At 69.4% G+C, this 55,173-nt stretch carries 59 protein-coding genes and 3 tRNA genes (2 of these 62 only partly in view); 22 read left to right on the top strand and 40 right to left on the bottom strand.

Translation table 11 applies throughout. The annotated features are described in order from the left end of the window. From glmM to DEU34_RS03405, 4 genes are all read right to left on the bottom strand, one after another. On the bottom strand, nucleotides 1–1,159 hold the 5' portion of the coding sequence (gene glmM, locus DEU34_RS03420) for a phosphoglucosamine mutase (protein WP_121148823.1). The gene continues 200 nt to the left of window position 1, outside the view; the window shows 1,159 of its 1,359 coding nt (coding positions 1–1,159); the start codon lies at nucleotides 1,157–1,159; its stop codon lies beyond the left edge, outside the window. Nucleotides 1,160–1,173: 14 nt separating this feature from the next. Next, nucleotides 1,174–1,653 carry a 30S ribosomal protein S9 gene (gene rpsI / locus DEU34_RS03415; protein WP_116648634.1) on the bottom strand — a complete coding sequence of 160 codons (480 nt, stop codon included), beginning with the start codon at nucleotides 1,651–1,653 and terminating at the stop codon, nucleotides 1,174–1,176. 18 nt (nucleotides 1,654–1,671) lie between these two features. After that, nucleotides 1,672–2,118 carry a 50S ribosomal protein L13 gene (rplM, locus tag DEU34_RS03410; protein WP_121148822.1) on the bottom strand — a complete coding sequence of 149 codons (447 nt, stop codon included), beginning with the start codon at nucleotides 2,116–2,118 and terminating at the stop codon, nucleotides 1,672–1,674. A gap of 350 nt (nucleotides 2,119–2,468) precedes the next feature. Continuing rightward, a complete protein-coding gene (locus DEU34_RS03405) occupies nucleotides 2,469–3,641 on the bottom strand; it encodes an alcohol dehydrogenase catalytic domain-containing protein (protein ID WP_121148821.1) in 1,173 nt (390 codons plus the stop codon). A gap of 121 nt (nucleotides 3,642–3,762) precedes the next feature. Here DEU34_RS03405 and DEU34_RS16180 point away from each other — a divergent pair, with 121 nt between their 5' ends. Continuing rightward, nucleotides 3,763–3,924: a hypothetical protein gene (locus tag DEU34_RS16180; protein ID WP_183042347.1), complete on the top strand. Its 162-nt coding sequence runs from the start codon at nucleotides 3,763–3,765 to the stop codon at nucleotides 3,922–3,924. A 22-nt stretch (nucleotides 3,925–3,946) separates the two neighbouring features. On the opposite strand, the gene DEU34_RS03400 is transcribed toward DEU34_RS16180, so the two are convergent. Next, nucleotides 3,947–4,837, bottom strand: a complete 891-nt coding sequence (locus tag DEU34_RS03400; protein ID WP_121148820.1) for an aldo/keto reductase — start codon at nucleotides 4,835–4,837, stop codon at nucleotides 3,947–3,949. 124 nt (nucleotides 4,838–4,961) lie between these two features. Between DEU34_RS03400 and DEU34_RS03395 the strand changes: the two genes are divergently transcribed. Continuing rightward, complete coding sequence (locus DEU34_RS03395; RefSeq protein ID WP_121148819.1) at nucleotides 4,962–5,915, top strand: manganese catalase family protein; 954 nt, start codon at nucleotides 4,962–4,964, stop codon at nucleotides 5,913–5,915. Nucleotides 5,916–5,986: 71 nt separating this feature from the next. On the opposite strand, the gene DEU34_RS03390 is transcribed toward DEU34_RS03395, so the two are convergent. Both DEU34_RS03390 and DEU34_RS03385 read right to left on the bottom strand, forming a co-directional pair. Next, nucleotides 5,987–6,322, bottom strand: coding sequence for a hypothetical protein (locus tag DEU34_RS03390; protein WP_121148818.1), 336 nt, complete (start codon nucleotides 6,320–6,322; stop codon nucleotides 5,987–5,989). After that, nucleotides 6,322–6,675 (bottom strand): hypothetical protein, encoded by a 354-nt coding sequence (locus tag DEU34_RS03385; RefSeq protein ID WP_121148817.1) that lies wholly within the window; start codon nucleotides 6,673–6,675, stop codon nucleotides 6,322–6,324. The genes DEU34_RS03390 and DEU34_RS03385 overlap by 1 nt, the downstream gene beginning before the upstream one ends. 103 nt (nucleotides 6,676–6,778) lie before the next feature. On the opposite strand from DEU34_RS03385, the gene DEU34_RS03380 reads away from it, so the two are divergent. The 11 genes from DEU34_RS03380 (at nucleotide 6,779) to DEU34_RS03330 (ending at nucleotide 18,709) form a co-directional block, all read left to right on the top strand. Beyond that, nucleotides 6,779–7,279 carry a MarR family winged helix-turn-helix transcriptional regulator gene (locus DEU34_RS03380; RefSeq protein ID WP_121148816.1) on the top strand — a complete coding sequence of 167 codons (501 nt, stop codon included), beginning with the start codon at nucleotides 6,779–6,781 and terminating at the stop codon, nucleotides 7,277–7,279. A 99-nt stretch (nucleotides 7,280–7,378) separates the two neighbouring features. After that, nucleotides 7,379–8,713 (top strand): D-alanyl-D-alanine carboxypeptidase family protein, encoded by a 1,335-nt coding sequence (locus DEU34_RS03375; RefSeq protein WP_121148815.1) that lies wholly within the window; start codon nucleotides 7,379–7,381, stop codon nucleotides 8,711–8,713. Nucleotides 8,714–8,871: 158 nt separating this feature from the next. After that, complete coding sequence (locus tag DEU34_RS03370; RefSeq protein WP_147424000.1) at nucleotides 8,872–9,642, top strand: IclR family transcriptional regulator; 771 nt, start codon at nucleotides 8,872–8,874, stop codon at nucleotides 9,640–9,642. A 129-nt stretch (nucleotides 9,643–9,771) separates the two neighbouring features. Further along, nucleotides 9,772–10,839 (top strand): amidohydrolase family protein, encoded by a 1,068-nt coding sequence (locus tag DEU34_RS03365; protein ID WP_121148813.1) that lies wholly within the window; start codon nucleotides 9,772–9,774, stop codon nucleotides 10,837–10,839. Continuing rightward, nucleotides 10,836–11,852, top strand: coding sequence for an ABC transporter substrate-binding protein (locus DEU34_RS03360; RefSeq protein WP_121148812.1), 1,017 nt, complete (start codon nucleotides 10,836–10,838; stop codon nucleotides 11,850–11,852). The genes DEU34_RS03365 and DEU34_RS03360 overlap by 4 nt, the downstream gene beginning before the upstream one ends. Nucleotides 11,853–11,898: 46 nt before the next feature. Then, complete coding sequence (locus tag DEU34_RS03355) at nucleotides 11,899–12,711, top strand: ABC transporter permease (protein ID WP_121148811.1); 813 nt, start codon at nucleotides 11,899–11,901, stop codon at nucleotides 12,709–12,711. Then, nucleotides 12,708–13,538 (top strand): ABC transporter permease, encoded by an 831-nt coding sequence (locus DEU34_RS03350; protein WP_121148810.1) that lies wholly within the window; start codon nucleotides 12,708–12,710, stop codon nucleotides 13,536–13,538. Before DEU34_RS03355 ends, DEU34_RS03350 begins: the two co-directional genes overlap by 4 nt. A gap of 8 nt (nucleotides 13,539–13,546) precedes the next feature. Continuing rightward, nucleotides 13,547–14,353 carry an ABC transporter ATP-binding protein gene (locus tag DEU34_RS03345; protein ID WP_121148809.1) on the top strand — a complete coding sequence of 269 codons (807 nt, stop codon included), beginning with the start codon at nucleotides 13,547–13,549 and terminating at the stop codon, nucleotides 14,351–14,353. A 35-nt stretch (nucleotides 14,354–14,388) separates the two neighbouring features. Further along, entirely contained in the window at nucleotides 14,389–15,873 is a 1,485-nt protein-coding gene (locus tag DEU34_RS03340) for an aldehyde dehydrogenase (protein ID WP_183042346.1), read from the top strand. Next, complete coding sequence (locus DEU34_RS03335; protein WP_183042345.1) at nucleotides 15,870–17,663, top strand: thiamine pyrophosphate-requiring protein; 1,794 nt, start codon at nucleotides 15,870–15,872, stop codon at nucleotides 17,661–17,663. The genes DEU34_RS03340 and DEU34_RS03335 overlap by 4 nt, the downstream gene beginning before the upstream one ends. Further along, on the top strand, nucleotides 17,660–18,709 hold the full coding sequence (locus tag DEU34_RS03330) for an amidohydrolase family protein (protein WP_220659920.1): 1,050 nt from the start codon (nucleotides 17,660–17,662) through the stop codon (nucleotides 18,707–18,709). Before DEU34_RS03335 ends, DEU34_RS03330 begins: the two co-directional genes overlap by 4 nt. 50 nt (nucleotides 18,710–18,759) lie before the next feature. Here the strand turns inward: DEU34_RS03330 and DEU34_RS03325 are convergent. The 4 genes from DEU34_RS03325 to DEU34_RS03310 form a co-directional block, all read right to left on the bottom strand. Next, nucleotides 18,760–18,836, bottom strand: a tRNA-Met gene (locus DEU34_RS03325). A gap of 34 nt (nucleotides 18,837–18,870) precedes the next feature. Continuing rightward, a tRNA-Thr gene (locus tag DEU34_RS03320) sits at nucleotides 18,871–18,942 on the bottom strand. A 64-nt stretch (nucleotides 18,943–19,006) separates the two neighbouring features. After that, a complete protein-coding gene (locus DEU34_RS03315) occupies nucleotides 19,007–20,296 on the bottom strand; it encodes a M23 family metallopeptidase (RefSeq protein WP_121148806.1) in 1,290 nt (429 codons plus the stop codon). A gap of 206 nt (nucleotides 20,297–20,502) precedes the next feature. Beyond that, entirely contained in the window at nucleotides 20,503–21,312 is an 810-nt protein-coding gene (locus DEU34_RS03310) for an inositol monophosphatase family protein (RefSeq protein ID WP_121148805.1), read from the bottom strand. 716 nt (nucleotides 21,313–22,028) lie between these two features. Between DEU34_RS03310 and DEU34_RS03305 the strand changes: the two genes are divergently transcribed. After that, nucleotides 22,029–23,639: an NAD(P)/FAD-dependent oxidoreductase gene (locus DEU34_RS03305; RefSeq protein ID WP_121148804.1), complete on the top strand. Its 1,611-nt coding sequence runs from the start codon at nucleotides 22,029–22,031 to the stop codon at nucleotides 23,637–23,639. A gap of 78 nt (nucleotides 23,640–23,717) precedes the next feature. Here DEU34_RS03305 and DEU34_RS03300 read toward each other — a convergent pair whose 3' ends face one another. The 5 genes from DEU34_RS03300 to aztB all read right to left on the bottom strand — a co-directional run bounded on the left by DEU34_RS03300 (nucleotide 23,718) and on the right by aztB (nucleotide 29,321). Continuing rightward, entirely contained in the window at nucleotides 23,718–24,698 is a 981-nt protein-coding gene (locus DEU34_RS03300) for a hypothetical protein (protein ID WP_121148803.1), read from the bottom strand. A 345-nt stretch (nucleotides 24,699–25,043) separates the two neighbouring features. Continuing rightward, on the bottom strand, nucleotides 25,044–26,246 hold the full coding sequence (gene aztD, locus DEU34_RS03295) for a zinc metallochaperone AztD (protein WP_121148802.1): 1,203 nt from the start codon (nucleotides 26,244–26,246) through the stop codon (nucleotides 25,044–25,046). A gap of 32 nt (nucleotides 26,247–26,278) precedes the next feature. Continuing rightward, nucleotides 26,279–27,190, bottom strand: coding sequence for a zinc ABC transporter substrate-binding protein AztC (aztC, locus tag DEU34_RS03290; RefSeq protein ID WP_121148801.1), 912 nt, complete (start codon nucleotides 27,188–27,190; stop codon nucleotides 26,279–26,281). Continuing rightward, entirely contained in the window at nucleotides 27,190–28,389 is a 1,200-nt protein-coding gene (locus DEU34_RS03285; protein WP_121148800.1) for an ABC transporter, read from the bottom strand. The genes aztC and DEU34_RS03285 overlap by 1 nt, the downstream gene beginning before the upstream one ends. 38 nt (nucleotides 28,390–28,427) lie before the next feature. Then, entirely contained in the window at nucleotides 28,428–29,321 is an 894-nt protein-coding gene (gene aztB / locus DEU34_RS03280; protein ID WP_121148799.1) for a zinc ABC transporter permease AztB, read from the bottom strand. Between the two features lie 54 nt (nucleotides 29,322–29,375). On the opposite strand from aztB, the gene aztA reads away from it, so the two are divergent. The 3 genes from aztA to DEU34_RS03265 all read left to right on the top strand — a co-directional run bounded on the left by aztA (nucleotide 29,376) and on the right by DEU34_RS03265 (nucleotide 32,099). Then, nucleotides 29,376–30,020: a zinc ABC transporter ATP-binding protein AztA gene (aztA, locus tag DEU34_RS03275; RefSeq protein ID WP_121148798.1), complete on the top strand. Its 645-nt coding sequence runs from the start codon at nucleotides 29,376–29,378 to the stop codon at nucleotides 30,018–30,020. Nucleotides 30,021–30,274: 254 nt separating this feature from the next. After that, entirely contained in the window at nucleotides 30,275–31,312 is a 1,038-nt protein-coding gene (locus tag DEU34_RS03270) for an FUSC family protein (protein WP_183042343.1), read from the top strand. A 34-nt stretch (nucleotides 31,313–31,346) separates the two neighbouring features. After that, nucleotides 31,347–32,099, top strand: coding sequence for a hypothetical protein (locus tag DEU34_RS03265; protein ID WP_121148796.1), 753 nt, complete (start codon nucleotides 31,347–31,349; stop codon nucleotides 32,097–32,099). A gap of 4 nt (nucleotides 32,100–32,103) precedes the next feature. On the opposite strand, the gene DEU34_RS03260 is transcribed toward DEU34_RS03265, so the two are convergent. The 9 genes from DEU34_RS03260 to DEU34_RS03220 all read right to left on the bottom strand — a co-directional run bounded on the left by DEU34_RS03260 (nucleotide 32,104) and on the right by DEU34_RS03220 (nucleotide 42,547). Next, the gene (locus DEU34_RS03260; RefSeq protein ID WP_121148795.1) at nucleotides 32,104–32,997 is read right to left on the bottom strand and encodes a DUF808 domain-containing protein; all 894 of its coding nucleotides are present in this window, start codon (nucleotides 32,995–32,997) and stop codon (nucleotides 32,104–32,106) included. Nucleotides 32,998–33,174: 177 nt separating this feature from the next. Next, nucleotides 33,175–34,302 (bottom strand): RNA-guided endonuclease TnpB family protein, encoded by a 1,128-nt coding sequence (locus DEU34_RS03255; RefSeq protein ID WP_121148794.1) that lies wholly within the window; start codon nucleotides 34,300–34,302, stop codon nucleotides 33,175–33,177. Further along, nucleotides 34,299–34,625, bottom strand: coding sequence for a helix-turn-helix domain-containing protein (locus DEU34_RS16175; RefSeq protein ID WP_183042342.1), 327 nt, complete (start codon nucleotides 34,623–34,625; stop codon nucleotides 34,299–34,301). The genes DEU34_RS03255 and DEU34_RS16175 overlap by 4 nt, the downstream gene beginning before the upstream one ends. Nucleotides 34,626–35,161: 536 nt before the next feature. Beyond that, nucleotides 35,162–35,875: a hypothetical protein gene (locus tag DEU34_RS03245; protein WP_121148792.1), complete on the bottom strand. Its 714-nt coding sequence runs from the start codon at nucleotides 35,873–35,875 to the stop codon at nucleotides 35,162–35,164. Nucleotides 35,876–35,963: 88 nt separating this feature from the next. Further along, nucleotides 35,964–37,034 (bottom strand): Abi family protein, encoded by a 1,071-nt coding sequence (locus DEU34_RS03240; protein WP_121148791.1) that lies wholly within the window; start codon nucleotides 37,032–37,034, stop codon nucleotides 35,964–35,966. 176 nt (nucleotides 37,035–37,210) lie between these two features. After that, a complete protein-coding gene (locus DEU34_RS03235; RefSeq protein WP_121148790.1) occupies nucleotides 37,211–37,792 on the bottom strand; it encodes a hypothetical protein in 582 nt (193 codons plus the stop codon). Beyond that, nucleotides 37,789–40,329: a DEAD/DEAH box helicase gene (locus tag DEU34_RS03230; RefSeq protein WP_121148789.1), complete on the bottom strand. Its 2,541-nt coding sequence runs from the start codon at nucleotides 40,327–40,329 to the stop codon at nucleotides 37,789–37,791. Before DEU34_RS03230 ends, DEU34_RS03235 begins: the two co-directional genes overlap by 4 nt. After that, nucleotides 40,326–41,858 carry an Eco57I restriction-modification methylase domain-containing protein gene (locus DEU34_RS03225; RefSeq protein WP_121148788.1) on the bottom strand — a complete coding sequence of 511 codons (1,533 nt, stop codon included), beginning with the start codon at nucleotides 41,856–41,858 and terminating at the stop codon, nucleotides 40,326–40,328. The genes DEU34_RS03230 and DEU34_RS03225 overlap by 4 nt, the downstream gene beginning before the upstream one ends. Next, nucleotides 41,855–42,547, bottom strand: coding sequence for a hypothetical protein (locus DEU34_RS03220; RefSeq protein ID WP_220659919.1), 693 nt, complete (start codon nucleotides 42,545–42,547; stop codon nucleotides 41,855–41,857). Before DEU34_RS03220 ends, DEU34_RS03225 begins: the two co-directional genes overlap by 4 nt. Before the next feature lie 331 nt (nucleotides 42,548–42,878). On the opposite strand from DEU34_RS03220, the gene DEU34_RS03215 reads away from it, so the two are divergent. Further along, a complete protein-coding gene (locus DEU34_RS03215; protein ID WP_121148786.1) occupies nucleotides 42,879–43,292 on the top strand; it encodes a hypothetical protein in 414 nt (137 codons plus the stop codon). Between the two features lie 215 nt (nucleotides 43,293–43,507). On the opposite strand, the gene DEU34_RS03210 is transcribed toward DEU34_RS03215, so the two are convergent. Next, nucleotides 43,508–43,589, bottom strand: a tRNA-Tyr gene (locus DEU34_RS03210). A 93-nt stretch (nucleotides 43,590–43,682) separates the two neighbouring features. Beyond that, nucleotides 43,683–44,186 carry an FBP domain-containing protein gene (locus DEU34_RS03205; protein WP_121148785.1) on the bottom strand — a complete coding sequence of 168 codons (504 nt, stop codon included), beginning with the start codon at nucleotides 44,184–44,186 and terminating at the stop codon, nucleotides 43,683–43,685. Nucleotides 44,187–45,140: 954 nt separating this feature from the next. Here DEU34_RS03205 and DEU34_RS03200 point away from each other — a divergent pair. Then, nucleotides 45,141–45,884, top strand: a complete 744-nt coding sequence (locus DEU34_RS03200; protein ID WP_121148784.1) for a class I SAM-dependent methyltransferase — start codon at nucleotides 45,141–45,143, stop codon at nucleotides 45,882–45,884. Nucleotides 45,885–45,945: 61 nt separating this feature from the next. Beyond that, a complete protein-coding gene (locus DEU34_RS03195) occupies nucleotides 45,946–46,434 on the top strand; it encodes a YajQ family cyclic di-GMP-binding protein (protein ID WP_116648598.1) in 489 nt (162 codons plus the stop codon). Nucleotides 46,435–46,449: 15 nt separating this feature from the next. On the opposite strand, the gene DEU34_RS03190 is transcribed toward DEU34_RS03195, so the two are convergent. The 5 genes from DEU34_RS03190 to DEU34_RS03170 all read right to left on the bottom strand — a co-directional run bounded on the left by DEU34_RS03190 (nucleotide 46,450) and on the right by DEU34_RS03170 (nucleotide 49,658). Beyond that, on the bottom strand, nucleotides 46,450–47,448 hold the full coding sequence (locus DEU34_RS03190) for a hypothetical protein (protein ID WP_183042341.1): 999 nt from the start codon (nucleotides 47,446–47,448) through the stop codon (nucleotides 46,450–46,452). Between the two features lie 62 nt (nucleotides 47,449–47,510). Beyond that, on the bottom strand, nucleotides 47,511–47,792 hold the full coding sequence (locus DEU34_RS03185) for a helix-turn-helix domain-containing protein (protein WP_121148782.1): 282 nt from the start codon (nucleotides 47,790–47,792) through the stop codon (nucleotides 47,511–47,513). Then, nucleotides 47,789–48,193, bottom strand: a complete 405-nt coding sequence (locus DEU34_RS03180) for a VOC family protein (RefSeq protein ID WP_121148781.1) — start codon at nucleotides 48,191–48,193, stop codon at nucleotides 47,789–47,791. The genes DEU34_RS03185 and DEU34_RS03180 overlap by 4 nt, the downstream gene beginning before the upstream one ends. 40 nt (nucleotides 48,194–48,233) lie before the next feature. After that, nucleotides 48,234–48,650, bottom strand: coding sequence for a hypothetical protein (locus DEU34_RS16085; RefSeq protein WP_147423999.1), 417 nt, complete (start codon nucleotides 48,648–48,650; stop codon nucleotides 48,234–48,236). A gap of 42 nt (nucleotides 48,651–48,692) precedes the next feature. Continuing rightward, nucleotides 48,693–49,658 (bottom strand): AraC family transcriptional regulator, encoded by a 966-nt coding sequence (locus tag DEU34_RS03170; protein WP_121148779.1) that lies wholly within the window; start codon nucleotides 49,656–49,658, stop codon nucleotides 48,693–48,695. Between the two features lie 96 nt (nucleotides 49,659–49,754). Between DEU34_RS03170 and DEU34_RS03165 the strand changes: the two genes are divergently transcribed. After that, the gene (locus tag DEU34_RS03165; protein ID WP_121148778.1) at nucleotides 49,755–50,453 is read left to right on the top strand and encodes an alpha/beta fold hydrolase; all 699 of its coding nucleotides are present in this window, start codon (nucleotides 49,755–49,757) and stop codon (nucleotides 50,451–50,453) included. Nucleotides 50,454–50,591: 138 nt separating this feature from the next. Here DEU34_RS03165 and DEU34_RS03160 read toward each other — a convergent pair whose 3' ends face one another. Together DEU34_RS03160 and DEU34_RS03155 are read right to left on the bottom strand one after the other, a co-directional pair. Beyond that, on the bottom strand, nucleotides 50,592–50,870 hold the full coding sequence (locus tag DEU34_RS03160; RefSeq protein ID WP_116648583.1) for a helix-turn-helix domain-containing protein: 279 nt from the start codon (nucleotides 50,868–50,870) through the stop codon (nucleotides 50,592–50,594). An 86-nt stretch (nucleotides 50,871–50,956) separates the two neighbouring features. Then, a complete protein-coding gene (locus DEU34_RS03155) occupies nucleotides 50,957–51,814 on the bottom strand; it encodes a CPBP family intramembrane glutamic endopeptidase (RefSeq protein WP_121148777.1) in 858 nt (285 codons plus the stop codon). Nucleotides 51,815–51,892: 78 nt separating this feature from the next. Between DEU34_RS03155 and DEU34_RS03150 the strand changes: the two genes are divergently transcribed. After that, nucleotides 51,893–52,546: a low molecular weight phosphatase family protein gene (locus DEU34_RS03150; RefSeq protein ID WP_121148776.1), complete on the top strand. Its 654-nt coding sequence runs from the start codon at nucleotides 51,893–51,895 to the stop codon at nucleotides 52,544–52,546. Nucleotides 52,547–52,720: 174 nt separating this feature from the next. Here DEU34_RS03150 and DEU34_RS03145 read toward each other — a convergent pair whose 3' ends face one another. From DEU34_RS03145 to DEU34_RS03120, 6 genes are all read right to left on the bottom strand, one after another. Then, a complete protein-coding gene (locus tag DEU34_RS03145) occupies nucleotides 52,721–52,891 on the bottom strand; it encodes a CsbD family protein (RefSeq protein ID WP_121148775.1) in 171 nt (56 codons plus the stop codon). A gap of 253 nt (nucleotides 52,892–53,144) precedes the next feature. Next, nucleotides 53,145–53,315, bottom strand: coding sequence for a CsbD family protein (locus DEU34_RS03140; protein WP_121148774.1), 171 nt, complete (start codon nucleotides 53,313–53,315; stop codon nucleotides 53,145–53,147). 88 nt (nucleotides 53,316–53,403) lie between these two features. After that, nucleotides 53,404–54,018, bottom strand: coding sequence for a hypothetical protein (locus DEU34_RS03135; RefSeq protein ID WP_121148773.1), 615 nt, complete (start codon nucleotides 54,016–54,018; stop codon nucleotides 53,404–53,406). Next, a complete protein-coding gene (locus DEU34_RS03130) occupies nucleotides 54,015–54,599 on the bottom strand; it encodes a DNA/RNA endonuclease G (RefSeq protein WP_121148772.1) in 585 nt (194 codons plus the stop codon). Before DEU34_RS03130 ends, DEU34_RS03135 begins: the two co-directional genes overlap by 4 nt. Beyond that, nucleotides 54,596–55,015 (bottom strand): NTP pyrophosphohydrolase, encoded by a 420-nt coding sequence (locus DEU34_RS03125; protein WP_121148771.1) that lies wholly within the window; start codon nucleotides 55,013–55,015, stop codon nucleotides 54,596–54,598. The genes DEU34_RS03130 and DEU34_RS03125 overlap by 4 nt, the downstream gene beginning before the upstream one ends. Continuing rightward, a protein-coding gene (locus DEU34_RS03120) for a DUF2273 domain-containing protein (protein WP_116648574.1) crosses the window boundary here: on the bottom strand, nucleotides 55,012–55,173 show its 3' portion. Its footprint extends 27 nt past the window's final position; only the last 162 of its 189 coding nucleotides appear in the window; the start codon falls outside the window, past its right edge; it ends in the stop codon at nucleotides 55,012–55,014. Before DEU34_RS03120 ends, DEU34_RS03125 begins: the two co-directional genes overlap by 4 nt.

The following is a 55,173-nucleotide window of genomic DNA, read 5'->3' as shown; positions in this document are numbered from 1 at the left end:
TGCGATCGACACCGCGGACGTTGACGAGCACCTGGGGATAGACGGTCATGATCGATGCGAGCTCGGCCATCGTCTTGTTCTGACGCGCCATCTCGGCCACGATGTGCAGGCCTGTCAGCAGACCGTCACCCGTCGTCGCGTGCTCGCTCATGATGACGTGCCCCGACTGCTCGCCTCCGAGCGAGTACGACCCCTCGGTCATCGCCTCGAGGACGTACCGGTCGCCCACCGCGGTCTGCAGGACGCGGATGCCGTGATCCTCCATCGCGCGGTGCAGACCGAGGTTGCTCATGACCGTCGCGACGAGAGTGTCGGATGCGAGGACGCCGCGCTCCTTCATCGAGACGGCGAGGATCGCCATGAGCTGATCGCCGTCGATGTGTCTGCCCTGCGCGTCGACGGCGAGGCAGCGGTCGGCGTCGCCGTCGTGCGCGATGCCCACGTCGGCGCCGAGGCGCACGACGGTCTCGGCGAGGTGGTCGAGGTAGGTCGAGCCCACGCCGTCGTTGATGTTCAAACCGTCGGGGTCGGCACCGATCACCGTCACGGTCGCGCCCGCATCCTTGAAGGTCTCGGGCGAGACCCCCGAGGCTGCCCCGTGCGCGCAGTCGAGCACGACGTGGATGCCGTCGAGCCTGTGCGGAAGCGAGCCGAGCAGGTGCACGACGTAGCGGTCTTCGGCGTCGGCGAAGACGCGGATACGACCCACGCCCGCACCGGTGGGCTGCAGCTTCTCGGCGTCGAGCGCGGCCTCGATGCGCTGCTCGACGAGGTCGGGGAGCTTTACGCCCCCGCGCGCGAAGATCTTGATGCCGTTGTCGGGCGCCGGGTTGTGCGACGCCGAGACCATCACGCCGAAGTCGGCGTCGATGTCGGCGATGAGGTAGGCGGCAGCCGGTGTCGGGAGTACGCCCGCGTCGAGGACGTCGACACCCGACGACGCGAGGCCCGCCGCGACAGCGGCGGAGAGGAACTCCCCCGAGACCCGCGGATCGCGGGCGACCACGGCGGTGAGCCGGCGGCCTTCGGCGCGGCGCGCCTCGGCAGAACGGCCCTGGCCCAGGACGACGGCGGTCGCCTGGGCCAGGTGAAGTGCGAGATCGGCGGTGAGGGGGCCGTTGGCCAGCCCCCGCACCCCGTCCGTGCCGAACAGCGGCATACGGGCAGCCGGACTCAGCGCTTCGAGTACTGAGGCGCCTTACGGGCCTTCTTGAGACCAGCCTTCTTGCGCTCCTTGACGCGAGCGTCGCGCGACAGGAAGCCGGCCTTCTTCAGAGCCGGGCGGTTGTTCTCGAGGTCGATCTCGTTCAGCGAGCGAGCGATACCCAGGCGCACGGCACCGGCCTGGCCCGAGGGGCCGCCACCGGAGACGCGGACGATGACGTCATAGGCGTCGGTGAGGTTGAGCACCGTGAACGGGTCGTTGATCAGCTGCTGGTGGAGCTTGTTCGGGAAGTAGTCCTCGAACGAGCGGCCGTTGACCGTGATCGTTCCCGATCCGGGCACGATGCGCACGCGGGCGATGGCCTGCTTGCGACGACCGACGGCCGCGCCGGGGACGGAGAGCACGGGGCGCGGGGCCTCGGCTGCCGCCTGGTCGAGCGGCGTCTCGGTGGAGTAGTTGGTGGGGTCGATGTCCGACACGATAGTTATCCTCTAAATCTCTCGCGCCTACTGGGCGACCTGGTCGAAGGTGTAGGTCTTGGGCTGCTGCGCACCGTGGGGGTGCTCGGCGCCGCGGTAGACCTTGAGCTTGCGGAGCTGCTGCGCACCCAGGCTGTTCTTGGGGAGCATGCCGCGGATGGCCTTCTCGACCGCGCGCTCGGGGTTCTTCTCGATCAGCTCGCCGTAGGTGACGGACTTGAGGCCGCCCGGGTAGCCGGAGTGGCGGTACGCCTTCTTCTTCTCGAGCTTCTGGCCGGTGAGGGCGACCTTGTCGGCGTTGATGACGATGACGAAGTCGCCGGCGTCCATGTGGTTGGCGAAGGTCGCCTTGTGCTTGCCGCGGAGGAGGACCGCCGCGTGCGAGGCGAGGCGACCGAGCACGACGTCGGTCGCGTCGATGACAAGCCACTCGCGCTGGATTTCGCCAGCCTTGGGGGTAAATGTGCGCGTCACAGTGATACTGCTTTCTGGATCGAACGGAGGAGTTCGTGAATCCCGCTCCGGTGGTCGTTGCCTCGCGCGGAAACGCGGGGAACAGGCCGGTGGAGGGCTCACGTTCGCAGTGACCTCCGACAGGCGGAGGCACCAAAGGGACAGACTACGGCATTCGACCGCAGCATCCAAACCTCGTCGACGCGCGTCCCGTCACGGCATCCCGTCGCGTCGCCGACGGCCCGGGTCGCCCTCGGCGACGGGGGCAGCTCCCCCGCCTTCCGCGCCCGCGCGCGGCTGGCGCGGCGCGAGCGGCGGGAGGTGCGGGATCTCGATGGGCCGCGCAGCGCTGCTGCGCGTCCATCGGCCGGTCAGGGCTTCACCACCACCTTGATACATCCGTCCTCCTTCTTCTGGAAGACCTCGTACATGTGGGGCGCGTCGTCGAGCCCCACCGTGTGCGTCACGAGATCGGCCGTACCGAGCGGGTCGGCCGGGTCTTCGACGAGCGGGAGGAGGGTATCCACCCACCGCTTGACGTTGCACTGACCCATCTTGAGAGTGAGCTGCTTGTCGAACATCGTCTTCATCGGCATCATGTCGGCGTCGCCGGCATAGACCCCGCTGATGGAGACCGTCCCGCCGCGCCGAACGAGGTCGATCGCGGAGTGCAGCGCGGCCAACCGGTCGAGGCCGGCGTTGTCCATGAGCGGCTGCGCGATGGCGTCGGGAAGCAGCGCCGTCGCCTTCTGGAACGCCGAGACCATGGCGTTGCCGTGCGCTTCCATTCCGACGGCGTCCACGACGCCGTCGGCGCCGCGGCCTTCGGTGGCCTCGCTCACCAGAGCCGCGATGTCGTCGGGCTCGGCGACCTGGGCGCCGTACTTCTCCGCCAGCGCGCGGCGCTCGGCGACGGGGTCGGACGCGATGACGCGATAACCGAGGTGGGCTCCGATGCGCGCGACGAACTGGCCGACCGGTCCGAGGCCGACGACCGCGAGCGTGCCGCCGTCGGGAACCTGCGCGTACTGCACGCCCTGCCATGCCGTCGGCAGGATGTCGCTCAGGAACAGGTACCGCTCGTCGGGGAGGTCGCCGCCGACGACGACCGAGTTGTAGTCGGCGAGGGGAACGCGCAACAGCTCCGCCTGCCCGCCGGGCACCTGGCCGTACAGCTTGGTGAACCCGAACAGCGAGGCACCGCTGCCGTACTCGGTGACCTGGGTGGTCTCGCACTGCGATTGCAGCCCGTGGCGGCACATGAAGCATTCGCCGCACGAGATGTTGAACGGCACGACGACGCGGTCGCCGACCTTCAGCTTCGTCACGGAGCTTCCCACTTCGACGACGACGCCCATCGGCTCATGGCCGAGGATGTCACCGCGATCGAGGAACGGGCCGAAGAGCTCGTACAGATGGAGATCCGAACCGCAGATCGCCGACGACGTGATCCTCACGATCGCATCGGTGGGCTGTTCGATCCGGGGATCGGGGACGTCGACGACGGCGAGGTCGCGTCGCCCCTGCCACGTGAGAGCCTTCATGTCAGGGACATCCAATCGTTCGAGGGGTGTGCCCTCACCCTTGGACGCGGACGCCTGCCCACCCAGGGGGTTGACAGGCGGCCGGCACGAGTCGCGCACCCCTCCGAGCGAAAGGACCACCATGAGCGACAGCTCCCCCGAACCCCGCGATCACGCGCCGGGCACCACGCCGGCCCGGGACGAGCCCGCCACTCCCCCGACGACGCCCATCCCCCTCGACGAGCAGGAGATCCGCGAGCGCGCCGCCCACGACGACGACGACGACACCGACAGCGTGCTCTGAGGTCTGCCCGGCCGCTCGGCGGTCAGGCGTCGATGCCCACCGAGTACGAGCACAGCGCGATCTCCTCGTCGCTCAGCACGAGCTCGGCCGCCGCCGCGGAGTCGACGATCGACGCGGCACGCCGAGCCCCCGGGATCGGGATGACCGTGTCGCCGAGCGAGAGCTCCCAGGCGAGCACCACCCGCTGCGGACTGACACCGTGCGCCCGAGCGACGTCGGCGAAGACGGAGAACCGGTCGCCCACGTCGCGGGCGCCGCCGCCCGTTCCGCCCAGCGGGCTCCACGGCAGGAAGGCGATGCCGTTCTCGGAGCAGTGGCGCAGCTCGTCGATGCTCCCGGGATGCCGCGGCGAGAACTCGTTCTGCACGCTCGCGAGTCCCCCCTCGCCGAGCACCTCCTGTGCGATCTCGATCTCCTCGACACTGGCGTTCGAGATGCCGATCGCTCCGATGAGCCCCTCGTCGCGCAGCGTGGCGAGGTTCTCGATGATGCGGGCGTAGACGAGCGACCGGTCGGGCCGGTGGTACTGGTACAGCTCGATCTTCTCCGCGCCGAGGTTCTGCAGCGATGCCTCGACGGCGGAGCGAAGGTAGTCGAGCGAGCCGTCGCGCCCCCACCGCTCGCCCTCCGAGCGGGTGATTCCGCCCTTCGTGGTGAGGAGGACCCCGGAGGCGTCGCCCGCCCACGTACGGACGGCCCCGGCCACGATGCGCTCGTTGTGCCCCATCTCGTTCCACGCCGGCGCATAGATGTCCGCGGTGTCGATCAGCGTGACGCCGGCATCCAGGGCGGCATGCACGGTGGCCACGGCCTCATCGGGGGTGGGGTACACGCTGTCGTTGTTCATCGAGAGGGGCATCGCGCCGAGGCCGATGGCCGAGACCTCGCGTCGCGCCAGCATCCGTGTCTTCATCGCACTCTCCTTCGTCGCCCGATCGGCCCGTCGACAGTAGTCGACCGCAGGGGGGCTCGGCTAGGCGGTCGAAAGCCTCGGGGAGAGGGCGGATCGTTGGCCTCCCCTCGCGAAAGGAAACACCGTGTACTTCCACCTCCAGCGCCTGATCAATCCCATCGAGCAGGACGAGCCCGACCCCGCCGCAGCAAACGCCCTCCAGGAGGGCCTGGGCGGTCAGTTCGGCGAGATGCGCACGATGATGCAGTACCTCTTCCAGAGCATCAACTTCCGCGGACCGTCGGGTAAGCCCTACAAGGACCTCATCCAGGGCATCGGCACGGAGGAGATCTCGCACGTCGAGCTCATCGGCACCACGATCTCCCGACTGCTCGACGGCTCCCCCGAGTACAACGGCAAGAGGTCCGACCCCGTGGACAAGCCCGGCGCGGGCGGGGCCATACCCCTGAACATCGCCCTGGACCACAGCAACATCCACCACTATCTCGTGGGTGCTCAGGGCGCCCTCCCCGTCGACGCCGCCGGAAACCCGTGGAGCGGAAGCTACGTCTACAACTCCGGCAACCTCGTGCTCGATCTGCTCTACAACCTCATGCTCGAGTCGACCGGGCGTCTGCAGAAGTGCCGGATGTACGAGATGACCGACAACAAGACCGCGCGCTCGACGATCTCGTATCTGATCGTGCGCGACCAGGCTCACGAGAACGCGTACGCGAAGGCCCTGGAGACACTGGGGGTCAACTGGCGCACATCGCTGCCGATCCCGAAGACGAACGCCGAGCAGTTCCCCGAGGTCAAACGGCTCGTCGACCTCGGATTGCAGAGCAAGCAGTTCTCGTTCGATCTGGGCGACCAGTCCGAGGCCGGCAAGATCTTCCAGGGCATGTCGCCGTCGAACGACGGCACCGACCTGGATGCGTCGCAGCAGGCCCCTGAGGGAGCCCCTCTGGAGATCGCCCCGGAGCGCCCGGAGGAGTTCTCCCCCGGCGCCGACAAAGAGCTGCGCGACCTCATCGAGGCGACCGCCGCCATGGAGATGGCCGACATCGACATGACGTTCGGGGCGATGAAGGGCTGACCCCCGAGACACGAAGACCCGGCCGCCCTCGCGAGGGTGACCGGGTCTTCGCGCTTCGCGACCTGGGGGGATCAGAGGAAGGGTGCGAGAACTCCTGCGGTGAGCGCGAGACCGGCGGCGATCGATCCGACGCCCGTTGCGACGCCCAGCATGATGCGGCGCACCATCCGGTCTCGACGCACATTGGCGGGATGATCGGTCGTCAGCAGCGAGGCCTTCGCATCGGCAAGCGACCGGAACCGGCCCACCGCCGTGGAGTGGCCGTCGAAAGCCACGAACGTGCCGTCGGCGTTCGTATCGACGTACCCGACGAATTCGCCATCGCGCTCGCCGACGTGGAAGCCCGGCTCGACCTCCGACCACCGCAGCGCGGCGAAGCTGCGCAGGGAGGGAGCGACGATCGTCATCAGGCCGCCCGCAGAACTGCGCGGGGCCGGTCGGGGGCGATCTGAGCGGTCGGGATCTCGATGCTCGTGTCGATGGTCAGCCCGCCCGACGAGTTCGCGGCGTTCGCGAGCTCTTTGAGGAAGGAGGGGTCCAGCGCCTCGGGCTCGGCCGAGGAGAATACGAAACGCAGGGGGATGGAGGGCTGGATCCAGATGGTGGATCGTGCGCCGAGGGCGTCGTCAGGGTGCTGCCACGACAGGGTGAAGCTCTCACTGCGACGCAGCTTCGTCGCCAGGACGACCTTGACGTGGGCCAGGAGTCTGTCGGGCATCTCGATCGGATCGGCGCTGTTGCCGTAATAAAGCTTCGCCATGACTGACCCCGTTTCCTTGGTAACTAGCGGTACTTGTTGCTCGTTGGCTACGTTACTAGTTAGGCTAGCAATTAGGCAAACGCCGATTTCGAGGATGGTTTCCATGACGCTGAACGACACGAGTGCCTTCTGGTACTCCAGCGAGGAGCAGGCGGCGCGCGGCCGACGCCTCCTCCAGGCGCTTCGGCTCTACCAGGCAGCCGAGGTGGCGATGCGCCGGCGTACGCGCGCGGCGATGTCGATGGGCGAGAACGAACTCGCGGCGCTGCGGTTCATCATCCGGCGAGGAACTCAGGGCGGCACCACGACGCCGACCGATGTGGCGAAATACTTAGGCGTGTCCACCGCTTCCACGACAGCTCTGCTCGACCGACTGGAGTCTTCGGGCTACATCGTTCGCCGTCCGCACCCCACCGACCGCCGGAGTGTGACGATCGCGGCGACGGAGAGTGCCGACGACTCCGTCCGGACGACTCTCGGCGACATGCACGAGCGGATGATGCGCGCGACCCGCGAGGTCGGCGAACCCGAGGCCGAAGCGATCGTCGCCTTCCTGGAGCGGATGACCGACGCCGTCGATCAGGTCTCGGCCGAGCCCCTCTGACCCGAGCCTCCCCCGCTCACCACCGGCGACGAATCCCCGCCTCCCTCTCGCCACCGGGGTGGTGCATGATCGAAGCAGCATGACGGACGGGGGCCCGCGATGACGACGTCGCCAGACGGACTGGTAGGACTCGACGAGCTGTGGAGCAGCGATCCGGCCGGCCCCGAGCACGACGTCGATCCCCAGCGCCGACGCCGGCGCCGGCGTTGGGGTCTGATCACCGCGCTCATCGTCGCCCTGATCGTGTTCGGCACGCCGACGGCCTACGTCGGCTGGGCGCTGAACGCCCCGGTGGCCTCGCCGACGGTGACGTCGCAGACGCCGACCGCGCCCGCCGGGCCGGCGGCCGCGGTCCTGCTGTTCCGCGACGGCGCGTCCGCCATCAGCGTGACGGGGGGCGAGGAGTACCTCGGTCCCGACACCGGCGGGGTGTGGTTGACCAGCGGCACGGACGAGGTCCGACCGATGGCGAGCATCAGCAAGCTCGTCACCGCGCTCGTCGTTCTCGACGCGTGGCCCCTCGACGGCACCGACGTCGGGCCGACGCTCACCTTCGACGCAGCGGACAACGACCTCTACGACGAGTACTACGTTCGCGGTGCGACGATCGCCGCGATGCCGACCGGCAGTGAGATGTCGTTGCGCGACGCCCTCGCGACGATGCTCATCCCCTCCGCGAGCAACTACGCGGAGGTCGTGTCGACCTGGGCGTTCGGGTCGCAGGGCGCCTTCGTCGGCGCCGCGCGTCGGTGGCTCGCCGCGAACGGCCTCGACAGCACGACCCTCGTCGAACCCACCGGCCTCGACCCACGCAACACGAGCACGCCCACCGACCTGCTCGCCCTCGGCAAGATCGCCGCGGCCAACCCCGTCGTCGCCCGGATCGCGGCGACCCCGTCGATGACTCTGGGCGGGGCGGGCACCGTCCGCAACACGAACGGGCTGCTCGGAACCGCCGGGATCACCGGCCTCAAGACGGGGAACCTCGGTGCGGGCAGCTACAACCTCCTGTACACCGCGAGCCTCGACGTCGGGGCCGCCGCGCCGCTCAGCGTCACGGGTGTCGCCCTCGGCGGCTACTCCAGCGCGGCGATCAACGAGAGCGTGGTCGCAACGCTCGAGAGCCTCCGCCGCGGGTTCCACAGCGTACCGGTCGCCACGGCCGGCCAGCAGGTCGGCTCGCTCGCCACGGCGTGGGGATCGTCGGCGCGCATGGTCATCGCCGAGGACGCCTCGATCTTCACGTGGTCGGACACCCCGATCACGGTGTCGATGGACACCACGGCACCCGTCACCTACGAGGACGGCGAGGTCGTGGGCACCGTCACGTGGACCGCCGGACCCCAGACCGCCACCGCACCCGTGAAGATCCAGGGCGAGATCGACCCCCCGAGCGAGTGGTGGCGGCTGACGCACCCCGACCAGCTCGGCTGAGCGCACCGAGCGAGAACCCGGGCACCGTCGCGCGGGGTGGGCTGGTAGCATCCTCCGACCCGCACGCCACCGCCCTCGTGGGCGACGGCCTGACCGCGCGAGCACCGACGACCGTGGACCTCCGACCGGCTCTCGCAGACGATGAGACGAGCACGACGATGACGTTAGAGCGCACCCCCGGGCCGCGCCATCCCGTCGGCGCCGTCGATCACGCACTCCGGTTGCTCCTTCTGCTGCGAGAGGCCCCCGACCTGCGCGTCACCGACGCCGCGCGCCGGCTCGGGGTGGCGGCGTCGACGGCGCACCGCATTCTGAGCACCCTCGAGCACCGTGGGTTCGTGACGCAGGACCGCATCACGCGCGCGTATCGCGTCGGACCGGAGCTGATCGAGCTGGGCTTCTCGAGCACCCGGGCCATCGATCTTCGAGAAGTGAGCGAACCGCACCTCGCCCGCCTCACCGCGCAACTCGGCGAGACCGTGAACCTGCTGGTGCTGCAGGGGGCGTCGGTGAGGTTCGTCGCGGGCTTCGAAGCCGACCAGCGGGTGCGCACGCACGTGCTGACGGGAACGCTCCTGCCGGCCTACGCGACGTCGGGCGGGAAGCTGCTGCTCGCGGAGCTTCCGAAGGAGACCCTGCGGGAGCTCTACCCGCGGGGTCTGCGGCGCTTCACCCCGCACACCCGCACCTTCACGCAGCTGCTGGACGAGTTGGCCGTGATCCTGATGCGCGGATACGCGGTGAATCAGGAGGAGAGCGTGGCGGGACTCAGCGCCGTCGCCGTCCCCCTGCGCGATCGCGGGGGCGCCACGATCGCCGCGGTGGCGATGTCGGCCCCGAGCCCGCGTCTGCCCGCCCGCCGCGTGCGCGAGATGGTCATCGCGCTGCGCGGATGCGCCGCCGGTATCCGGTCGGACCTCACGCGGTGACGCCCGCGTACCCGGCGATTCCGCATCACGGAATCCGGCGGCCTTGCGCCTTTACCTGCCCGGGGGAGGTTGCTTAGCTCGCTGACTATCCCGGTGCACCGACGCACGGGGAAGAAAAGGACCGATTCGATGAAGATCGATGCCTTCTGCCACGTGCTACCGGCCGCCTATGCCGACCGGTTGTTCGCCATCTCCGACAGCGCGGTGGCTCGGAACATCCAGAAACGGGTCAGTGGAGTGCCGGCCCTGTTCGACATGGACGAGCGCTTCCGCGTCATGGACATGTTCGGCAGCGACTACCGACAGATCATCAACACCGCGGCCCCGCCGCTCGACGATCTCGGTCCGCGGGAGCGGACGGCGGAGCTGGCCCGGATCGCCAATGACGGGATGGCCGAGCTGGTCGCCGACAACCCCGATCGTTTTGAGGGGTTCTGCGCGGCGGTCGCACTCGACGACGTCGACAACGCGATCGCCGAGGCCGAGCGTGCCTTCGACGAACTCGGGGCCGTCGGCGTGCAGATCTACACCCACGTGCACGGCGGTCCGATGGACCAGGAACGCTTCTTCCCCTTCTACGAGGCGATCGCCCGGCGCGGCGACAAGATGATCCAGGTGCACCCCTGCCGCGACGCGAGCTGGTCGGACTACAAGACCGAGGAGCGCTCGAAGTTCGAGATCTGGTGGACGCTCGGGTGGGAGTACGACCTGTCGGCCTTCATGTCGCGACTGGTCTTCTCCGGCGTCTTCGACCGGCTGCCCGACATCAAGATCCTCATCCACCACGGCGGGGCGATGATCCCCCACTTCGCCGGACGGGTCGGACCGGGGTGGGACCAGCTCGGAGCCCGGACGCCCGCCGACCAGGCGGCCGACATCGAGGGCTACCCCCTGACGCTCCGGCCCATCGAGTACTTCAAGAAGTTCTACGTCGACACCGCCTACTTCGGTGCCGGCGACTCGATGCGCACCGCGATCAAGTTCTTCGGAGTCGACCACACGCTCTTCGGTTCCGACACCCCGTTCGACCCGGAGAAGGGCCCCGGGTACATCCGCGACACCATCGCGAACCTGCGGGACATGGACATCCTCGACGACGCGGATCGCGAACGCATCTATCACGGCAACGTCACCGCCCTTCTTCGACTGGGCGACGCTTCTCTCTCCCGCACCTACGGATCGAAGGTTCCCTCATGAGCAGACCCACCGCACGAAAGCTCGCCGCCGCCGCCATCGGGCTCATCGCCGCCGCATCCCTCGTCGCCTGCTCCTCAGGGGCGCAGCCGGGGGCCGGCGAGGAGTCGGGCGCCCCGGAGAAAGCGACCCTGACCGTCGCGATCAACCCGTCGACGCAGTTCGCGCCGCTGTACTACGGCATCCAGGAGGGCATCTTCGCCGAGCACGGGCTCGAGCTGGAGATCACGCCCCAGACCGACATCGCCGCGATCGTCTCGGGCCTCGCGAGCGGCACCTACGACGTCGGCTTCGCCACCGTCGTGCACGTGGTGACGGCCAACGCGAACGGCATCCCCATCCGGGCGATCACCTCCATCGAGGGCCAGATCCAGCCCGATGACGACGGCACGCTGACGATCGCGGCGCCGGGTTCCGGGATCACCGACTTCGCCGACCTCGAGGGCAAGAGGGTCGCCACGATCGGGCTCTCCTCGCACAACACCCTGACGATGTGGGAGCTCGCCGACCGGGCGGGCGCCGACACGTCGAGCATCGAGCTCGTGCAGCTGCCGTTCGGGCAGATGGCGGCGGCGCTCGAGAACGGAGACGTCGACGCCGCCATCATGCAGTGGCCCTTCGCCGCCGAGGCCCTCGCCGCCGGCGGCGTCGAGCTCGGATACAACAACCGCGAGCTCTTCGTCGACACGGCCACGACGCTGTTCAACACGTCGCAAGGCTTCATCGACCAGAACCCGCGCACCGTCCGCGCCTTCGCCGATGCGATGACCGAGTCCATGCTCGGCGCGACGGAAGATCCGGATGCGGCGAAAGCCGCGCTCGTCGACGGCCTCGGCATCACGGCCGAGCAGGCCGAGGGCGCCCGCTGGAACATCGGCGGTGACCCGGCTCTCAACCTGACCGCGTTCGAGACCGCACGCGACCTCCTGGTGAAGTTCAGCACCGACCAGTCGGCCCAGGCGGCGCTGGAGGCCCTGGACGTCAGCACGGTGGTCTGGCCCGGCGCTCTCGAGTGATCCGCGGTCTCAGTAGGCGATCACGCACCGAGGAGAGGAGAGGCAGATGCGCAGGAACCTGCACGCATGGCTGAACTGGGCCCTGCCCGTCGTCACCGTCGGCATCGTGCTGCTGTTCTGGCAGGCCGTCGCCGTCGGGGGCGTGGTCAGTCCCGCGCAGTTCCCGACGATGTCGAGCACGATGGCCGCCCTCAGGGCGGAGTTCGCGTCGGGGCGGGTGTGGCCGGCGATCGGCGCGACGCTCATCGGCTGGGTGATCGGCATGGTGATCACGATCGGTCTGGGGCTGATCATCGGCACGGCGCTCGCCTTCAACGCATTCGCGCAGCGCAGCGCGGCGCCCGTGATCGAGATCTTCAAGGCGATCCCCGCCATCGCGATCCTCCCGCTGGTGATCCTGGTGGCGGGGTCGACCCTCCCGATGAAGGTCTTCCTCGTGTGCTTCGCGGCGTTCTGGCCCTTCCTCATCCAGGTCATCTACGGGGTGCGGTCGATGGATCCGATCGTGCTCGACACCGCGAAGGCGCTCGGGATCCGCGGACCCCGACGGTTCCTCGCCATCAGCATCCCCAGTGCCGCCCCGTACCTCGTGACCGGTATGCGCATCGCCTCGGCGCAGGCGCTCATCCTCTGCGTCGTGGCGGAGATCGTCGGCGGGGCGGCGGGCATCGGCAGGAACATCCTGCTCGCCCAGAACTCGGGCGTGGTCGCCTACCCCACCATGTACGCCTACATCATCGTGGCCGGGGTGCTGGGCATCGCTCTGACGGGCGCGTTCTTCCTCCTCGAGAAACGCGTCATGCACTGGCACGAGTCCCAGCGGAACATCCGCGCGTCGAACAAGGTGGGTGCGGCATGACCAGGATGACCACGAGCGTCGTACCGACGGTGCGCCCGCGGCGCACGAACAACGGATGGCGACGGGTGGGCCAGGTCCTGACCCCCGTGTGGCTCCCGCTGCTGCTGATCGCCGCGTGGTGGATCGCGACCGCGAACTCCACATCGCCGTTCTTCCCCCCGCTCAGCGCCATCCTCACAGACACGTGGAACCAATGGGTGGTCTTCGGAGCGTGGACGAACGCCGTCGTGAGCCTTCGGAACCTCCTGATCGGCTACCTGTTCGGCACCCTGCTGGGTGTCATCGGCGGGTCTCTGATGTGGCGCCTGAAGTACCTCCGGGTGGCGGCGAACCCGCTGATCTACTTCCTCTACGTGCTGCCGGCGCCGGCGCTGCTGCCCGCGATGATCGCCATCTTCGGCATCGGTGACGCGCGCCAGGTCGCCCTCATCGCACTCGGGTCGATCTGGCCCACCCTGCTCAACACCCTCGACGGCATGCGCGGCGTCGACACCGTCAAGCTCGACACCGCGAAGGCGCTTCGCCTCGGCGGCTGGCGCACGTACTTCCGGCTCGTGCTCCCGGGGGCCGGACCGCAGATCGCCGCGGGGCTGCGCGCCAGCCTGACCGTGGGCATCGTGCTGATGGTCGTCAGCGAGATGGTCGCCGCCAACTCCGGCATCGGCTTCTTCATCCTGCAGGCGCAGGCCGAGTTCGCCATCAAGAAGATGTGGACCGGCATCCTCGTGCTCGCGTTGATCGGAACGAGCCTCAACTTCCTGTTCGTCTTCATCGAGCGGCGTGCGCTGCGCTGGTACTACCGGTCGCGCGCGCTCGGTTCTTCCTAAGGAGCACCATGACCATCGCACCAGCGCTTCCCACGGCCACCGAGACGGTGCTCGCCGTCGACAACCTCCGCAAGATCTACGACGAGGGCACCGACCACGCCAACATGGCGATCGACTCGGTGTCGTTCGAGGTCGACAAGGGCGAGTTCGTCTGCATCGTCGGTCCCAGCGGCGCCGGCAAGACGACGCTCCTGCGTTGCATCTCCGGCCTCGCCTCCCCCAGTTCAGGCGCCGTGAGCTTCGAGGGTCGCACTCTGACCGAGGTGCCCGAGCAGCTCGGACTGGTCTTCCAGGACTACAGCAGGTCTCTCTACCCCTGGTTCACCAACGGGGAGAACATCGCGCTGCCGCTCGCGGCCCGCGGTGTCGCACGCTCCGAGCGCGCGGCGCGCGTGACCGCGACGCTCGAGAGCGTCGGACTCGGCCATGTCGAGAAGAAGTATCCCTGGGAGCTCTCGGGCGGCATGCAGCAGCGCGTCGCCATCGCGCGTGCGCTGTCGTACCGGCCCGAGCTGCTGCTGATGGACGAGCCCTTCGCCTCCGTCGACGCGCAGACGAGGTTCGACCTGGAGGACCTCATCCTCAAGGTGCGTCGTGAACTCGGCATCACCGTCGTGCTCGTGACGCACGACATCGACGAGGCGATCTACCTCAGCGATCGCATCGTCGTGCTCTCGAAGAACCCGAGCGTGGTGCGAGAGGTCGTCGACGTGAAGCTGGGGGCCGAGCGCTCCCAGGTCGACACGCGGGCCAGTCGGCAGTTCCTCGATCTGCGCAGCCATCTGCTGTCGCTCGTCATGCCGGCGAGCTCGTGATGCGGGGTTCCACGATGAGCGAGGAAGAGACGACCATGAACACCACCACGACCCAGGATGCTGTGCAGGGCCATCTGATCGGTGGCATCGCGACGTACGGGGCGGCGACGTTCGAGGTGCGCAACCCGGGGCGCGCCTCCGACATCGTGGGGGTCGTCGCAGACGGGACGGCGGAGGATGCCGCGCGGGCGGTCGACGCCGCAGCCGCGGCGGCACCCGGATGGGCGGCGACGACGGTTGCGGATCGCGTCGAGCGGCTCCGCCGCATCGCCGACGCCGTCGACGCCCACGCCGACCGGCTCATCGATCTCGCCACGCGCGAGAACGGCAGCATCGTCTCGACCATTCGGCGCGAGGTCGCAGCATCCGCCGGCTCCTTCCGCGACGTGGCCGACTACCTCGAAGACGCCGTGGCGCCCAAGACGATCGGTGATCCTGGCACCGACGAGTTCGTGCGGGTCGAACGCCGCCCCTACGGGGTCGTGGCGTGCGTCGTGCCGTGGAACGCGCCCGTGCTGCTCACGGCCAACAAGCTCGCCCCGGCGATCGCCGCGGGAAACGCCGTCGTGCTCAAGCCGTCACCGTTCGCCCCGCTGGCTGTCTCGCTCCTCGCGACCCTGGCCGCAGCAGAGCTCCCCGAAGGCGTCATCGCCATCGTCAACGGCGACGCCCCCGTGGTGCGCGCCCTCGTCGACGACCGGCGCGTGCGCAAGATCTCGTTCACCGGCGGCGGGGCCACCGCGAGGCACATCATGCGCCAGGCGGCGGACTCGCTGCTTCCCGTGCATTTCGAGCTGGGCGGCAACGACCCGGCGATCGTGCTCGCCGACGCCGATCTCCCGCTCGCCGCGGAACGCATCGCGCAGTCCGCCTACAGACGGGCCGGGCAGGTGTGCTTCGCCACCAAGCGCGTGTACGTGCAGCGCGAGATCGCCGAGGAGTTCGAACGGCTGCTGGTGGCCCGGGTGTCGGCGATGACCGTCGGAGACGCCCAGGACGAGCGGTCGGACATGGGGCCGGTGAACAACCCGGGGCAGTTCGCCCGGGTGAGCGAGCTGCTCGAGCGCACGCGCGCAGCGGGGCGCGACGTGCGCGTGCTCGGCTCCCGGCTGGATCCCTCGACATGGGACCAGGGGAACTTCCTCCTGCCCGCGCTCGTGCTCGACGCCCAGCAGGGCGACGAGATCGTGCGCGAGGAGCAGTTCGGACCGATCCTCCCCGTGATCGTCTGCGACACCGAGGAGCAGGCCATCGCCTTTGCGAACGACACGGAGTACGGCTTGTGCTCGTCGGTCTGGTCGACGTCGCGCGAGCACGCTCTGGCGGTCGCGGGGCGGATCGAGGCCGGGGTGACGTTCGTCAACAGCGCGATGTTCTCGCACACCGGGACGCGAGAGATCCCGATGGGCGGATGGAAGCAGAGCGGCATCGGGTGGGAGGGGTCCCCTCACGGAATCGACGAGTATCTGCAGTTCCACAGCGTCGACGTGCAGCCGATCCCCGGCTCGGCCGCCTCATGACGCCGCACGAGAGCACCGCCGGCGCGCTCATCGTCGATGCGCTGCGCGCCGCGGGTGTGACGCACCTGTTCGCGAACTTCGGCAGCGACCACCCCGCGATCATCGAGGCGTTGGCGCAGGACCGGGAGAACGGGATCGACACGCCCGTCGTCATCCTGTGCCCCCACGAGTACAGCGCGCTGAGCGCGGCGCACGGGTACGCGCTCGTCACCGGTGAGCCGCAGGCGGTTTTCGTGCACACCGACGTCGGGACGGCGAACCTGGGCGGCGCCGTGCACAACGCCGCGAGGTCGCGCGTGCCGGTGTTCGTCTTCGCCGGGCTGACCCCGTACACCCTCGAGGGGGAGCTCCCCGGGAGCCGGAACTCGTTCGTGAACCACCTGCAGGACGTGGCGGATCAGCACGGGATCGTGCGGCCCTACGTCAAGTGGAGCTACGACATCCGCACCGCGGCGAACACCGGCCAGATCATGCACCGCGCGCTGCAGATCGCCCGCAGCGCCCCCGCGGGCCCGGTGTACGTGACCGCCGCCCGCGAAGCGCTGGCCGACCGCGCCCTGCCGGCTTCCATCGACGTGGCGAAGTGGGCGCCCGTCGCCGCGAACCCCGCGTCCGAGGATGCGGCGGATGAGATCTTCGCGGCGCTGGCCGCGGCGACCGCCCCGGTGATCATCACGACCTACCTCGGTCGCGACCGCGCATCCGTCGCCGCGCTGGTCGAGCTGGCCGAGCGACTCGGCATCGTCGTCGTCGAACACAACGCGGAGGTGCTGAGCTTCCCCCGGCAGCATCCGCTCCACGGCGGAGACGATCCCCACCGGCTCCTGCGCGAGGCCGACGTGATCCTCGCCATCGACACCGACGTGCCCTGGGTCGACGCGATCGGCCGCCCGCGGCCGGACGCCCGGGTGTTCGTGGTCAACGAAGATCCGCTGCAGGTGTCACTCCCCCTCTGGTACGTGCCCGCCGAGCGGTTCGTCGGGGCCGACAGCGGACTCGTCCTGCGACAGCTGCTCGATCGCTGTCCGCCGGCTGCCGATGACGCCGCAACGCTCCGCGCCGCCCGCGGCGCCGATCTCGGCCGAGCCGTGCGACAAGCATGGGACGACGAGGCCGACGCCGACCGCGACGCCCGGAGGCTCACCGCCGCGACCGTCGCCCGCGCACTCCACGACCTGCTCGACGACGACGCGATCGTCGTCAACGAAGCCATCTCCGCGGCGCCCGCCGTGTGGAAGCATCTGCCCCGCGAGCTGCCCGGAACGCTGTACGGCAATCGCGGAACGTCGCTCGGCTGGTCGGGGGGCGGAGCGCTCGGGGTCAAGCTCGCCGCACCCGATCGCACGGTCGTGAGCATCGTCGGAGACGGCACCTTCTTCTTCAGCGCACCCTCGTCGACCTACTGGATCGCCCGTCACTACGGTCTGCCGGTCCTCACCGTCGTGCTCGACAACGGCGGATGGAACGCGACCAAACGCAATCTGGAGCGCCTGCACCCGGACGGAGTAGCCGCCCGGACCGATCGGCTTTGGGTGAACCTGCAGCAGAGCGCCGACTTCGGCGGTGTCGCCGCGGCGGCCGGAGACGCCTGGAGCGGGCTCGTCACCGATTTCTCGGAACTCCACGCGGCGCTGCGCACAGGCCTTGCGAAGACGGCGGAAGGCGTCTCCGCGGTCGTGACGGTGCGCATGCACGCGATCTCCGACCAAGCATCCGAACCGACGACGACTCACGAGAACACGACACCGGGCGCCGACACCGCGTCGCTCGGAGAAGGGCACACGACGTGACCGACGACAACCGCCGAACCCACCTGCGCATCGCGACCGAGGAGGCCTGGGCGCCGAGCGAGCTCATCGCCCTCTACCGCCGGCATCTGTCGGAGCGCACGATCGACGACATCGGATTCTCGAGCCTGATGGGATACTTCCTCGGCTCGACGCACCCGCAGCCGCAGGCGGTCGTGGCGCGGCTGCAGAGCGCGGCCGAAGAACGGATCGCCGACATGGACGCCACGGGGATCGACCACCAGGTGCTCGCCCTCACCGCCCCCGGCACCCAGGTGCTCGACGCGCGGGAAGGCATCGACATCGCCCGTCTCAGCAACGACCGCCTCGCGGCACTGAGCCGGGAGCACCCGACCCGGTTCTCCGCGCTCGCAGCCGTCTCGTTCGAAGACGTGGATGCGGCGGTGGCCGAGCTGAGGCGGGCCGTGACCGAGCTGGGCCTGAAGGGACTGATCCTCAACGACCACATCCGCGGCTCGTACATCGACCATCCCCGCTTCGCGCCGCTCCTCTCCGAGCTGGAGTCACTGGACGTGCCGCTCTACCTGCACCCGAACACACCGCCCGACAGCATGATCGCGCCCTATCACGAGGCGGGCCTGGACGGCGCCGTCCACGGGTTCGGTGCGAGTGCGGGCCTGCATCTGCTGCGCATCATCACCTCGGGCGTGCTCGACCGGCACCTCGGTCTGCGCGTGGTCGTCGGGCACCTCGGCGAGGGGCTCCCGTTCTGGCTGCACCGGATCGACCACATGCACGCCAAGCAGGTCGCGTCGGGGAGGTACGAGAGCATCAAGCCTCTCCGCCAAGCGCCGTCGGCGTACTTCTCGAGCCAGATCTGGTTGACCACGTCGGGGATGCCCTGGGCACCGGCGATCATGTTCACGCGCGAGGTGATCGGCGCCGACCGCGTGATGTACGCGATGGACTACCCCTACCAGTACGACGCCGCGGAGGTGGATGCGCAGGAGGCCCTGCCGATCAGCGACGCCGAGAAGGCCAACTTCTTCGAGCGGACCGCCCGGAGGGTGTTCTCGCTCGACTTCTGACGTGTCCGCAGCATGAACACGAAAGCGCCCCTTACGAGGGGCGCTTTTCGTGGTAGCGGGAGCGGGGCTTGAACCCGCGACCTCACGATTATGAGTCGTGCGCTCTCACCAACTGAGCTACCCCGCCGCACAGCATCCGGTGGAGTGACATGGATGCTTCGAGCCCCGAGACAGGTTTGAACTGTCGACCCCTTCCTTACCATGGAAGTGCTCTACCACTGAGCTATCGGGGCGTACCCAGCGATGCTGGGCAACTAGAAGAGAATACCAGAGCCGCGGCATCCTCAAGAAATCGAGTCAGCCTCCGGCGTGCTCCCGGAGCCACGGGATCGGGTCGATGGCGGTCGTCCCGCCCGCGAGGATCTCGAAGTGCGTGTGCGCGCCGAACGAACGGCCCGTGTTGCCGGTGTTGCCGACGACGGTTCCGACGGTGATCTTCTCGCCCGCCGAGACCTTGAGCGACCCGTACTGCATGTGGGCGTAGCGGCTCGAGACCAGTTCGCCATCGATGATGTGATCGATGACGACGGTGACGCCGTATGCGCCGCCCGACTCGGTCGCGATCCGTACCGTGCCGTCGGCGATCGCCTGCACCGGAGAGCCGGCGCCCGGTACGAAGTCGGCACCCTCGTGCATCTTGCCCGAGCGCATGCCGAAGCCGTAGGTGATCGGCACGCCCACAGAGAACGGCCACTGGATGGCCGCCGTCGGGTCGTTGACGAAGAAGTCGGAGAAGTTCGTGATGCCCGAGTCGGCGGCGATCTTCGCCAACGACGCGGCCTCGTACCCGTCGGTGCGCTCCAGCGAACCGGCCTGCACGTCGGCGGGGGCGACATACGCCTGGATCTCGCCCGGCTCGCGCGCGACGTCCGAGGCGACGAGGAGGTTCGCGCTGGTGGACGACGTGCCCTGGGCCGCGGCGACAGCCCCGACCGGGGTCGTCATGCCGACGGCCATGAGCCCGACGACGCCGAAGACGCCGATCGAGAAGGAGGCGGTCGCGACGCGCTTGAACGACAGGAGCCCGCGGCGACGTGCGGGCACGTGCGCGGCCTCCGCGGGAGCATCATCGGCGAGGGCTTCGGCGGCGACCTGCACGGGAGTCTCACCGGTGAAGGCGAACAGCCGGGCAGCGGCCTCGAATTCGTCGAGGGCCTCCTGCGCCCGTGCGTCGGCGGCGGCCGCCTCCGCCGAGGCGACGTCGGCGGCGAGCGCTTCATCGGCTGCGGCGGCGGCGAAGGCGATGGGGCCGTTCGACGCATCGCCCGGCGTCAGCAGCTCGAAGACCGCGGGGGTCTCTCGCGGGGGGCGCACGCGTGAGCGGCGCGATGCGGTGGGCAGGACGATGGGAGACGTCGGCAGCAGCGTGGGCGTCGGCTCGGCCGTGGCGGCGACGACGGCCTCCGCGACGGGAACGGATGCGGCGGGAACGTCGGCGGCGGGGCGTGAACGACGACGCGCGGGGGCGACAGGGGCGGATGCGGCGGGACGGGGCTCGATCGCGGCCTCAGCCGCGGGCGATCCCTGGGCGAGGCGACGCAGCTCGGCTCGCGTCAGTTGCCGCGGCTCGGCGGCGGCGGGCGCCACGGAGGGGCGAGTCGACCGTCGCGTGCGAGCGGGCTCGACTTCGGGGGTTTCGGACAACGCGCAGAGTGCTCTCGGGTCGTGTCGCAGGCGCGACGGAATCGGGCTTTTCGGGGCGTCTCCGCCGTTCGGGCGACGAAGATAACGATCGGGTAAACACTACATCGGACGCCCTGGGAATGCCATGTGGGCGACCCCGACCGACGGGCTCAATAGTCGATCAGGGCGTCGAGCCGGGGGAAAAGCCCTGGTCCGGCGACGATCGTCATTTCTCGGCCCGGAACACCGCCCGGAGCCCCCGCCACCACGGCGCCCGCCTCGGTGGCGAGCAGCGCCGCCGCCGCGTGGTCCCAGGGCTGGAGTCCGCGCTCGTAATAGCCGTCCATGCGCCCCGCCGCGACGTAGGCGATGTCGAGGGAGGCCGCACCGATGCGGCGGATGTCGCGCGCGATCGGCATGATGCGCGCCTGCTGCTCGAGCGCCGCCGCGTGGGTGGCGGGGTCGTAACCGAACCCGGTCGCCAGCAGCGCCCCGGCCGGACCGACCTCGTCGTTCACGTGCAGCCGGTGCTCTCCCAGCCAGGCGCCGCCCCCACGGGAGGCGCGGAAGAGTTCACCGACGACCGGGTTGTAGACGACGCCCGCAAGCGCCGTCCAGGTCGCCGTGTCGGGCTCGCCGTCGCCGTCCGCCACCTCGACGGCGGCGATGCTGACGGCCCAGGCCGGGATGCCGTAGGCGTAGTTGACGGTGCCGTCGATCGGATCGACGACCCAGGTGATCCCCGTGCTGCCCCGCCCCGCACCGCCTTCCTCGCCGAAGAAGCCGTCGTCCGGACGCGCCGCGGCGATCCGGTTGCGCACGAGCATCTCGACCTCCCGATCGGCCTCGGTGACGATGTCGGCGAGCGCCGACTTCGTCGCCGCGATCGTGACCCCCTCGGTGCGGCGGCGGTGGGCCAGCTCCCCCGCTTCGAGGGCGATGTCGACGGCCAGGCTCAGCAGCTCGCTCGGAGAGGTCATGCCTCCACGCTAGTGCGGCGCGCAGCATCCGGCCTCGTCCCTCCCTCCCCGCGACCCGCCCTCTCCCCGGCCCTCCCGCCCCGCGCCCTCCTGCCCGGGCCCTCTCGCCGCGGGCCCTCCCGCTGCGTCAGCGCCGACCCCGGGCCCTCCCGCCCCGGGCCTCAACCCCCAGCCCCCAGCCCTCGCTCCCCAGCCCCCAGCCCCCAGCCCGAACTCAGGATGGACGCGCCACCCTCGAGGTCGCGCCCCGTCATTCCGCGGGGTCTTCGCCGCGCCGCGCTTTTCATCCTGAGTTGTGGCCGCACGGCCCGGCGTCACCACGGAGTACCGAGGCGGCGACACCGGCGGCTCCGGACCGCCCCGCCCGGGTGCCGGGACCCGCTGAACGGGGCCGGAGCGACCGGGAGCCTCCGGGGGCGCGATGCACCAACTCAGGATCAGACGCTCGCCACGAAAAGCCGCCCGCGCAATGGCGGGCGCCGCGGGGGCTGAGCGCGCATCCATCCTGAGTACGGTCGAGAAGCGCACGAGCATGGCGGGTCGGAGGCGCCTCGGCACCGCTCGGCCGGCCGGCGGAGGGCCTCGCAGGTTCGGAACCGGCCGGCGGGGCGCCGCGCAGGCCCCGGACCGACCGGCGGCGCGCCACGCGGTCCGGACGGACCGGCGGGCGTCTGGCAACCGCTGAACCCGGGCGGCACGGTGGGTACCGTGGAGGCATGAGCCGCGCACCCTTCGCCCGCACGCACGACGTGGTCATCGTCGGAGGGGGCCACAATGCGCTCGTCGCCGCCGCCTACCTGGCGCGGGCGGGGCGCAGCGTTGTCGTGCTCGAACGCCTCGGAGCCGTCGGCGGAGCGGCGGTGTCGGAGCGCCCGTGGGCGGGCGTGGATGCGTCGCTGTCGCGCTACTCGTACCTCGTGAGCCTGCTCCCCCGCCGCATCATCGACGACCTCGGGCTGCGCATCGACCTGCGGCGCCGACGGTTCTCGTCGTACACGCCCGACCCGGCCGACCCGAGCCGCGGCATCCTCGTCGACACGGCGGATGCGGCGGCCACCGAGGCCTCGTTCGCCCGCACCGTCGGCGACCCCGACGAGGCCGCCCGTTACGCGGCGTTCACGTCGCGGATGGGGCCGCTCGCGCGCGCGGTGTTCCCCTCGATGACGGAACCCCTCACCACGGCGACGGCCGTGCGCGAGCGCCTCGGCGACGACGCCCTGTGGGCCGACGTCGTCGAGCGCCCGTTGGGCACCGTGCTGCGACGCTCGCTCGCCTCCGACCTCGCGCGTGGCATCGCCCTCACCGACGGGCTCATCGGCACCTTCGCATCGGCCGACGACCCCTCCCTCGACCAGAACCGCTGCTTCCTGTACCACGTGATCGGGGGCGGCACGGGCGACTGGGACGTCCCCGTCGGCGGCATGGGACGCGTCTCGGCCGAGCTCGAACGCGCCGCGCGCGAGGCCGGCGCCGACGTGCGGGTGAACGCCGACGTGACCTCGGTGACCCCCGACGGCGAGGTGCACGTCGGCGGCCGCGATCCCGAGGTGCTGCGCGGACGCCTCGTGCTCAGCGGGGTCGGGCGCGACGTGCTCGAGCAGCTGCTGGCCGCCGGCGCCGCCGCCCATGTCACTCCCCCGCCGACCCCCGCGCCCCCGGTCGCCGAGGGCGCACAGGTCAAGGTGAACATGCTGCTGCGGCGGCTCCCCCGGCTGCACGACGAGACGGTCGCGCCCGAGGCGGCGTTCGCCGGCACGTTCCACGTGAACGAGACGATGACGCAGCTCGACACGGCTTACGCCCAGGCCGTGGCCGGCCGCGTGCCGTCACCGCTTCCGGCCGAGATCTACTGCCACTCGCTCACCGACCCGTCGATCCTCGGCCCCGAGCTGCGCGCCGAGGGCGCCCAGACCCTGACCCTGTTCGGGCTGCAGGTTCCGCACCGGCTGGTCGAGGGAACGGATGCCGCGGCGAGCCGCGCCGCACTGCTGGCCGCAGCGCAGCGCTCGCTCGATTCGGTGCTGGCCGAGCCGATCGCCGACGTCGTCTACGAGGCGCCCGACGGCAGCCCGTGCATCGAGGCGCGCACGACCGCCGACCTCGAACGGTCGCTCGGAATGGTCGGCGGCGACATCTTCCACGGCCCGCTCTCCTGGCCGTGGGCCGACGACGACGCCGACCTCGACCGCCCGGCGGCCCGCTGGGGCGTCGACAGCGGACTCGAGCGCGTTCTGCTGTGCGGGTCGTCGGCCCGCCGCGGGGGCGCGGTCAGCGGCATCGGCGGTCACAACGCGGCGATGGCCGCCCTGGAGCTCCTCGGCGCCTGACGCCCACACGCGAGTTGCCCCGTCCCGGGGCCTCCCGCAGAGCGGTGGGCCCGGAACGGGGCAACTCGTCGAGCGCGGTCAGCTCGGGGGCATCGGGGGCGGCGGCGGGAAGCCCTGGTAGCCGGCGGGCGGTGCGGGCGGCTGCGGAGCCTGCTGCTGCTCGACCGGCGGATGCTGCGGAGCGGGCTGGCTCGGCTGGCCGGTGTAGTACGCGTTCCAGTCGGGCGAGCCGTCGGGCAGCACCGGGAGCGGCGTGACCCCGTCGGCGTAGGTCGGCCACGGCTGCGTCGCCGGTTGCGCGGGATGCGCGTACCCCGGGGTCTGCTGCGGGTAGCCGGGGGCGTATCCGGGCGCCTGCGCGACCGGCGCGTATCCCGACGCATCGGGCACCGGCCTCTCACGCTTGGGGGCGAACAGCGCATTCACGAGCGGAACGAGCGCGGTGCCGACCGCGGCGAGGATCGTCACGGCGACCACGATGCGCCAGTAGAGGTCGTGGAAGTCGATGAACTCGTGGAAGGTGAGTGGCAGCACGAGCAGCACCGCGAGGACGGCGACGAGGCCGATGGTGACGAAGCCGGTGGCTCGGGTGAAGGCGGTGCTGTTGCGCGCCATCGCCTTGGCGAACAGCCGCACGTGGAGCACGGCGAGCTGCAGCACGAGGATGATCGCGAGGAATGACACGAAACGTCCGAAGCCGCCCGTGTAGTCGAAGGGATCGACGGGCATCCAGATGAGGAATGCTCCGAGCAGCAGCGTCACGACCCAGACGACCATGCTCGTCAGGGCGAACCAGTCGGGGCGGCGCGGGGCGAGATGCGTCTCGAGGATCGCCACGCCGGCGAACGCGGCGAGCAGCAGGATCGTGAGGAACGCCCGGCCGATGAGCCCGTTCTCGGGGCCGACGAGCACCCAGACGACGCAGACGATAGCCGCGGCGATGAGCGCGAAGATCGCGACCCATATCGCCCAGCGCAGAAGCTGGGGGCGCGGTGCGCCCTGGTCGGCCGCGGGAGCGGGCTGCCCGGAGTACGGGGACGGTGAGTGGGGAGCGGTCATGTGGTCCTCCTCCGCGAGGGAATCGCTCCCATCCTGTCACGCGTCGCGTTCCGCGACCGGTGCCGTACGACTTCCGTGACCTCCGGCCCGCGAACCGCCCCTGGGGAGGAGACGACGCGGGCCTGGCGCCCGCGCGCACACGGGCCGGCGCACCGGTGCCGCCGCCCCACCGCGAACGGCGCGTGACACCCGTCCCCGCGTTCAGAATTAAGGAAGAAACGGCACCGACGTCGCGGACGCCAGCCGCCGACCGCGTTTCCTCCTGGATTTCGGGCACCACGGGCCCGGAACGGCCGGGGGCGACGCGCCGCTCGCGACGGCGACACCCCCGGCCGCTGATGCGGATCAGCCCGCGGCCACCGCGATCTCGTTCGGCGTCACCTCGAGCTCGCCCGTCGCGACGACCTCGCCGGTGGTGAGATCGACCGCGTGCACGGCGTTCGCGGCCGGCTCCGTCACGTAGGCGATGTCGCCCGCGACGACGATCGCCGGGTGCGCGTCCTGCCATTCGGCGGGGCCGTCCCAGGGCTCGACCACGGGGAACGCGTCGGTGATCTCACCGGTGGCGGGGTCCATCACGTGGATCGACCCGTCGGTCGCCAGCACGTACGCCATGTCGGCGGGCCCGCGAGCGAGGTCGCGGAACGTGTACTCGACGCCCGCGGGCAGATCGATCACCTCGTAGGTGCCGGCGGCGGTGTCGATCAGGGTGACCGCCTGCAGCAGGTAGCCCTCGGCGTCGGGGTCGTTCTTGTAGTCGCCGAGCACGATGGGGCTGGCCTCGGTCACGAAGGCGTTGCCCATCCGACCGTACGGCTGGTCGGGGGCGGTGAGCTTGGTGATCTCGCCGTCGCGGTAGATGAGCGCGCCGTCCTCGCACCCGAAGACGACGACCTCGTCCGCCACGGTCCCCTCGCCGTGCACGCCCGGGCAGTCGGCGCTCTCGGCCACGGTGACGCCCGACGCGTCTTTCGCGATGATCCCGGTGCGTCCGTCGGCGTTCCCCACCGTGGTGAGGAAGGTGCCGTCCTCCAGCACGAGCGATACACCGTGGTGCGCCTCGACGCCCGCGATCGTCTCGACCTCGGGAAGGGCATCGGATGCTGCGAGCTCGGCGGTGTCGAACACGGTCGTGTCGCTCGTCCCGTCGGCGTACAGGATCGTCTTGCCGGCGTGGCGCACGACGTGACCGGGCTTGTCTGCCGCGAACACCAGGTCGGTCAGCTCGGCCTGATCGGTGGAGCCCGCACCGGTGTCGAGCACCTGGAAGCCCTCGCTCATCGTGACCATCACGTGCCGGCCGTCGCCGGCCGGGTTCAGGCGGGTGAACTCCTCGCTGGTGAGGTCGGCGACCGTCTCGAGGGTGCCGCCGTCGAGAACGAGGATGCCGCCCTCGTAGGCGACCGCCACGCGCGCACCCGCCTCGGGGGTGCTGCTGGGGGCCGCGCCGGGGCCGCCGGCGGCCGGCGTCGAGCAGGCGGCGAGCGTCACGGCGGCGCCGAGCGCGAGGGCCGTCAGGCCGATTCTTCGTGCGGTGGGGAGGTGCATGGATGCTTCTCTTTCTCTCGGTGTGCGGATTCTCAGGGCGAGAGTCCGCCGGCGATGCGCTGCGTGTTGACGCGCATCATGGTCAGGTAGTCGGGGGCTGCGCCCTGGGGTTCGGTGAGCGATTCGGTGAAGAGCTCGATGACGTCGACGTGCACGTCGGCCTCGCTCGCGAGGGCCTGCACCAGCCGGTCGGGCGACGACGATTCGGCGAAGATGGCGGGCACGCCGGTCTGCTCGACGGCGTCGACCAGGTCGGCGAGGTCGGACGCACTGGGAGCGGCCAGCGTCGTGCCGCCGGGGATCACGGCCCCGATCACGGCGAAGTCGAACCGATCGGCGAGGTAGCCGAACACGTGGTGATTGGTCACCAGCGCCCGCCGCCCGTCGGGGATCGCCGCGAAGGCCTGGGTCATCTCGGCGTCGAGCTGCGCGAGCTGAGCCCGGTAGGCTCCGACGCGCTCGGCGAGGGCCGCGGCATCCATCCCGTCGATCGCGGCGAGCGCGGGCTCGAGGGCGTCGACGACGTCGATCATGCGGGCGGGATCGGTCCAGAAGTGCGAGTCGGGCGAGCCCTCCGCGTCGCCTTCGGCGTAGGCGAGCACGTCGATCGCGTCGCCCGCGACGAAGGCCGGCACTCCGTCGGCGGCGGCCGCGTCGAGGTGCTGCTGCAGCCCCTCCTCGAGTCCGAGGCCGTTCGAGACGACGAGGTCGGCCGAGCGCACACGGGCCGCCTCCTGCGCCGAGATCTCGAACGAGTGCGGGTCGGCGTTCGGCTTCATCAGGGTGAGCACCTCGACCTGGTCACCGGCGAGTTCGCCGACGACGTCACCGAGGATGTTCGTCGACACCACGACGAGCGGCCGGTCTGCGCCGCCTCCCGGCGCGCACGCGGAGAGGGCGGCCACGAGGGCGACCGCGACGATCGCGCCGACCCGACGCACCATCATCGCCCCGTCTCCGCGACGAACGCCGGGGCCGATTCGGTCTCGAACGTGCGGGCGAGGCGCGCCCCGTCGGCGAAGTCGATCTCGAACATCCGCCGCTCGACCGGCGCACTGAGGTACGCGCGCTGCTGGTCGGCGATGAGCACGGGCGCGGCCCCCGCCGAGAGCGAGTCGGCGACGAGGGGTTCGGTCGCGGCGAGCTGCGCGCCCGTCTCGGCGTCGAGCACCAGCATCCGCCCGTCCTTCGCGAGCGCGAGCACGTGCCCGTCGGCGTCGTCGACCGCGGTCACCGCCTGCAGCGGCGCGGGTGCGGGCAGCAGCGTCCACGCGCGAGCGCGGGTGTCGAGCAGCCAGACGGCGCTCTCTCCGGCGAGCGCGGCGACGGTCGGCCGCCCCTCGCGGTTCGCGAACGTCTCCGCGCGGGGCGCGGTCGCGCCCTGCGGGTAGGGGATGCGCTCGATCGTCACCCCGTCTGTCGCGGCGGTCGCGAGGAGCGCGCCGTCGTCGCATCCGACCACCGCGCCGACGCGGGTGGTGATGGTGCCGCGGGGGTCGACGCACGCCGCGACCTCGCCGGTGGGCGCGCCGTCGCCCGACCGCACGGCGACCTCGTCGCCCCGGGCCACGAGGGCGAACGAGCCGACCGGCACCACGAGACCGCCGTCGTCGACGCGGAACCGCTCGACGACCTCGCCTTTCGACAGCGCCTCGGTGTCGAGCAGCACCGACTCGCCCGAGCCCGCGAAGAACAGGCCCGTGCCACCGGTCGTCGACGAGTTCGTCGTGGCGACCGTGACCGGCCCCTCCCCCTCGACGGTGCCGAGCAGGCGAGGCTCGGCGCGGTAGTAGTGGAAGTGGTCGACGTGATCCCAGGTCCACACGCCGCTGTCGACGATCTCCACCCCGTCGCCCGTCTCGACGAACAGGTATCGCCCGTCGGTGGTCATACCGACCGGCGGCGCGGTGGAGCCGATCTCGGTGACGCTCTCGTCGAGCAGGTCGAGGTGGCGCACGGCGCCGTCGGCGTCGACGGAGGTGAGCCCGGTCGCGGGCTCCGCGAGCTCGGCGGCGCCGGCGATCTCGCCGTGTCCGTCGCCGGTCTCGGTCGAGGCCGGCGGCTCTGGCGTGGCGCTCGCGCAGGAGGCGAGGGCGAGGGAGCCGACGAGGGCGAGGGCGAGGGGAAGGATGCGGGAGCGCACGGGTTCCTTTCGGGAGGGGATGACGGATGCTGCGCCGCTCACGCGAGCGCACCCGTCCGGTGGGCGTCGACTCCGGTTCGAGGCGGGCGGGTGCCCCGCGAGCGCATCGCGTCGACGGCGGCACGGGCGGCGCCCGACAGCGCCGCGAACGCAATGGCCGCGGCGGCGATCGAGGCGCCCGCGGCGGTGGCGGCGTGCCACGACACGAGCAACCCCGCGAACACGGCGACGACGCCGAGGACGGCGGCGAGCAGCATCCGCGTGGGGATGCGCGTCGTCCACGCACTCGCCGCCACGGCGGGAGCCAGCAGCAACCCGACGACGAGCAGCGATCCGACGGCCTGGTACGAGGCGACCACGGCGAGGGTGACGAGCCCGACGAGTGCCGCCTGAGCGAGGCGGGGACGCAGCCCCAGCACCGACGCGATCCGGGGGTCGAGCGCGAGGGCGACGAGCGGGCGGTGGAATGCCGCGGCGACGATCAGGCCGACGACGGTCGCGCCCGCCAGCAGGGCCAGATCGATCGGTGCGATCGCGAGGATGTCACCGAAGAGGATCGACGTCGCATCGGTGGCGAAGCTGCCCGAGTGCGAGATGACGATCACTCCGAGGGCGAGCATCGCGACGAAGAGCAGACCGATGCTCGTGTCGTACGACAGCCTTCCTCGGCGCTGGACGGCGGCAATGCCGAGACTCATCGCGACGGCGCTGAGCGCCCCGCCCACGAGCACCGGGGCCCCGAGCACGGTCGCGACGGCGACGCCGGGCAGCATGCCGTGGGCGAGCGCCTCTCCGAGGAACGCCATGCCGCGCGCGATCACCCACGTGCCGACGACGCCGCAGAGGATCGCGACGAGAGCACCGCCGGCGAAGGCGCGCTGCACGAAGTCGAGGGCGAAGGGCGCGAAGAGCGCGTCGGTCGGGAGAGTCACGAGACACGACCGTAGCTTTACTGAGAACGATTCTCAAACTCATATGATGGAGGCGTGCCCCTCTCCCCCACCCTCACCGAACCCGTCGCCCGACTGCGCGCCGTGCACGTCGACTTCGGCGGGCGCGAAGCCCTCTGCCACGTCGACCTCGACATCGCCCCCGCCGCGATCACGGCGATCGCGGGGCCGAACGGCGCGGGTAAATCCACGCTGATCGAGGTGCTCGCGGGCACCCGCCCACCGTCGTCCGGCGAGCGCACCGTTCGGGGCACCATGGCTTTCGTCCCGCAGCGCACGGCGGCGTCCGACCGACTGCCGGTATCGGTCCGCGACGTCGTCGCGGTGGGCACCTGGGGCGCGCTCGGCCCCTGGCGCAGACCGGATGCGGCGGCCCGCGCGGCCATCGACGAAGCCCTGCGGCGGCTCGCGATCGAGGGCCTGTCGCAGCATCCGTTCGTCTCGCTCTCGGGAGGGCAGCGCCAGCGGGCGCTGCTCGCACAGGGCCTCGCGCGCGGCGCCGATCTGGTGCTGCTCGACGAGCCGACCACCGGCCTCGACGCGGAGAGCGGCCGACTCATCCGCGCCGCCATGCGCTCGGAGGCCGACCGCGGCGCGGCGGTCGTGTGCGTCTCGCACGACCCGGCGGTGCTCGCCGCGGCCGACCGGGTGGTGCGCATGGACGCCGGTCGCATCGTCTGACCGCACCTAGCGGTTTCCGCACGCCACCGCAACGGCCGCCGTGCGCACCCGTGCACCCCGCACAATCGCAGCATGCACTTGCCGGACCTGCCCACCGAACCGATCGACATCGCCGAACTCATCGCCACCGAACAGCCGCGCTGAGTTCGCCCCCGTATCGAAGACCCCCGGCCGGGAGCCGGGGGTCTTCGTCGTTTCCTGGCGAGTGGGAGTGCGCCGCCCGATCCCGCGGGGCCCGTGCCTAGGCTGGGTCGGTGAAAGACTCCCGAGGACGCGTGTGGACCGGGGTTCTGCGCGTCGCACCCCACCAGGGTGACCACCGGGCCGCCCTCCGCGCGGCGGTCAGCATCGCCGTGCCCCTCCTCGTGCTCTGGGGTGTCGGGCGACTCGATCTCAGCATCTACGCAAGCTTCGGAGCCTTCGCCTCGCTCTACGGCCGCCACGATCCGTTCCGCGTCCGGATCCGCATGCAGGCGGGCGCCGGTGCCATGATGATCGCGGCGATGCTCTGCGGAACGGCGCTGTCGGTGATCGGCGCCCCCGCGGCCGTCAGCGTCGTCGTCGTGGCGGTCATCGCCTCCGCGGTGACGCTCCTCAGCTACGCGCTGAGATGGCACCCACCGGGCGCCCTGTTCCCGGTGTTCGCCACCGGCGCCTGCGCCACCATCCCCGCCGGCGCGTCGTCGTTCGTCTCGGTGCTGGGGGTCGCCGGGCTCAGCGTGCTGTTCTCGCTCGCCGTCACCTCGGCCGTCGCGCTCGCCCTTCGCCGCACACCCGTCACGGGCGGGAGGCAACGCCAGACCGTGGGCGCGGTCGCGTGGGAGATGACGCTCACCGTCGGCATCGCCACGCTCGCGGCCGGGATCGCCGCGCTCCTCATCGTGGGGTCGCACTGGTACTGGGCCATGGTCGGCGCCGTGGCCGCCGTGAGCGGGGCCCGCACGTCGGCGCGTGTGATCCGCGGCATCCAGCGCCTTCTCGGAACGCTGCTCGGCGTGCTCGTCGCCGCCGCCGTGCTCGGTCTCGCGCTGCCCCCGCTCGCGGTGATCGCGATCGTGGTGCTGCTGCAGACCGCAGCCGAGCTGTTCATCGGTCGCAACTACGGCATCGCGATGGTGTTCGTGACCCCGCTGGCCCTGCTCATGGTCTCGCTCGCGTCGCCGACACCCGCCGACGCGCTTCTTCGCGACCGCGTGGTCGACACGATCATCGGCGTCGCGATCGGAACGGTGGTCGCCGTCGTGTCGGCTGCGCTCCGTCGGGCGCACGGGAGCAGCACCGCGCCCGCTTGACGCCGGGCCCGCGCCCGGGCAGGTTGGGGAGACCATGCGCACTCCCCTCCTCACCGCGACCTGTGTCGTCGCGCTCGCGCTCTCGCTCGCCGGGTGCACGGTTCCCGCCCAGGTGAGGCCGACGGCGAGTGCGTCTCCGGCGGCCACGGCGCCCGAGCCCGAGGTGACACAGGATGCGACGCCCGCCGTGATCTCGAGCTACGCGGCCCTGCCGTGGCAGGCGTTCAACGCGCTGCCCTCCCAGGACCGGCTGCAATACGTCGACTACCGCATCGGCAGCAGCCGGGACGAGCACGCGCAGCTGCTCGGTGCGGGGCGTCCGGGCTTCGTGGCACCGTCGCCGAGCAGCAACCCGCAGCAGATCGTCGACCACTTCGTCTACGTGCTCGACGAGGCGGACTACCAGTTCCGCATCGACCCGAAAACGGGCGCGCAACTGCACGACGCAACCGAGGGCATCAAGTACCTCAGCGGGGCGTTCCTGCGGGTGGAGGGCGAGGGCCTGTCGACCATCTTCGACGCCGAACTCCAGGCGCACCGCAGCGCCGCCACCGGACCGCCGTACACGACCGACACGCGTTTCACCGCGACGGCTTACGCCGCGAAGACGGTCGAATCCAACGGCACACTCATCAACTACCAGGACATCACCTTCACCACCGACGACGGCAGCGAGTACGTCGGCCGGTGGGTGCTCATCCCCTTCGTCGGCGTCGACGGCACCGAGAAATCGACGTGGCTGCTCGATCAGACCTACTTCCCCGACCAGCCGATCGAGGACTACTAGGTCGTCAGTGCGCCGCGTCGGCGGGCGCGCGTCGACGGCCGATGCGGGAGATGCCCGTGACGACCGCGACGATGAGAAGGCCGACGGCGAGGCCGAAGACCGCAGAGAGCGCGGTGTCGACGATCCACAGCACGACCGCGCCCGCGGCCTCGATCGTGTGCGTGATCGCGTGGACCACGTCGTAAGGCCCGTGCCAGAAGGTCTCGGCGAGGTTCGCGATGAGGAGGTGGCCGCCGACCCACAGCATCGCGACCGTGCCGATGACGCTGATGACGCGGAAGACCGCGGGCATGGCCGCGACGACGCGTGCGCCGGCACGACGGACGCCCCGAGCGGGGCTCTTCATGAGCCGGAGCCCGATGTCGTCGATCTTGACGAGGAGGGCGACGGCGCCGTAGACGAGCAGCGTCATTCCGAGGCCGATGACGACGAGCGCTCCGAGCGTCATCCACGTGCCGAAGCCGGGATCGAGGCTCGAGAGCGCGATGAGCATGATCTCGGTGCTGAGGATGAGGTCGGTGCGCACCGCGCCGAGCACGAGCTTCTTCTCGTCGCGGGGGCCGTCGTCGGCGTGGCCGTGTGAGACCCCGAACCACTCGAGCACCTTCTCCGCGCCCTCGAAGCAGAGGAACCCGCCGCCGATGATGAGCAGGAACGGGAGCACCCACGGCGCGAAGGCCGACAGCAGCAGCGCGATCGGGATGATGATGACGAATTTGTTGATGAGGCTGCCGAGAGCGATCTTCCAGACCACGGGCAGCTCACGGGCCGGCGTGATGCCCTGCACATACTGCGGCGTCACGGCGGCGTCGTCGATGACCACGCCCGCCGTCTTCGCACTCGCTTTCAGTGCCGCGGTCAGGATGTCATCGACGACGGCGAGCAATCCGACCGACATGTGCGCTTCTCCTCATGCTGCGTTCGCACGGACTGTGCGGCTGCTCACCGAGGGTACCGGCCGTCGGGTCATGCGCAGCATCCGGCCTGCCGCACCGACCCCGCCGCTGCGTCCGGTCGACGACGAAGGGCACCCACGAGGGGTGCCCTTGTTCGTTCGGTGGGCTGTTCGCGTATCTCATCTGGCCGCGTCTTTCTGCAGGTCTCGGAGGTCTTCGCCTGTGGGAATCCCCTGCGGCCGGGGCGCTAATCCCCTGGCCGCTACCTGAGTTGTACGCGGCGAATGTTCGCGAACGCTGTCCACGTCTGCGAGGACTGGGTCCTCGCAGACGCTGCCGCGACGAACGGCGCGGGGCCGTTCGAGCACGACGTGGTTGCCTTCGCCCGGGAGGGACGCCAACTGGCGTCGGTCTTCGGGTGTCCAGCCGTTTAGGCTCTCCGCACTGCCTGCGGCGAGCATGAGGTGATTGACGGATGCGTTGTAGTCGCGGTCCAGGACCGCTCCGCACGACGCGCACCGCCAGTCGCGGACCCGCGTGGGCCGCTTCGGCCCCTTCGTTCCGCAGTGCGAGCAGGTGCGTGTGCCGGCGAAGTAGCGTGGCGCCTCGATGAGGGTGGTGCCGCGCTTCTCGGCCGCCAGCGCGACCTCTCTTGTGATTGTTGCAAAGGCGGTGTCGAGCACCGACTTTGCGTGTGCGTCCTGGACCATCTCCCGTACGCCCAGGGTCTCCACAACGACGACTTGGTTCTCGCTCGTCAGTTGCGCAGCCATTTGGCGGGCGAAGTCCGTCCGCAGGTTCTTGAGCCGGGTGTGCAGCAGCGCCCTCTTGCGCTGCGTCCGCTTCCGGTTGTTGCTCCCACGGGTCTTGCGGGAGAGTTCTTGGTCGAGTGCCGCGAGCCGCTTCTCCGCCTGGCGGTACGACTGCGGACCCGTTCGCTTCTCGTGGGTGTCGTCACGCTCAGCGCGCAGCGTCATGACCTTCGCGCGGGTCTTGTCGCTGTACACGAGCGCGATGTCTTCGGTGCCGATGTCGACACCGGCCGCGCGCCCCTCGTGAACGGGCGGTCGCGCGGGCTCGACGGGTACCTGGACGGTGAACGTCGCCCACCAGCGCCCGTCGGTTTCACGAGTGACGGTGACGGCGGATGGTGCCGACGGCAGCGGCCGGTGCCAGCGCACGCGCACGAGACCGACCTTCACGAGATAGAGGCGACCGCCGCCCTTGAGGCTGTTCTGCCATCCGCCGCGGATGGTGTGCGAGTACTCATCGAACCGCGCGGTCTGCCGTGCCGCCTTGCGCTTCATCCTGGGATAGCCGACCGATGCCCCTTGCGCTTGCCGGTCTGTGACGCGAAGAAGTTGTCGAACGCGACGGTCGCGTTCTTCACCGATGCAGCGAGGACGTGCGCCGGCACGTCGGCGAGCCAGGGTGTTTCCGGGGCCGTGCGCGCCTCAGACACCAGACTCCACCCGACGGCGTAGGAGGGGTGCGGTCGGCCTCCCTGGTACTCGCTGTCGGCCAGACGAACGTAGTCGTTGTAGACCCGACGACAGCAGCCGAACACCCGAGTGAGAGTCTTCTCGACCCGCGGGGTGACGTAGATGCGGTACCTGAACCCGCGCGTCACCGTCGCGCCAGTCGGTGCGGGCCCCCGGCGACCCTGAGCACGCTCACGAGCATCCGCCGCATTCCATGCGCGACACGCCTGACACCGGCACGCCCAGTACCCGTACCCGCGCGCAGTACCGTGCTCTTCCTCGGGCATGAGCGAGATGTCTGGCTTGGTTCGTGCGACGGGCTTCCTGCCCGCGTTGGCGGTGCGATAGGCGTGCTTGCAGCGGCGACACCGGCAGCCCCACTCCGTGTACCCCGTCGGTTTCCCATGCGCGGACTCCGGCATCACGCCCGCCCGCTTGCGCGCACGACGCTCAGCCCTCTCTGCGGCGTTCGCCGCCTTGCACTCGTCGCACGACGGGCGGCAGTACCGGTACGCGCGGGCAGTTCCGTGCTCGTACCCAGCAGGCAGCGTCGGGGTCATGCCCCCTCTATGCGCGAAGTCGTCGGGCTCCATGCACTTTATGTACGCGGCGGTCCCGCGCATGCTGATTGGCTGCTGTTCGATGCGTCGCGGACGCGACGCATCTCCCCTCTCTCAAGGGTTGGCTACTGGTCCTCGCCCCAGGCTGCGACCATCTCTGTGTAGACGTCGACCATCTGTGCCACGCGAGTGTCGGTGCTCGCACCACCGGGAGCAGCAGCCTGGGCAAACTGCCATAGCGCGAGTCGAAGTTCTTGCGAGGGGGTCTTCGGGAGCGGCCCGACCATCTCGTGCTCGTAGACCGCGAGGACTCGCGAGGCGTAGCGACTCTTCTGCAGCCTATGGAGGGGCCCGGCCAGCAGTAGAAGCACGATACCGAGGACGAGCACCCACCAAACGTCGTTGAGTACCTGAAACGACCCGATGACGCTGAGCACCGTGCCACCGATGGCGAACACCCAGCTCAGCAACATCAGCACGAGCCCGCCAACGTCGACAGGAGTCGGGTGCGGCGGCGGAGTCCTGCCCAGCCGCTGGTAGTCGCCCGAACCGAAGTACTCGATTGCCTCGGTCAACGCGGGCGAGGCGGCTGCGGCGGCCTCTAGCGTCTGCACGGATGCCTGCATCTCATGTCTGACCGCGGCCCGTTGGGCCGCGCCGCGGGTCGCGGTGACTGCAATCGCGATGACGCCCCAGACGATAACGCTCACCCATGACGCCCCGTTGAATGCCTGTATGACTGCGACGACCGTCGTTGCCCACGCGACGACGCTCGCAACGCCAAGAATCGCGACGAGAAGGCCCAACTCACTCCAAACTTCGAGGTCCACTGCGACCACCGCAAGTGGCGCCTAGTGGCACGCGACTCGTCGGCGTTTGCTGGGGTGACGAACTGATGTAGAGGAAGTCCTGTGGCGAGCGGCGACGTCAGGCAACGCGCTTCGGTTTCAACGGCTTGAGGTTCGTTGGCGTGGGGAGCGCAGCGGCGGGGGCGGGTTCGCGGGACCAAAGGTCTTCGTCGTCCCAACCGGAGGTCATTCCCATGCCCTGCATCTGGTCGAGTAGTTCCGAACTCGGGAACTTCCGAAGCTGAGTGCGCAGCGTTCGGTGCCAGTTCAATGAGGAGTCGTAGGTTCCGAGGGCGTATGCGAGTACTGCCAGGTGCGGGTAGACCTTATCTCGGTCCCGAACACTCCCGAGGTGAGCAAGGAGCTCAGGGCGCAGGAGTACGCCCGGGGGAATCACGGCCAGCCGGTGGGTGAGGTTCCGATTCCAGAGGCGATTGTGGTGCGCCGCGTGGTTGCGAATGAGGTTGAGACCTTGCAGCCAGCCGTGCAGCTGACGACCGTCGGTGACACCGAATCGGCGTGATATCTCGTTCTGGTCGCTGCGCTTGAGGAGGCCGTACAGGCGGGTCAGCGCACCGAAGTCGAACACCTCGACCGCTATCCAGACGGGAAGGTCGTCGTCACTGTACTTCGCGTCGAAGTGGCGAATGAAGTCCTCGCCGCCGGCTCGACTGACAAGCGAGTCGTAGGTTGCGCACCAGTACTCGTACATGTCCGAATACTTTTCGCGATGACGTTGGGGAGCAGGTTTGGCCGCAGCCTGCTCGTCGAGGTCGTCGCGGGTGACATGCGCGCGAGGGCTGCGACGCCCGAGCGTGTGCGCCAGCTGAAACCTCAGCGCGAGCTCGAGGTGAGTAAGACCGTCGAAGGCGAACCCGCGCAACTTTGCATCGAATCCTGCGAGTGCCATTCCATCAGAGAGTTGGGCGCCGTCGACATACTCATCGGCGCGGAACTGATGGTCGGTGTCACGGTGCTCACCGGGGAGCAGCAGGCGGCGCATCGGATAGGTGTAGGCCGTGAGCCTGTAGTAGCCGACGTCATGAAGCGCCTTCATGGCTTCGTCCGCTGGGCCGCAATCAAGCCCCTTGGAAGTCAGGTGATGAACCTGACTCTGAAGGTTGAGGAACGGCTTGTCGTAGGAGACCACTGGTCAATCCTGGCAAAGAAAACTGGCCCTTACCGTGAGGACGACGGAGCGTCTCTCGGAAGAGGGGCCAGTGTGTATGAGTACTACCCTAGACGGCGCCCCCGACATTGCGCAACAAGGTCTGCAAAACATTCGGCTATATGTTCGAGCCCTGAGGCCCTGTCTCATGAGGTGGTTTAGAAGCTCTGCACGCCCATCTTCTTGGCGATACCTCTGACCGACTTGGCGAGGTGATGGACTCCGTGGGTGTCCAACCACAGGGCGCCGGCGAGGTACTGAGGGTCTAGTTCGAACGTGTCTGAGAGGCGGGCGCCAAGCGAATCGTCATAGGTGACGACGGCTGTGTAGATGACCGGGTCCTGGTCCGCGATGTCACTCGTGAACTCCATGGCGAGTGTCACGTCCATGCCCGGCGGCATGGTGGGGAGCCCTCGCGTGAAGACCCGCGCGTCCATGAAGCTCATCCCGGGCGTTCCTCTGGCCCATTCGTGGGCGGGCGTCAGCGCGACCTTGATGTTCTTGGCTGCTGTATGGCCCGTGTTCTTGATGTGAAGTTCGATTGTCGACCGAGTTTCCTTGTCGACCTCAACCCAGACGGAGACGTACGGTCGCGCCTGCTCCTGCGCCAGCAGGCGCGTCTGGCGGACCTGCCAGATGACGAACGCCGCGGCGACAAGCGCGACCAAGACTGCCGCGGCCGCGCGAAGTGCGCCCACCATGGCCCAGGTCGTGTCTGGAGTCCACTCCCACTTGCTCACGATGCGCTCGCCGGAACCGCATCATCTGACTCGATAACGGTGTCCCACACACCGACTCGTCCCTGCAATGTCTGTGTCGGGTCCTCCTCGGCGTAGCGGAGGCTCGCGTTCTCGAACTGCCGGAACTGGTGGATGGCGAAGTTCATGTGTTGCGCGTTGAACACGCCGATGCTGGCGAGCATCTCGAAATCGGCGATGGTGAGCCCTGTGACGCGTTCGAACAGCGCCGGGTCCAGCGATGTAATGACGTCGACGAGCGCGCTCTCGCGGTGGTCGGTGAGGTACATGAACACCGGAACACGCGCGATGAACTTCTGCAGCTTCTCGCGAATCTCCTTGCGTTTGCTCGCGTTCTCCTTCGACGTTCGCTTGTCGTCATCGCCGAGCGGTTCGCCCTTCTCAGCCTTCTCCCGCTTGGTCGCCTTGAGCTTCTGGTTCGTGGTGATGACCTTGCTCACGTCAGTGGTGAGGTTGCGGAAGTCCTCGATTTGCTCCAGGGAGGCGAGGAGGTCCGGGCTGTCGAGCAGCTTCTGCAGAGTCGTGTCGTTGACATCGACCAGAAGCGGTGAGTTCCAGCGCTGCGCGAGGGCGGTCGCTCCGATGCCAGCGGATGCCCAGTTGAGTACCTCGGTCGCGTCGAGCTGGTCCATCCGGGCGCCATCGAACGCGAAAATCGGGAGGTAGTTGATGAGCTCGCCCAGCACCTTTTCGGGCACGTCCTTCTCGCTGTTGGCGAGTTTCGTGCCGTACTCCGCGAGCAGGCTGAGCGCCCGGTTCGGGTCGAACTCGAAGACGTAGCAGGTCGGCTTCACGACCTCTCGCGGCTCGCCCGCGCGAGTGACGGCCCACGGAGACTGCACGCGGAACGCGGCCTGGAAGTACGACTCCGGACTCTTCAGGCTTCTGAGCATGAAGATGGCGGACCACTGCTTGATGGTCACACCGGTCATGAGCTTCCCGCACGAGAGGGTGATGGAACCCGCGCTACCGTCGCGCTCCGCTTTCGCGATGGCGTCCTCGACGGGCTTCTTCGCTTTCGCTCCCTGACCGGCACGAGTGCCCGCAGCGACGTGGATGACGTAGTCCTTGAAGTACGGATGAGTCTCCAGGAGGTCTTTCATCGCGTAGCAGGCAGCGACGTCGTCCATGTACCAGACGGTGTGGCGGATGCCGGCGGAGAATCGGGCGGACTCGTACGGGAAGGGCGGCTTCTGCCCAGCGATGATGTGAGTCTTCTGCTGGTCGGACAGCTTCCCGCGCAGCATCTCGAGGAACTCGAGAACCCGGTCTTTGTCCTTGAACTCGTAGTCGTTCTTGCCAGCTCCGTCGACCTTGCGGGCACGGAAGTACTCGTTGAGGGAGAACCCGTTGAACTCGCCGTCGTCAGCCCACTGCTCAGCGGCGGCGCCCATCCGGTAGGTGTACATCTCCATCCGCGGCAGCTCGAGGTAGGGGTTCTCCTGTTCGGGGTCGTCCCAGCCCTCCTTCTCCCGCTGCTCGTCGATGTACGTCCAGTTGAAGACCTGGTCTTCGGTGAACTCGCCATTCGTGATTGCGCGGAACGGGGTGCCCGAGAGATAGAGGTAGTGCTTGGCTTTCAGACCGAAGTCCTGCTCGACGATGTCGTCCTCGGGCGCTTCCTCCTCGGCGAGCGCCTTCTCGGTCGGGTCGTAAAGGTCGCGCGCTGTCTGGCGCCACGCGCCGAAGTGGTACTCGTCAATGACGATGGCGTCCCAGTCGACGAGGTGAATCGTCTCGTTGTGCTTCTTAATGCGCCCGTCGGACGTCTTTCCCTTGAGGTCCTGGAACGACGCGAACCATACGAACGGGTCTGCGCCCGAAGCGATGCTGTCGGCATCATCGCTGTCAACGCCCCGGTCAATGAACTCCCAGTCGGCGAAGTCGACGTGCGAGGCGAGGTCGTCTTTCCACGCCGACTGCACTGCCGGCTTGTAGGTGAGCACGAGCACTCGCGACCAGTCCATGTCGGCGGCGAGCTTGTAGGTCGTGAACGTCTTCCCGAACCGCATCTTCGCGTTCCACAGGAAGTGAGACGGGCCGCTTTCGGCGGCGTGCTCACGGAAATAACCGGCCGTGATGTCCACGGCATCCTGCTGCTCCGGCCGAAGGCCGAAGTCCAGCACGCGCTTCACGTCATACGGCCGCCCCTGCCGGACCGCGACGATGGCCGCGCGCACCTCGTCGAGAGTGCCCTCGAACCACTCCTGGTCACGCCGAACGCCCGCGTCCGTGAGAACCTTGTGGACCTGAAGGTCGCGGAAGTAGGTGCCGTCCGGCTTGTCCGCCAACTCATCGAGCAGGATGTCCACGCCAGCGAGCCCGGGGAACATCGTTCCGGCCCACTGCTTGACGCGCTGCTTGCCCTCACCGAGGGTCGTGTCGCCGACCTTGATGCGCCCAGTTCCCGTGATGATGGTGCCGTTCACATCGCGGGTCCACTTGACGTCACGCCCGCCGTCAGCAGTCACCGCGTAGACGCGCTTCGGAACGGTCGGGTCGTTCGGGTTGACGCTCACTCCTCCACCGCCTCGCCGTTCGCCGGCATCTCGCGCACCTGCGACTCGATGAACGCGATTTCCTCTGCGTTGAGTCCATACCGCTCGTAAAGCTTCTCGTCCGTCCACTGACGGTCCATCGGCAGGTCAGGGATGAACGAGTAGACACCGCGCGCCGCGTCTTGTGTCGACTTCCGTAGCGACACGAGGAAGCGAGCGAATCGTGTCCGGAGATACGCCGCATACCACTCGGCCTCCGCGAACCCGTCGAAGCGGCCGGCAACAACGTAGCTCTCAGTGGAGGCGCTCTTGGGCGCGGCGACAATCGGCTTGCCCAGGAACTGAGTCTCAACCGCCGAGCTGGTGCCCTGTACACGCGTCATGAGCACTTTCCAGTTATCGACCCACGCATCGTTCTGCGGGATACTTGCCCGCTCCACCCAGGAGACCCGCTGCGAGCCATACAGCTTGACGGGCTCGGCCATGCCGTCCGGCTTCGGCGCCCCGTGGAAGAAGGTTCTGAGACCAAACGGCTTCGCGCTCGAAACGCGATTGTTCAGGGTGGGTTCGTTCTTCGCACGGACCTTCTCGAGGATAGACACGGCCTCGTTGCGTCGGACAAGGACGTCATACGCGTTGAGGTACCGCGCCACAGGCTCACCCACCGGCTTGCCGTCCCACATGGTCTGAATGCTGCAGGGCCCGTCGTAGTCCCGGCTCCAAAGGAAGTAGGAGACACCGCCACGAATCTTGACGCCAGGGAACCCGTCATACAGCTTGGGGTAGTCCACCAAGTTCTGCATGTGTCGGTCGTTGAGCATGCGGTCGCGATACTTGTCGAGGCCCTTGCCGCCGGCGAACCAGCGAGACGGCGTAATCATCAGCACATACCGCGGGTCCATGTCGATGGCTGCTTCGACGAAGTGCTGGTAAATCGGCGTTGCACTCGCGTTGTGCCCGCCGTCGTCGATTTGAAACGGCGGGTTTCCGACAATGACGTCGAACTTCATGTCTTTCAGCTCCTCGGTGGGGTAGGCCCCGTGGATGAACGAGTACGCGTGGTTCTCGCGTGAGTCGCCGCGCTCAAGGTCCTCGGGCGCGCCGCAGATGACGCAGCGCTCCTTCTTGAACGCGTGCTTTGCCGGTACGAACGGCACATTGCCGTCAGGACTCGCGAACTTGACGACGGACGTTTCCCCCGACGCGTCGCGCGAGTAGTAGAGGCTGCGCCGCGCAAGAAGTCCGGTCATCTCGGTGATGGAGGTGCCGTAAAGCATGTTGCGGAAGATGTGGTCGCGTCGCTTCTCAAAGTCCGGTTCCCATTCGGCGAGACCTGAGAGGAGGCGGGTGGCGACCTCACGCAGGAAGACCCCGGACTTCACGAACGGGTCGAGCCACTTCAGGTTCGGGTCACTCCATACCTCGTCGGGGAGGAGGTCGAGCATCTGGTTCGCGAACTTCGGAGGGGTGGGGACCTCGTCGTTCGAGAGTTGCGCGAGGCAGTCGAGGATGTCCGGGATGTGCCGTCGGGAGGTGGCGGTCATGCTCATCGAGTGGTCGCCTTCGCAGTCGTGGGGCCAGGGTTGGCGAGGAGGTCGCGGTAGTGCACAGGGGTCTCATCGACCGGTGCGAACATGGCGAACAGGCCTTCGTTGTGCGAGTCGAGGGTTGCCCACTCACGGGTGAAGGTGCCGCCCTTGCCTGCCTTGTAGTCGACGAAGGTGATGTCTGCCCGCTTACTCATGGTGTCGCCCAGGACGATGTTGGTCGTCAGGATGACGTCCACTGCGTCGGAAAACGCCGACGAAACGGCCTTGGTGTTCATGTCGTTGTCGATGTGGGAGTTGATGACGGCGCGCAGGCGGTCCCGGGATTCTTCGACGTTCTCGTCATTGATGTCAACGGCGTAGATGCTGGCGAGGGCGCGAAGAATGCGGTGCTCGTAGCGTTGCCCCATCCCGTAGCGCTCGGTGGTGACGAAAGCGAGCTTGCGCTGCAGAATCTCCTCAAGGAAGTTGCCCGAGCCGCATGCGGGCTCGAGGAACTTCCGGTCGGTGTTCCCCGGGTTCTCGGCCGTCGGGAACATGTCCGGGACGAGGTCGAGCATCGCGTTGACCTCGCGGTGGTGCGTGTACACCTCTGCCAGGTCCCGCACGCGCTCGCGGGACTTGATTTGCCCGCGATGGCCCTCGTTTGGCGCGCTGTTCATTGCTCGTCCTGTCTGTGTGAGCGTCGTCATCCATATCCCCTATGCGCGGGCGCTCCCCATCGCGTGCGACATCGCACTCTCCCGCTATCGCTTACCCTATGGCGCGCTACCGACAGTCAGCACTCGGCGACACCGTAGAGGCCGGGTCACGGGTGGCGGAGGAGTCGCCCGTCCAGATGAGCCTCAAGCGCCGTGTCCACGATGTCCTCCAGGACCGCGCTGTCAGCGCCCTCTCGTGCCCACTGGCTGAGACTTTGATAGCCCAGGTGCGCGCGCTGACGCGTTCGTGGTCCGCCGCTGGTGACGGTCGCAAGGCACGCAGCGCGCGCTCGGTGAGTCGGCGTGCACCATCGCTTCGCGCATGACCTACCCAGACGGCGCGACCTGCCGTTCCGTCGGTGACCTCGCGGACTTCATAGACGCAGTGGTCGGTGGCGCCGCGGTGAGCGGTCGGGTCGGGTCCGCGGCCAGTCTCAAGGACGACGCGAACGGCGGCGTCGGCGACTCCGCCCGACGACGCCTGCGTGGCACCGCGGCACAGACGTTCCTCGCACTCCTCGGTGTCGCCGCTACCAACTCTCGCCGCATCCACGCGTGGATGGCCGAGCACTACGACGAGACGGAACCGGCGCCCGCCGCGACCGAGCGCCGCAAGCGCACACCGCGACTCGCCCCGGCCGCGCCCCGCCGCCGCAGCCGCAAGGGCGTCCCCGCCAGCCGAACAGCCCGCTATCAAACCAGCGGCGCACCTCCCGGCGTTCCCGCGCTCGTCTGAACTGAACACTTCGCCAGCCGCCCCTGACAAGGGCGGTATCGGCGTGCCCGGAAACGCGGAACAGGCGTGCCGGCAGCACCGTCGCGTGTCTCGAAGACTCGCTCGATGCCCCGAACAACAAGAAAGCCGCCCGAATCGGGCGGCTTTCTTGTTTGGTGTGTTCTCTAGGTCAGATACGCGAACATTTCTGGTCCAGATTCACGTACACCCCTCGGTGGCGAGTGAGGGATTCGAACCCCCGAATGCAATGCAGTCTGATTTACAGTCAGATCCCTTTGGCCGCTTGGGTAACTCGCCAGGTGCGCACCCGCCCGGCTTTCTCAGTCGACCGGAGGCGCGAGAAACCATATTACTCTGCCGCGCGACCTGCTCCGAACCACGTCGGACGCGTCAGGAGGCGTCGGCGCCGGCGGGCTCGAGAACGCGGTCCACGAAGGCCTCGGTGCGGCGGCGAGTGCCGTCGATGCGGCGGTCGACGCTCGCGCGCACCTCGCTCGGCGCGAGCGGCATCGCCAGCCGCACGTTCTCGTGGCACGAGAGGTCGGCGCAGATGTAGGTGCCGATGCTGTCGCCGGCGGCGCCGGCGCGCCCGGCCTTGCGCGCGCTGAACAGAGACACCTGATCGGCCGGCTGCATCGTGTGGCACAGGTTGCACATCGCCGATCTCGCGCGCGACGAACCCTCCGCACCCCGCAGCACGACGCCGACCGGCTCGCCCTCGTGCTCCATCACGATGTAGCCGCGCCCGCGGTTGTGCGGATCGCGCCACGCGAGGAAGTCGAGGTGATCCCAGTCCAGCAGCAGGAAGTCGATGGGCATCGCGGCGACCCGACGCTCGTCGGTCGTCGCGTTCACGAACGAATCGCGTACTTCTTCTTCGGTCAGGGCTCGCACGGCCTCAAGTCTACGAATCCCCTCCGCCGCCCGGGCCGCGTGCGGCGCCCCGATCCGCCCCCTCCCTCCCTCCCTCCCTCCCTCCCGTCCCTCGATACGCCTTCCTCCCCTTCCGTCCCTCCCCTTCCGTCCCTTGATACGCCTTCCTCCCTTTCCGTCCCTCCTCCTCCGTCCCTCCCCTTCCGGCCCCTCCTCTTCCGTCCCTTGATACGCCTTCCTCCCTTTCCGTCCCTCCTCCTCCGCCCCCTCCCCTTCCGTCCCTTGATCCGTCCCATCCGCCTCTCCTTCCGCCGAACTCAGGCTCGTTGCCACTCGCACCGCCGGGCCACCCCGGAAACACGCGGAACGCGACGCGCAGCCCCCTCCTCTTCCTGAGTTGTGGCGGTAGAGCAAAACTCGCAGCCCCGGCCACTCCCGGCGCTCGGCCCCGCGCCTGGGCCGACGCGTCAGCCTCGTTCCCCTTCTTGCGTCTGCACGAACTCAGGCTCGTTGTCGCCGACGCACTCTCCGGGCGCCGATTTCACGGGGATCAGCATGAACGGTGGACACAACCATCCTGAGTACGGGCGGAGCGGTGCCGACAGGTGCCGGGGGCTGGCGCCGGCCGCGGCGGGCCCCCGGCTGCATCCGGTCCCCGGCCGCTCCCGGCGTTCGGCCCCGCGCCGCGGTCCGGCGCGTCCGCCTCGGCCGGCGCGCTTCGGCTCCCCGACTGCACGAACTCAGGCTCGTTGCCACCGGCGCGCTACCCGAACGGCGCTTTTGCGGGGATCCGTCGCAGTCGGGAACACGATCATCCTGAGTACGGGCAATGCGCGGGGCGCGACGCGGGGCGCTGCGCGGGCGCAGCCGGACCGACCGGCGCGGGGCAGCGAGCGCCGGGCAGCGCACCGGCGCCGCGCGGGCGGGCATCGCCGGGCGACACATCCCGCAGCGGGCACGCCGTAGGGTGGGCGGGTGGTCGACGACGCGGATGCCGGGGGCTGGTCCGCCGTAGCCGCTGGCTGGTCGGAGCTGTGGGCCGACGCCGCCCGACCGGCGCACGACGCCATCATCGCCGCGGCGGGCATCGGCCCTGGCGCACGCGTGCTCGACGTGGGCTGCGGCAGCGGCGAATTCCTCCTCACCGCGCGCGACGCGGGGGCGCAGGTCACGGGCGTCGACCCCGCCGGCGGCATGCGCGAACTCGCGCGCAACCGAGGGCTCGACGTGCGCGACGCGGATGCTGCGCACCTCCCGTTCACCGACGGAACCTTCGACGTGGTCGCGGCGGTGAACGCCCTCCACTTCGCCGACGACACGACCGCGGCCCTCCGGGAGTTCGCGCGCGTGCTGGCGCCCGGAGGACGCATCGCCGTCGCCAACTGGGCCGAGGGCGCGCTCAACGACGTCGACGTGATCGAACGCGCGGTGGCCGCCGCCGACGAATCCGATCCCCTGCCCGACGGCCCCCTCCGCCCCGCGGGAGGACTCGAGGCCGCGTTCGCCGCGGCCGGGGTGCACCCGCTCGAGGCGGGCGTGGTCGAGGCGCCGTGGACCGCGCCCGACGACGAGACCCTCGTCCGCGGCATCCTGCTCGGCGAGGACGCCGCGGCCCTCGACTTCTTCCGCGCGGCGATCGTCGAGGCGGCAGCTCCGTTCCGCACCGCCGACGGCTACGTGCTGCGCAACGCCTTCCGCTGGGCGGTCGGCGAGGTCTGACCGCGAGCGGGGCGCCCCGCCGCATCCACCGCTCTCGAAGAGCCACGGCTAAACTCGCCCCATGGCTGATTCCTCTTTCGACATCGTCAGTAAGGTCGACCACCAGGAGGCGGAGAACGCCCTCAACCAGGCCCGCAAAGAGGTCGAGCAGCGCTACGACTTCAAGGGCACCGGCGCCTCCATCGAGTGGAGCGGCGAAGCGGTGCTCATCAAGGCCGGCACCGAGGAGCGCGCGAACGCGGTGCTCGACGTCTTCCAGTCCAAGCTCATCAAGCGCGGCATCTCGCTGAAGAGCCTCGAGAGCGGCGAGCCGACGCCGAGCGGCAAGGAGTACCGCATCACGTCGACGCTGAAGGACGGCATCTCGTCGGAGAACGCGAAGAAGATCGGCAAGATCATCCGCGACGAGGGACCCAAGGGCGTCAAGTCGCAGATCCAGGGCGACGAGCTGCGCGTGCAGTCCAAGAGCCGCGACGATCTGCAGGAGGTCATCCGCGTTCTGAAGGCCGCCGATCTCGACCTCGATCTGCAGTTCATCAACTACCGCTAAGACAGCCCTCCGCGGCTACACCCGGTCGTCCGCGAGTCGGGCGCGTCGCTCTTCCTCTCGTTTGGAGTACGCGGCCGCGCGGATCGCGTCGTCCGACTCCAGTCCGGTGCCCAGCGCACCGCCCAGGGTCGCGGCCGACGCGACGAACCAAGTGAGCACGAACAGATCGCCGTAGCCGGCCGCCGTACCCAGCGAATCGCCGAGCACGGCGGGGTCGAGAACGAACATCGCCCAGCCCAGGTTGACGATGTACAGGGCGACATAGCAGAGGGCGACGCCGACCGTCAGAGTCAGCAGTGTCGAGGTGTTGTAGAGACGCGATCTCTCCCGGGCGGCGCGCGAGCCGTCGTCGGGGCGGTCCCACAGTTCGCCGTCGATCACGATCCAGGCAATGACGATCGCGATGGAGGCGACCGTCGCCGCCGCCAGTCGCCATCCAGAGAGGGATGCGGCGAGCAGCCAGATCGTCGGCTCGATGGTGGCGATCGCCCCGGTCGCCAGAGCAGCCACGAGCGCGGACTTCAGACCCGCCGCGAGCAGCCATGGACGGTTCGCGAGCACCATGCCCCGCAGCACCCGCCCGCGGCCGCTACGACCGCGCAGGGGTACCCGTTGTTCGTCGGGACGGTCGGCTCCGGCCATCCCGCCCACGAGTGCCCGCACGGCCCGACGAGCGCGAGCGCGAACGCGGAACCCTCCGAGAGCGGGGAGCGACAGAACGGCCGCGTGTCTCTGCGGATCGATCGCCGCCAGCAGGTACCGGCCGTCGTCGCCGCGCAGCGGAAGCTCCGTCACCCCGATGACGAGGTCCCAGCCGTGCGTCTGCGCCCGGGCGCGCAGTCGCGCCAGCGCGATGTCGACGTCCTCGGAGCCGAGGGTGAAGGGTTCGCTCACGAATTCGACATCCCAGCCGTCTGCGGCCGCGCCGTCCGACGGGGTCAGGTTCGTCATCGGGCCCGCGATGTCGGTGGGCGACGCCGGATCGGCCACCAGACCCACGCGTATCGACCCCATATGCGCAACGTACACCCGGCATCGCGCCGACGTGAGGGCCCGTTCCTCCGCTGAGCAGGCGCCTACGCGTCCCCGCCACCCCAGCGTCCGAGCGCCTCGATCGCCTCCCGCAGGGCGAGCCCGCGATCGGTCAGCGCGTAGGCCCGCGTGTTGTGACGCAGGGGCAGGCGGGTCAGCACGCCGGCGACCTCCAGCTCGCGCAGGCGCGTCGCGAGCATGTTGGTCGGCACGCCGAGGTCTCGGTGCAGGTCGCCGTAGCGCTGAGGCCCGTCGAGCAGACGTTCCACGATGAGTAGCGCCCAGCGCGCTCCGACGGTGTCGAGAGCGGCGGCGAGGTCGCTCACGCGGTCGAATCGGCGTCGGGCTTCATCCAGAACGGCGAGTAGTGGTACCCGTCGGGATCGTCGAACTGGCGCTGGTACATGAAGGGGTAGTCGTCGGTATCGCCGATCCGACCCCCGGCAGCGGCGGCACGGTCGACGAGCTCGTCGACCGCCTCGCGGCTCGGGAGGTCGAACGAGACCGTGATCTTCGACGGCGTGTCGGGTCCGCCGATCAGATCGTCGGTGCCGCCGACGCTCGCGTACATCTCGCGGCTGCCGAGCATGACGTACTGCCCGGGCGCGATCGCGAAGCACGACACGTTGTGGTCCGACATCTCGGCGTTGAGGGTCCACCCGAGGGCGGTGTAGAAGGCGGTCGCGCGGTCGACGCTCTCGACCGGGCAGGTGAGGAAGAGGCTCATGCGGCCACACTTGCAAAACGCAAGTGCACCGTCAAGAGCCCTACGCGGTCTCCCGGTCGTCGCATTCGTAGGCGGAGGCCTTGCGCTCGAGGAACGAGCAGAGCTCGGAGACGGTGGCGAGCTCGCGGGAGAGCCACATCACGGTCTTCGCGTCGAGCCGCAGCGGGTCGTCGCGCGCGTCGAACACGGTCACCCAGCGGTTCGAGCCGACGAACTCCGGCTCGATGGTGGTGACGGTGGAGGCGTTCACCATACGGATCTCGACGAGACCGGTGTCAGCGCCGTCCTCACCGTCCTGAATGAGCACGACGACGTCGCTGACGAACGGCGCGTGGAGGATGGTGAACTCGTCGATCCACCCTTGAAGGGTGGGGAGCGTGTGGTACGTGATCGGTACTCCTGGGGGGCACTCGGGATTGTTGACCGCCGCCCAACAAGTGAGACAACAGCCCGACAATTATTGCAGTCCGTTCCGACAAAAAACCCGTGAGTCTGCCGATCACGCCCCATCGCGTGAACCGCGGAACGACCCGGGGGTGTCGCCGAAGCGCTCGCGGAAAGCCCGGTGGAAGCCGGATGCGTCGCGCCACCCGCACGCGGAGGCGATCCGAGCCACCGACGCCCTCTCCCACGCGGGTGAACCCAGCCGATCGCGCGCGAGTTCGAGCCGCGCGCGCAGCATCCACCGGGTGACCGTGTCGCCCTCCCCCGCGAACACGTCCTGCACCGTGCGCGCCGAGACGCCGTGGATCGCCGCGATCTCGTTCACCCCGAAGTCGGGCTCTGCCAGATGGGCCGACGCCGTCGTGGTGAAGTCGGCGTAGCGCTCGGCCGCCGAGGCGGCGTCGCCGCCGTCCCACAGTCGGCGCACCATCGCCGAGACCGCCGCGGCCATCGCCCCGGCCACCTCGATGCGGCCGGCGTCGAACTCCGCCGTCATCAGCCGCACCTGCAGGGCGATCTGGCGCCCGAGGGCGGTGCGGCGCAGTCGGGCGTCGAGGGCGATCGCGTCGGCGGCGTCGAGTCGGCTCCCGCCCACCTCCCTCGGTAGTCGCAGCGAGTAGAGGCGGAAGCGGCGGGCGTCATCGAACCGGAGGCGGAACGGCTCGGCGTTGTCGAGCAGCACCGGCAGGGCCGCGGCGACCGGCACGGTTCTGCCGGCGACGTGGACGACCGATGCCGAGGTGTCGCTGATGTTCAGGAAGAGCGCGTCATCGGGCTTGGCCGCGATGTCGCGCCTGTCTCGGCGGGCCTCGTGACCGGGCGCCCGCATGCGCGAGAGCACGATGTCGCCCCACCCGAACGCGAGCACGTCGGCGTCGAAGCCCGGCGAGGCGGTGCGCTGGGGTCGGATCCCGAGGTAGACGTCGCACAACGCATCGCAGAACTGCCCGAACTGATCCCGCGGAGGGGCATCGCGGGTCGAGGCTTCGAGCACCGGGGTCACGCCTGCGCTCGCGTACATGATCCTGCGCCCTCCACCAGTGCGAACCGCGTCGTCGTCGCCGTACCCTGCTGGCGGGCCCGAAGACGGGCCAACCCTTACCCGAAGGAGACGACGATGTCTGAGAAGCCGACTCTACTGCTGGTGCACGGCGCGTGGCACGGCGCGTGGGCGTGGAACCCGGTCGCGAGCATCCTCGAGAACCGCGGCTGGGCGGTGGAGCGCATCGACCTGCCCACCGTCCACGCCGCCGACCCTGTCGGTCTGCACCTCGCCGACGACGCCGACGCGATCACCGCGGCGATCGCCGCGATCGACGGCCCGGTCGTCGTCGTCGCGCACTCGTACGGCGGCGTCCCCACGACCCAGGCCGCCACCGCCGACAACGTGCAGCACATCGTCTACGTCGCGGCGTTCGCGCTCGACGAGGGCGAGTCGCTGCTCGGCGCGGTCGGTGGCGTCGCGCCGTCGTGGTGGGTCGTCGACGGCCCGCTCGCGACGGCGGGCACCGACGACGAACCACCGGCGTCGATCTTCTTCGCGGATGTCGACGCGGATGCGGCGGCCGCGGCATCCGCGAGACTGAAGCCGCAGAGCGTGCTCGCCTTCCAGGAGCCGCTCACGGAGGTCGCGTGGCGCACGAAGCCGTCGACCTACATCGTCACCGAGCAGGACGCCATCTTCCCCGTTCCCGCTCAGGAGGGCCTCGCCGCCCGCGCCGGGTCGACCGTGCGACGTCTCGACACGAGCCACTCCCCGTTCCTGTCGCAGCCCGAGGCGGTCGCCGACATCATCGAGGAGGCGGCACGAAGCTGACGGGTTTCGAAGAACCAGTGTTTCGTCGGTAGTCGGGCTGCTGTTGCCGAGGGAGCAAAAGCGAGAGTCTGAAGCGGTCACCGCCGGGCCGAGGTGCCCGCTCCGGCGGTGACTCCCACCACCCTCCGCGGTGCCGCACTACTTCCAGGCGGTGACGCCGTCGGGATCGGGCGGCAGCAGTGCGGCGACCGGAACGCCGAGCACGCCGGCCAGCGCGACGAGGGTGCGAAGACGCGGGTTCGCGGGCGTGCCGGGGTTCGACTCGCCCTTCTCGAGCTTGCGATACGAGAACGCGGCGATGCCGGCGGCGTAGGCGACCTGCTCCTGAGACAGTCCTCGAGTGGCCCGCGCACGCGCGAGCGCGACGCCCAACGCCGCCGTGTACTGCTCCCAGGCCTGGTTCGGGTCGTCATGCATGCTTCGAGACTGACGCACATTACATGCGTGCATGCACAGGTTTACATGCTGAGAGAACAGTGATCCAACGAACGGATGCTGCGCGCTCAGGCCGCGAGCAGCGTTCCGAGGGTGGCCATCGCGACCCACAGACCGTTGTAGACGACGTGCACGAGCACCGCAGGCCAGAGCCGGCCCGTCAGGAGGACGAGCAGGCTCGCGACGAGGCCGACGAGGCTGAGCGAGACGACCGCGTCCCACGCCAGGGGGGCGAGCAGGGCGTGCGCGGCGACGAACAACCCGGTCGACACGATCGCCGCGGCGAACATCGCGACCTCGCGTCCGGCGAGCCGTCGCACCGCCGTGTAGACCGCGACGAGAACGAGCCCTCGAAAGAAGAACTCCTCCACGACGGGCGAGATCACCGCGTCGCCGAGCAGGTCGTCGAAGAACCACGACGACGGGAGCGAGCCTCCCAGGCTCGGGTAGCTCGGCCAGCCGCCATCCCCGCCGGCGCGCATCTGCAACCACCCCTGCGCGAGGCGCAGCATCCCTCCCAGCACGAGGCCGTACAGCAGGTCGACCGGACGCAACCGCAGCAGCCCGCGGGGCACCGATCGCACGAACGCCGCCACGACCGCCGCCGCGAACGCGACCCAGAGCACGATCTGGGCGATGAGCGCCGCCGAGGCACCGCCCATCATCGCCGTCACACCGGACGACCCGAGCACGCCGGCGCCGAGGGCGAGCACGGCCCAGCCGACGAGCTCCCACCCCCAGCGGTGGACGGACGTGCCGCCCTCGCGCCAGGTGCGCCGCGGCCTGGTCGAGTCGCCGCCACGGCGACGACGGCGACGCGATCGCTCGTCGGACCGCTCCGACTCGGCGTCGACATCGTCGAGCGGCTCGTCGATGACGATCCCCGTCGCGGGGGTGCCGCTCGACGCTTCACTAGACTCGCTCATCAGCGCCCACGTTACCGCTCAGCCATCCCGACTACCGGTCGTGGGCCCACCTACATTCGCACGCGCCGGGGGGTCGTCATGCTGGATCTGGATCTCAGTTCGTTGTTCCGAGGTGGGGGAAACGCCGAGGCGAGCCCGACCATCGAGATACTCACCGTCTGCACCGGCAACATCTGCCGTTCGCCGCTCGCGGAGCAGATCCTGCGCGCGGCGCTCTCCCCGCTCGACGTTGTGGTCTCCAGCGCCGGCACCCACGCGCTCGTCGACAAGCCCATGACCCGCGAGTCGGCGCAGCTCGCCGCCGCCTTCGGGGTGCCATCGGCCGACTCGAAGGCGCATCGTGCGCGGTGGCTGACCGAGCTGCACCTCACCGGACCGGATCTCGTCCTGGCCATGAGCCGCGAGCACCGCTCTCACGTCGTCGCACTGGCTCCGGCGCGCGTGCGTTCGACCTTCACGGTGCGCGAGTTCGAGCGTCTCGCGAAGGACGTGGGCGACGCCGAGATCCGCGACGCGGCCGAGGCCGCGGGGGCCGACCCCCACGCCCGGGTGCGCGCCGCGCTGGCTGTGCTGCGCGCGCACCGCGACGAGGTCGACGCTCCGGTCGACCCCGCCGACGACGACGTGGTCGACCCGTACCGCCGCTCGTGGGAGGTCTACCAGCAGTCGGCGACCGAGCTCGCCCCGGGGCTCGCCGAGGTCGCCCGCGTGCTGCGCCTCGCGCTCGCCTGAGGCGGCCCGCGGCCGCGCGGCCGCAGCTCAGTAGCGCGGGAGCAAGTCGAACCGCACTTCGGTCACACCCCGGGGATCAAGCGCGAGCGGTGGCATCGTCGGACCGACCGACTCGTCTGGAAACAACGAAACGCCCCGGCCAACGGCGCGGGGCGTTTCGGTGAGAGACGAGCTTTACTTGAATGCGTCCTTGACGTTCTCGCCGGCCTGCTTGACGTTGGCGGCCGTCTGGTCGCCCTTGCCCTCGGCCTCGAGGCGCTCGTTGTCGGACGCCTTGCCGGTCGCTTCCTTCGCCTTACCGGCGATGTCCTGAGCGGCGTTCTTGATCTTGTCGTCGAGTCCCATCTGGGCTCCCTCCGTCTTCGATCCGGGTGTCTCCCGAAAGGTGATTCCACGGTACGTTGCGCCATGTCAGCGCAAGGGATGCTGGCGAAGAACGCGGTTTTGAGGTAAAGCGGGCGCCGACCGAGACGCGGGCTCCCGGTCCGCACGCGGGCATACGCGCACGGATCGCCCGCGCCTGGGCCGGAAGCCCGCGTTCGGCCGCACACGCACGAATGCCCCGGCCGCGAGGTCGGGGCATTCGTGCGACGCTGGCTTACTTGAAGGTGTCCTTGACGTCCTCGCCGGCCTTCTTCGCGTCGGCCTTCACCTGGTCGGCCTTGCCCTCGGCCTCGAGGCGCTCGTTGTTGGTCACCTTGCCGATGGTTTCCTTCGCCTTGCCGGCGATGTCTTCCGCGGCGTTCTTGATCTTGTCGTCGAGTCCCATGTCGGGCTCCTCTCTCCTGGTGATCCCGGTTTCCCGGTTGTGGCCCGGTTCGTCCGGGTGGTGGTTCCCCGTGGTCCGGGGTGGTGCGTCAGGCCAATTCTCGGTGCTCCGTCGCGAGGCGCGCTCGGAGTCCCGTTCGAATCGACACATAGGTGGGTATGTCCTGGCCGGTCAGCACGGCGAGGTTGGAGGCGAGCCGGTCGACCTCCAGGGCGATCGCTCGCGGCGACGTGTTGCGCTGCGGAGTGACCGAGATGTGCAGCACGGTCTCCTTCTTCACCTCGGCGGCGGTGACCTTCGCGCTGACGACGTCGCTGCGGGCGGCGAGCGAGTGGGTCAACGCGTCGGAGGCGAAGGAATCCTTCACCACGACACGGCCGAGGTTGTTCTCGTCCATGGACGACTGCAGCACCGACCGACTGCGTCCTCCGCCGAGGCGGAAGAGCACGACGATCAGCAGCGCGATCACGATCACGACGGCCGCGAGTGCTCCGACCGTGACCCACGAGACGTCGCTCGCGCCGACGGGGCTGGCCTGCGCGGCGTCCACGAGCCCCGACTCGAGCTGCTCGGCGGTGCTGCGCCAGACGTCGCCCACGAGGGGCGTCGAGGCAGCGGCGACCATCGCGGCGCCGACGGCGAGGAAGACGAGTCCGATCAGGAAGAGAAGGATGCGGTTGAGCGCACGATTCGTCTGGTTCATCGGCTGAACTCCTGCTCCTCGGGTGCGGCGATCTTCACGACGGTCTTCACCGGCGGCGTCAGGCGGTACCCCGCCATCTCCTCGTCGGCGATGACCCGCACGCGGGACGCGTCGATCGGCAGGCCGGCATCGGGGGTGATGACGACATCGACGACGCGATGGGCGACGCCCACCGTGATGTGGTCGCGCGGGATCCCCGCTTCATCGCTGATCCGCTGGGCGAGAGAGGCCGCGAGCACGCCGTTGTCGACGATGACGGCGCGGTCTCCGATGTCCATGCGGTGCTTCGAGAGCCGCCCCGGGGTGAGGGAGAGCACGAGGAACACCAGTCCGACGACCGCGACGATCAGTCCGATGCCGATCACGGTGCCCGACGGTTGGAGGCCGGGCACATCGGCCAGCTGCGCGAGCGCATCGGCCGGCGCGATCAGCAGCGCGGGCTGCGACAGGAGGTCGAGCACGATCTCGAGGCCGACGTAGATCAGCGCGAGGATCACGAGCACCACGGCGACGGCCATGGCGACCGTACGCGGCGAGTGCGTCTCGCGTCGGGCGACGCGAGCGAGGACGCCATCGCTCATCGGACTCTCCTTCTGGTGGGGATGACCGCCCCGGTGACGGTGACGTCGACGCGGGTGACGGCGCGACCGGTGAGGTCGGCGACGTTGCGGCGGAGGTTCTGCTGGATGCTGCGGATGCGCTCCATCACGGTGGCACCCGCGTGCACGGATTCGGTGTCGTCGAGATCGGGGATCGGGAGCGGAGCGGACACCCGCAGCGCGAGGCCGCCCCCGGCCGATCCGATCTCGACCGACACCTGGTCGCGGCCGACCCCGAACGCCAGCGCACTGGCCTGCTCGGTGACGGCGCGCAGCGCCCGGTCGGCAACGGTGATGCGGCCGGGCAGCGCCGTCGAGGCGGCGGCCGAAGCATCCGTCTCGCTCTGTCCCGCGGCGGCGGATCCGCTGCCGCCGCGGGACACCGTTGCGGTGCTCATGACGTCCGTCGTCCGGAGAAGGCGTTCGCCAACCCGCGTACGTCGAGCTTGCCCGAGGCGACGCGTCCGAGGAGTGCGCCGATGCCCATGAACAGGGCGACGAGCAGGAATCCCCAGAACCCGAACACGAGGGCGGCGAAGGCGAGCACGGCGCCGAT

It is taken from the genome of Microbacterium sp. AG1240 (genome assembly GCF_003635115.1).
Classification (GTDB): Bacteria; Actinomycetota; Actinomycetes; order Actinomycetales; family Microbacteriaceae; genus Microbacterium.
This window is presented reverse-complemented; position numbering and strand designations above follow the sequence as displayed.

Coding starts and splice junctions, on each gene's coding strand:
- DEU34_RS03405 (WP_121148821.1), bottom strand. CDS start 3,641: ATGAAGGCTCTCACGTGGCAGGGGCGACGCGACCTCGCCGTCGTCGAC.
- DEU34_RS16180 (WP_183042347.1), top strand. CDS start 3,763: ATGAGCGACAGCTCCCCCGAACCCCGCGATCACGCGCCGGGCACCACG.
- DEU34_RS03400 (WP_121148820.1), bottom strand. CDS start 4,837: ATGAAGACACGGATGCTGGCGCGACGCGAGGTCTCGGCCATCGGCCTC.
- DEU34_RS03390 (WP_121148818.1), bottom strand. CDS start 6,322: ATGACGATCGTCGCTCCCTCCCTGCGCAGCTTCGCCGCGCTGCGGTGG.
- DEU34_RS03385 (WP_121148817.1), bottom strand. CDS start 6,675: ATGGCGAAGCTTTATTACGGCAACAGCGCCGATCCGATCGAGATGCCC.
- DEU34_RS03380 (WP_121148816.1), top strand. CDS start 6,779: ATGACGCTGAACGACACGAGTGCCTTCTGGTACTCCAGCGAGGAGCAG.
- DEU34_RS03375 (WP_121148815.1), top strand. CDS start 7,379: ATGACGACGTCGCCAGACGGACTGGTAGGACTCGACGAGCTGTGGAGC.
- DEU34_RS03370 (WP_147424000.1), top strand. CDS start 8,872: ATGACGTTAGAGCGCACCCCCGGGCCGCGCCATCCCGTCGGCGCCGTC.
- DEU34_RS03365 (WP_121148813.1), top strand. CDS start 9,772: ATGAAGATCGATGCCTTCTGCCACGTGCTACCGGCCGCCTATGCCGAC.
- DEU34_RS03360 (WP_121148812.1), top strand. CDS start 10,836: ATGAGCAGACCCACCGCACGAAAGCTCGCCGCCGCCGCCATCGGGCTC.
- DEU34_RS03355 (WP_121148811.1), top strand. CDS start 11,899: ATGCGCAGGAACCTGCACGCATGGCTGAACTGGGCCCTGCCCGTCGTC.
- DEU34_RS03350 (WP_121148810.1), top strand. CDS start 12,708: ATGACCAGGATGACCACGAGCGTCGTACCGACGGTGCGCCCGCGGCGC.
- DEU34_RS03345 (WP_121148809.1), top strand. CDS start 13,547: ATGACCATCGCACCAGCGCTTCCCACGGCCACCGAGACGGTGCTCGCC.
- DEU34_RS03340 (WP_183042346.1), top strand. CDS start 14,389: ATGAACACCACCACGACCCAGGATGCTGTGCAGGGCCATCTGATCGGT.
- DEU34_RS03335 (WP_183042345.1), top strand. CDS start 15,870: ATGACGCCGCACGAGAGCACCGCCGGCGCGCTCATCGTCGATGCGCTG.
- DEU34_RS03310 (WP_121148805.1), bottom strand. CDS start 21,312: ATGACCTCTCCGAGCGAGCTGCTGAGCCTGGCCGTCGACATCGCCCTC.
- DEU34_RS03305 (WP_121148804.1), top strand. CDS start 22,029: ATGAGCCGCGCACCCTTCGCCCGCACGCACGACGTGGTCATCGTCGGA.
- DEU34_RS03300 (WP_121148803.1), bottom strand. CDS start 24,698: ATGACCGCTCCCCACTCACCGTCCCCGTACTCCGGGCAGCCCGCTCCC.
- aztD (WP_121148802.1), bottom strand. CDS start 26,246: ATGCACCTCCCCACCGCACGAAGAATCGGCCTGACGGCCCTCGCGCTC.
- aztC (WP_121148801.1), bottom strand. CDS start 27,190: ATGGTGCGTCGGGTCGGCGCGATCGTCGCGGTCGCCCTCGTGGCCGCC.
- DEU34_RS03265 (WP_121148796.1), top strand. CDS start 31,347: ATGCGCACTCCCCTCCTCACCGCGACCTGTGTCGTCGCGCTCGCGCTC.
- DEU34_RS03260 (WP_121148795.1), bottom strand. CDS start 32,997: ATGTCGGTCGGATTGCTCGCCGTCGTCGATGACATCCTGACCGCGGCA.
- DEU34_RS03255 (WP_121148794.1), bottom strand. CDS start 34,302: ATGAAGCGCAAGGCGGCACGGCAGACCGCGCGGTTCGATGAGTACTCG.
- DEU34_RS03225 (WP_121148788.1), bottom strand. CDS start 41,858: ATGAGCATGACCGCCACCTCCCGACGGCACATCCCGGACATCCTCGAC.
- DEU34_RS03220 (WP_220659919.1), bottom strand. CDS start 42,547: ATGACGACGCTCACACAGACAGGACGAGCAATGAACAGCGCGCCAAAC.
- DEU34_RS03215 (WP_121148786.1), top strand. CDS start 42,879: ATGACCTACCCAGACGGCGCGACCTGCCGTTCCGTCGGTGACCTCGCG.
- DEU34_RS03195 (WP_116648598.1), top strand. CDS start 45,946: ATGGCTGATTCCTCTTTCGACATCGTCAGTAAGGTCGACCACCAGGAG.
- DEU34_RS03190 (WP_183042341.1), bottom strand. CDS start 47,448: ATGGGGTCGATACGCGTGGGTCTGGTGGCCGATCCGGCGTCGCCCACC.
- DEU34_RS03180 (WP_121148781.1), bottom strand. CDS start 48,193: ATGAGCCTCTTCCTCACCTGCCCGGTCGAGAGCGTCGACCGCGCGACC.
- DEU34_RS03170 (WP_121148779.1), bottom strand. CDS start 49,658: ATGTACGCGAGCGCAGGCGTGACCCCGGTGCTCGAAGCCTCGACCCGC.
- DEU34_RS03165 (WP_121148778.1), top strand. CDS start 49,755: ATGTCTGAGAAGCCGACTCTACTGCTGGTGCACGGCGCGTGGCACGGC.
- DEU34_RS03160 (WP_116648583.1), bottom strand. CDS start 50,870: ATGCATGACGACCCGAACCAGGCCTGGGAGCAGTACACGGCGGCGTTG.
- DEU34_RS03155 (WP_121148777.1), bottom strand. CDS start 51,814: ATGAGCGAGTCTAGTGAAGCGTCGAGCGGCACCCCCGCGACGGGGATC.
- DEU34_RS03150 (WP_121148776.1), top strand. CDS start 51,893: ATGCTGGATCTGGATCTCAGTTCGTTGTTCCGAGGTGGGGGAAACGCC.
- DEU34_RS03145 (WP_121148775.1), bottom strand. CDS start 52,891: ATGGGACTCGACGACAAGATCAAGAACGCCGCTCAGGACATCGCCGGT.
- DEU34_RS03140 (WP_121148774.1), bottom strand. CDS start 53,315: ATGGGACTCGACGACAAGATCAAGAACGCCGCGGAAGACATCGCCGGC.
- DEU34_RS03135 (WP_121148773.1), bottom strand. CDS start 54,018: ATGAACCAGACGAATCGTGCGCTCAACCGCATCCTTCTCTTCCTGATC.
- DEU34_RS03130 (WP_121148772.1), bottom strand. CDS start 54,599: ATGAGCGATGGCGTCCTCGCTCGCGTCGCCCGACGCGAGACGCACTCG.
- DEU34_RS03125 (WP_121148771.1), bottom strand. CDS start 55,015: ATGAGCACCGCAACGGTGTCCCGCGGCGGCAGCGGATCCGCCGCCGCG.